The following is a 57,671-nucleotide window of genomic DNA, read 5'->3' on the forward strand; positions in this document are numbered from 1 at the left end:
CCCGCTTCCCGGAGGAAGCGGGCGCCCTCGGCGTTCGGCGGGTCCGGACCTCAGCCCTTGCTGATCTCCCAGAAGCGGAAGACGGTCGAGGCGTCGAGGCAGTACTCCAGGCCGTAGACCTCCTCGCGGACGACCGCGTACTGCTTGGCCTGCCAGACCGGCAGCAGCGGGACCTCCTCGGCGACCATGTCCTGCAGCTCGCCGTACTCGTCGTCGGTGGCGGCGCGGTCGCTCTGCGCGGCGGTGCGCGGGATGAGCGTGCCGGTGATCGTGTCGTTGCTGTAGTTGTTCTCCAGCACGTTGCCCTCGCCGAAGAAAGGGGCGGTGAAGTTGTCGGCGTCCGGGTAGTCGGGCACCCAGCCCTTGACGTACACGCCGTACTTGCCGTCCGCGATGTCCTGCTCGTACTGGTCGAACGCCACGGACTTCACATCGGCGGCGAACAGTCCGCTGCCGTTCAGCTGGGCCGCTATGGCCTGCAGCTCCTCGTCGGTGGCGGGGCCGTAGCGGGACGGGGTGGACCACAGGGTGATCTTCACCTTGTCGGTGATGCCGTCGGCACGCAGCGCGGCCTCGGCCCTGTCCTTCGAGGGCCGGGCGCCGTAGGTGTCGAAGAAGGCCGTGTTGTGGCCCGCGATACCGGCCGGGATGATCGAGTACAGCGGGGTCGCGGTGCCCTGGTAGACGTCCTCGATGAGGGCGTCGCGGTCGATCAGGTGGGCGATGGCCTGGCGGACGCCGAGCTTTCCGGCGACCGGGTCGTCCATGTTGAAGACCAGGTGCTGGACCTCGGCGCTGCTGCCCTCGATGATCTTGACGCCGGAGTCGGAGTCGGCCTGCTCGATGTCGGCGATGTCGGTGGCGCTCAGGCCTCGGTAGGCGATGTCGACGTCCTTGGACTGCAGCGCCTTCTTGAGCGCGGCGCGGTCGCCGTGGAAGAACTTCATGGTGACGCCGGAGTTCTGCACCTCGGCGGTGCCCTGGTAGTTCTCGTTGACCGAGAAGACGGCCTCGTTCTCGGTGAACGAGTCGAGCTTGTACGGGCCGGAGCCGACCGCCTCGCCGTCCGTGCGCAGCATGCCGGCGTCGTACTCGCGGTGGTTGACGATGGAGCCGGCGCCGGAGGCGATCTTGCTCGGGAAGGTGGCGTCGGCGACCTTCAGGTCGAAGACGACGGTCTTCTCGTTCGGCGTCTCGACCTGGTCGAGCATCGGGAACATGATGGCCGGGCCGGCCTCGTCGTTGACCTTCAGCATGCGGTCGAAGGAGAACTTGACGTCCTTCGAGGTGAGCGGGTCACCGTTGCTGAACTTCAGGCCCTCCTTCAGGGTGCACGTGTAGACCTTCGTCGAACCGTCCGTGAAGTTGCACGCCTGGGCCAGCTCCGGCTGCGGCTCGGTGCCCCCCTTGGGGAAGCTGAGCAGGGACTGGAAGACGTTGTTGAACAACAGCCAGGAGCCCGGGTCGTAACCGGACGCGGGGTCGGTGGCGAGGACGTCGTCCGACATCCCCACGACCACGTGGGAGCCGTTCTCCCCGGAGCCACCGGACTCGGAACCGCATCCGGTCAGCAGGCCGGAGGCCAGACCGGCCACGATCGGCAGGACCGGCCACTGGTTGCGTATGTTCACGTGCGTGCCTTACGTCGTTCTTGAAGTACCCCGGGCGCCTTCCGGCACCCGGTCGTGCCCGGGAGGCGTCAGCCGCTCACACCACGGCCGAGCTCCCACAGCTGGAGGGTGGCGGAGGCGTTGAGCGAGTAGGCGACGCCGGTGACGTCGTCACGTGCCGCCACGTACTGCTTGCCCTGCCACAGGGGCAGCAGGGGCACGTCCTCGGCAACGATGTCCTGGATCCTGTTCAGGCTGTCGGCGGCGGCCAGACGGTCGGCCTCGCTCCGGGATTCCGGGATCAGGGTGTTGCGGATCTCGTTGTTCGCGTACGGCGACTTGAGGAAGTTGTCCTTGTCCAGGAACGGCGCGACGTAGCTGTCGGCGTCCGGGAAGTCGGGGAACCAGCCCATCCCGAAGACGTCGTACTCGCCGTTGCGTTCGGCGGGGACGAAGGTGTCCCAGGGGGCGCCCTCGATACCGACCTGGAACAGTCCGCTGCCGTTGAGCTGCCTGCGCAGTTCCTCGAACTCCTTCTTGGTGGCGGCGCCGTAGTGGTCGGTCGTGTAGTGCAGGGTCAGCTTCACCGGGGTGGTGACGCCGGCATCCTCCAGCAGGCCCTTGGCCTTGGCGACGCTGGGGTCGCCGTACTTGTTGAAGAAGGCGTTGGAGTGGCCGGTGATCGAGGCCGGGACCAGCGAGTACAGGGGCTCGGCCTGGGAACCGTAGACCGCGGAGACGAGTTCGTTGCGGTTGAGGAGCTGCGCCATGGCCTGGCGTACGGCCTTGCTCTTCACCGTGGGGGCCTCGGTGTTGAAGGCCAGGTAGCGGATCTCCAGGCCGGGCATCTCGACCAGCTCGACATCGCCGTCGGCGACCGCCAGCTTGTCGATCTGCTCGGGCGTCATGGAGCGGGTCATCACGTCGATGTCGCCGCCTTCGAGGGCGGCGCCCATGGCGTCGGCGTCCTCGTACGAGACCATGTCGACCTCGTCGTTCTGCACCTTCAACGCGCCGTTGTAGTTCGGGTTCTTGGTGAACACCGATCTGACCAGTTCGCCGTCCTTCTCCTCGCCCTTGAGCACGTAGGGGCCGGAGCCGTCGACCTGGAAGCCTTCGCGCAGCTTGTTCTTCTCGTAGTTGTCGGGGTTCACGATGCCCGCGACCGGGGTCGACAGCTTGTACGGGAAGGTGGCGTCGGCGGTCTTGAGGTGGAAGATGACCTCGCGGTCGCCCTTGGTCTCGACGGTGTCGATGGTGGACAGCAGGGCGAAGACACCACTGTCCGCCTTGATGGCCAGGGCCCGGTCGACGGAGAACTTCACATCGGCCGCGGTGATGGGGTCACCGTTGGAGAACTTGAGGTCGGCGCGCAGCTTGCAGGCGTAGCGCTCGTTGCCGGAGTCGGTGAACCCGCAGCTCTCGGCGGCCTCCGGGACAGGGGCGCCCTCGCCGCGCGGCTGGACCATCAGCGTCTGCACGGTCTGACGGAGCACGTTCCAGGTGCCCACGTCGTACGCGTACGCCGGGTCGAGCGGTGCGGGGGCGTCCTTGGAGGCGATGAACCGGTCGGTGGTGCCCACGACGATCGAGCCACCACCGTCACTGCCGCCGTCGGACCCGCCGCACGCGGCAAGCGCGGGAGCAAGCAGTCCGACCACGGCCGGCAGCACCAAGGTCTTGCGGTTCATGCTCGGGATTCTCCACAGCTGTCAGGTCCGTGTACCCGGCATGCAGGGGTGTCGCAGCCGATCACGGGGATGGGGTGAGGTTCTCGCGATGAGATTAGTGCGCCCTCGTGACGGGGCTCATGGCCACCGGAGTTGGGCGTCCATCACGCTGCGAAACCGGGCGCGGACGCACCGAAAACCCGACAGGGGAAGGATTCGTGCAGCATCCCATGAATCAGGACACAAAGGCGGGGCAAGCGACCCGTTATGGGATGCGGCTGCACATACGCGCCACGCTGTCGACCCCCGCCGAAGTGGGGAACGTCACACTTTCAACTGGGAGCGGGCCCACCGCGATTGGGCCATCCACACCGTGCGGATTTCCAGCGATGGAATTGCCCTGGGACCGGAGCACGGCGCGTGAACTCCCGCGCATGCGCGTCATCAGTTCAGCAGGCCGCGCAGAAATGCCAGGTCGACCTCTTCGAGCGAACGCACCACGGTGCGCCGCGCGGCCGGGGCGATCGGCGCCACCGACGGGACGGCAACCACATGGCAGCCCGCCGCCTCGGCCGCGGCCACGCCGGTCGCGGTGTCCTCGACGACCGCGCATCTGGCCGGATCCGCGCCGAGCCCGGCGGCGGCGAACAGATACGGGTCCGGGTGCGGCTTCGTACGCCCGACCTCGTCGCCGGCCACCGTCAGGGAGAAGTACTCGGTCCCGAGGATGCCCAGGACGCGGTCGATGATGCGCCGGTGAGAGGCCGAGACCAGGGCCGTCGGGATCTCGTGCACGGCGAGCTCGCCCAGCAGCCGCGCGGCGCCCGGCATCAGCGGCAGCGCCCGGTCGATCCGGTCCTCGAACCCCTGATTGAGCAGCACGGTGAGCTCGGCGAGGGTGATGTCGGCGCCGGTCGCCTCGATCAGGAACCCCGCGCTGCGGGTCATCGGGCCGCCGACCACGACATGGCGCCAGGCGTCGTCGAGGGTGTGGCCGAGGCCGGCGAAGACCTCGCACTCCACGTCCCACCAGAAACCCTCGGTGTCCACCAGGGTGCCGTCCATGTCGAGGAGCACGGCCTGCAGCGCGGAGCCTTCGGCCGTACGGGTGCCGATAGCGGGGACGGTCGTCGTCATCCGGCGTACCTCCTGGAGGGACGAGCAGGCCGGTTCCCGGGTAGGGAACCGGCCTACTGTGGACCGACCAGTGTACGACCAAACCGATCAGCGCGCGGTGTGGCGGGCCACAGGCGTGGTGTACCGGGTCACCGTGCGTTGAAGTACTTCGCCTCCGGGTGGTGGATCACGATGGCGTCCGTGGACTGCTCCGGGTGCAGCTGGAACTCCTCCGAGAGCTGCACGCCGATCCGCTCCGGCTCCAGCAGGTCGGCGATCTTCGCCCGGTCCTCCAGGTCGGGGCAGGCGCCGTAGCCCAGCGAGAAGCGGGCGCCGCGGTACTTCAGCGCGAACATGTCCTCGATGTCGGCCGGGCCCTCGCCCGCGTAGCCGAGTTCGGCGCGCACGCGCGCGTGCCAGTACTCGGCGAGCGCCTCGGCCAACTGCACGGACAGACCGTGCAGTTCCAGGTAGTCGCGGTACGAGTCCGACGCGAACAGCCGGGCGGTCTCCTCGCCGATCCGCGAGCCGACCGTGACGACCTGGAGGCCGACGACGTCCGTCTCACCGGCCTCCTCCGGGCGGAAGAAGTCGGCCAGGCACAGCCGGCGGCCGCGGCGCTGGCGCGGGAAGGTGAAGCGGGTGCGCTCGTTGCCGGCGTCGTCGAGGATGATCAGGTCGTCGTCCTTGGAGACACAGGGGAAGTAGCCGTAGACGACGGCCGCCTCCAGCAGGTTCTCCGTCTGGAGCCGGTCCAGCAGCCCGCGCAGCCGGGGCCGGCCCTCGGTCTCGACCAGTTCCTCGTACGACGGTCCCTCACCGGTGCGGGCCTGCTTCAGGCCCCACTGGCCCTTGAACAGCGCGCCCTCGTCCAGCCAGGACGCGTACTCCTTGAGCTGGATGCCCTTGATGACCCGGGTGCCCCAGAACGGCGGCTTCGGGATCGGGGTGTCGGTGGCGACGTCGGAGCGCACGTGCCCCTCCTCCGGGCGCTCCTCGACCTCGACGGTGGCCGCCCGCACCCGGCGCTGCTTGAGCTCCGGCAGCTTCGCGCCCGGCACGCCCCGCTTGACGCCGATCAGCGCGTCCATCAGGCGCAGGCCCTCGAAGGCGTCGCGGGCGTAGCGGACCTCGCCCTCGTAGATCCCGTACAGGTCCTGCTCGACGTAGGCCCGGGTGAGCGCGGCGCCGCCGAGGATGACCGGGTAGCCGGCCGCCAGGCCCCGGGCGTTGAGCTCCTCCAGGTTCTCCTTCATGATCACCGTGGACTTCACCAGGAGGCCGGACATGCCGATGACGTCGGCCCGGTGCTCCTCGGCGGCTTCGAGGATCGCGGAGACCGGCTGCTTGATGCCCAGGTTGACGACGTTGTAGCCGTTGTTGGACAGGATGATGTCGACCAGGTTCTTGCCGATGTCGTGCACGTCGCCGCGCACGGTGGCCAGCACGATGGTGCCCTTGCCGTCGTCGTCGGTCTTCTCCATGTGCGGCTCCAGGTAGGCCACCGCGGTCTTCATCACCTCGGCGGACTGGAGCACGAACGGCAGCTGCATCTGGCCGGAGCCGAACAGCTCGCCGACGACCTTCATGCCCTCCAGGAGGGTGTCGTTGACGATGTCCAGGGCGGGACGGTCCTGGAGGGCCGCGTCGAGGTCCTGCTCCAGGCCGTTGCGCTCACCGTCGATGATGCGCCGCTGCAGGCGCTCCTCCAGCGGCAGGGCGGCCAGTTCCTCGGCCTTGCCGGCCTTCAGCGACTTCGCCGTGGCCCCCTCGAACAGCGCCATCAGCTTCTGCAGCGGGTCGTAGCCCTCGCGGCGCCGGTCGTAGATCAGGTCGAGGGCGGTGTTCACCTGCTCGTCGTCGAAGCGCGCGATCGGCAGGATCTTCGACGCGTGCACGATCGCCGAGTCCAGGCCCGCCTTGACGCACTCGTCGAGGAAGACGGAGTTGAGCAGGATGCGGGCGGCCGGGTTGAGGCCGAAGGAGATGTTCGACAGGCCCAGCGTGGTCTGCACGGCGGGGTGCAGGCGCTTCAGCTCGCGGATCGCCTCGATGGTGGCGATGCCGTCCTTCCGGGACTCCTCCTGGCCGGTGCAGATCGTGAAGGTGAGGCAGTCGATGAGGATGTCCTCCTCGCGGATGCCCCAGTTGCCGGTCAGATCGTCGATGATCCGTTCGGCGATCTCGACCTTCTTCTCGACCGTGCGGGCCTGGCCCTCCTCGTCGATGGTGAGGGCGATCAGCGCGGCGCCGTGCTCCTGGGCCAGCCCGGTGACCCTGGCGAACCGGGACTCGGGGCCGTCGCCGTCCTCGTAGTTGACGGAGTTGATCACCGCGCGGCCGCCGAGCTTCTCCAGCCCGGCCCGGATGACCTCGACCTCGGTGGAGTCGAGGACGATCGGCAGGGTGGAGGCGGTGGCGAAGCGGCCGGCCAGTTCCTCCATGTCGGCGACGCCGTCCCGGCCGACGTAGTCCACACACAGGTCGAGCATGTGCGCGCCCTCGCGGATCTGCTCGCGGGCCATCTCCACACAGTCGTCCCAGCGGGCGGCCAGCATGGCCTCGCGGAACTTCTTCGAGCCGTTGGCGTTGGTGCGCTCGCCGATGGCCAGGTACGAGGTGTCCTGGCGGAACGGCACCGACTGGTACAGGGAGGCGGCGCCCGGTTCCGGGCGCGGGGCGCGCTCACCGGGGGTGAGGTCGCGGACCCGCTCCACGACCTGGCGCAGGTGCTCGGGCGTCGTACCGCAGCAACCGCCGACCAGGGAGAGGCCGTAGTCGCGGACGAAGTTCTCCTGGGCGTCGGCCAGCTCCGGGGCGGTCAGCGGGTAGTGGGCGCCGGAGGAGGTCAGCACGGGCAGGCCGGCGTTCGGCATGCACGACAGGCGGACGCGGGAGTGGCGGGCGAGGAAGCGCAGGTGCTCACTCATCTCGGCCGGGCCGGTCGCGCAGTTCAGACCGATCATGTCGATGCCGAGCGGCTCCAGCGCGGTCAGCGCGGCGCCGATCTCGGAGCCGAGCAGCATGGTGCCGGTGGTCTCGACGGTCACCGAGACGATCAGCGGTACGTCGTACCCGGCCGTCTCCATCGCCCGGCGGGCGGCGACGACGGAGGCCTTGGTCTGGAGCAGGTCCTGGGTGGTCTCCACGAGCAGCGCATCGGCGCCGCCCGCGAGCAGGCCCTCGGCGTTCTGCTGGTAGGCGTCGCGGATCGCGGCGAAGGTGGTGTGGCCGAGGGTGGGCAGCTTGGTGCCGGGGCCCATCGAGCCGAGCACCCAGCGCGGCTGCCCCGTGCGCCGCGCGTAGTCGTCGGCCGTCTCGCGTGCGATGCGCGCGCCGGCCTCCGACAGCTCGACGATCCGGTCGGCGATGTCGTACTCGCCCAGGGCGGAGAGGTTCGCGCCGAAGGTGTTGGTCTCGACGCAGTCGACTCCCGCGTCGAAGTACTCGGCGTGCACCGAGCGGACGATGTCCGGGCGGGTGACGTTCAGCACCTCGTTGCAGCCTTCGAGGTTCTGGAAGTCCTCCAGCGTGGGGTCCTGCGCCTGGAGCATGGTGCCCATCGCTCCGTCGGCCACCACCACACGGGTGGCGAGTGCCTCACGGAGGGCGGACGCGCGGGTCCGGCTGTCGGTGACGGGGGACTGCGGCGACGAGGCCATGTAAGGGGCTCCCTGGAATGCGACGGCTGTCGGCTTTGCGCTTTCCCCGGATGCTCCGGCGGAACGTCCAGCGGAGGGGCGCACGCGGCCAGGGTAGCCGGGACCGGGGGCCTAGGGTCAGGGGCGTCCACGAGACGGACCGGCGTGGCGTACAGGCCACTCCCGGAAGGCGGGTGGCACAACGACTGTCGACCGCCCATTGGCGGGAGGTCGGCATGGACCGGTAGTGTTCGGCATTGCCGAACAGTGGACATTGCCGTACGGCAACAGCGACGTCGCGGTTCGACGGTCGAAGGGGACGGAGGCAGGACGGCGATGGCACGGAACATCCAGTCGCTCGAGCGGGCGGCCGCGATGCTGCGCCTTCTCGCGGGCGGTGAGCGACGGCTGGGCCTGTCGGACATCGCCTCGGCGCTGGGTCTCGCCAAGGGCACCGCCCACGGCATCCTGCGCACCCTCCAGCAGGAGGGGTTCGTCGAGCAGGACGGCGCCTCCGGGCGCTACCAGCTGGGCGCCGAGCTGCTGCGCCTGGGCACCACCTACCTCGACGTGCACGAACTGCGCGCGCGTGCCCTGGTATGGACGGACGACCTGGCCCGCTCCAGCGGCGAGAGCGTCTACCTGGGGGTGCTGCACCAGCAGGGCGTGCTGATCGTGCACCACGTCTTCCGCCCCGACGACAGCCGGCAGGTGCTGGAGATCGGCGCCATGCAGCCACTGCACTCCACGGCCCTGGGCAAGGTCCTGTCGGCCTACGACCCGGTCGCCCACAGCGAGGCCCTGGAGTCGGACCGCAAGGCCTTCACGGACCGCACGGTGTGCGACCTGAGCGCCTTCGAGCACGTCCTGGACCTCACCCGCGCGCGGGGGTACGCCGCGGACGTCGAGGAGACCTGGGAAGGCGTCGCGTCGGTCGCCGCGCCCATCCACGACCGGCGGCGCATGCCCGTCGGCGCGGTCGGCATCACCGGCGCGGTGGAGCGGCTGGGCCGGGACGGGGAGCTGCGGTCCGAGCTGATCGCCGCCGTGCGGGACTGCGCCCGCGCGGTGTCGCGCGATTTGGGCGCCGGCCGGTTCTGAACTGCCCGCAGGGCACTGACCAGCACATACGCAATATCGCGCGGGAGAGACCGGGACGCCGTGGGGCGTTCCGGCTGCCGGTCTGCCCAAAACGGAACATATTGGTCATAGATCGGCCTACCGGGTCGATGGGTTCATAACTCAACACAACCCACCACCATCGCGCTTTCGGCAAGAGACCTCTTGACTGCGCGTAACGCCGAGGCAAGACTCCCGTCCATCGGTCGGCATTGTCGAACACCTACCGGCAATACGCGCTAGAGTGTGATGACGCCAAGGGCCGACGGACCCCGGAAGGGACGCGGGGTTCTCCCCCTGGACAGGACAAAGGAGTCGCGGGTGTCCAGCTCCGACATCTTCATCGGCGAGACCATAGGTACCGCCATACTCATCCTCCTCGGCGGAGGCGTCGTCGCCGCCGTGGTGCTCAAGGCCTCCAAGGCCCGGAACGCCGGCTGGCTCGCGATCGCCTTCGGGTGGGGTTTCGCGGTGCTGACGGCCGTCTACATCTCGGCGCCGCTCTCCGGCGCCCACCTCAATCCGGCCGTCACCCTCGGCCTCGCGATCGCGAACGACGACTGGACCAACGTCCCCGTGTACTGGGGCGGTCAGTTGCTCGGCGCCATGATCGGCGCGGTCCTTGTCTGGGTCGCCTACTACGGCCAGTTCCACGCCCACCTCACCGACCGCGAGATCGTCGGCTCCGCGGACGCCCAGGCGAAGGACGCCAAGGCGGTCGAGGCGCGGGAGAAGGGCGCCGGCCCGGTGCTCGGCATCTTCTCCACCGGACCCGAGGTCCGGAACGTGGGGATGAACCTCGCCACCGAGATCATCGGTACGTTCGTGCTGGTCATCGCCATCCTCACGCAGGGCCTGAACGACAACGGCAACGGTCTCGGCACCCTGGGCGGCCTGCTCGTCGCCCTCGTCGTGGTCGGCATCGGCCTCTCGCTCGGTGGCCCGACCGGTTACGCCATCAACCCGGCCCGTGACCTCGGCCCGCGCATCGTGCACGCCCTGCTCCCCCTGCCCAACAAGGGCGGTTCCGACTGGAGCTACGCCTGGATCCCGGTGGTCGGCCCGCTGATCGGCGGTGCGGCGGCCGCCGGACTCTACAACCTCGCGTTCGTCTAGAGCGGGTTCGTACAGAGCGGCCACGGCCGCTCTCGCAGCCGCAGGAACCACGCCGTGCACAGCCCCAGACATACGGAACCCCAGGAGCACACAGTGACCGACGCCCACACGGCCGGCCCCTTCATCGCAGCCATCGACCAGGGCACGACCTCCAGCCGCTGCATCGTCTTCGACCGGGACGGCCGGATCGTCTCCGTCGACCAGAAGGAGCACGAGCAGATCTTCCCGAAGCCGGGCTGGGTCGAGCACAACGCCAGCGAGATCTGGACCAACGTCCAGGAGGTCGTCGCCGGAGCCATCGAGAAGGCCGGCATCACCCGCGACGACATCAAGGCCATCGGCATCACCAACCAGCGCGAGACCACCGTGCTGTGGGACAGGAACACCGGTGAGCCCGTCCACAACGCCATCGTCTGGCAGGACACCCGCACCGACGCCCTGTGCCGGGAGCTCGGCCGCAACGTCGGCCAGGACCGCTTCCGCCGCGAGACGGGCCTCCCCCTCGCCTCCTACTTCGCCGGTCCCAAGGCCCGCTGGCTGCTCGACAACGTCGAGGGCCTCAAGGAGCGCGCCGAGGCGGGCGACATCCTCTTCGGCACCATGGACACCTGGGTCATCTGGAACCTGACCGGCGGTGTCAACGGCGGCCACCACGTCACCGACGTCACCAACGCCTCGCGCACCCTCCTCATGAACCTGCACACCATGCAGTGGGACGAGAAGATCGCCGAGTCCATCGGTGTCCCGCTGGCGATGCTGCCGGAGATCCGTTCCTCCGCCGAGGTGTACGGCGAGATCACCGGCGGCAAGCTGGGCGACCTGCTGGGCGGCATCCCGGTCGCCTCGGCGCTGGGCGACCAGCAGGCGGCCCTGTTCGGCCAGACCTGCTTCTCCGAGGGCGAGACCAAGTCGACGTACGGCACCGGCACCTTCATGGTGATGAACACCGGTGACAAGATCATCAACTCCTACAGCGGGCTGCTGACCACCGTCGGCTACCAGATCGGCGACCAGAAGCCGGTCTACGCCCTGGAGGGCTCGATCGCCGTCACCGGTGCGCTGGTGCAGTGGATGCGGGACCAGATGGGCCTGATCTCCACCGCCGCCGAGATCGAGACGCTCGCGCTGTCCGTCGAGGACAACGGCGGCGCCTACTTCGTGCCGGCCTTCTCCGGCCTCTTCGCCCCGTACTGGCGCTCCGACGCCCGCGGTGTGATCGCCGGCCTGACCCGGTACGTCACCAAGGCGCACCTCGCCCGCGCCGTGCTGGAGGCCACCGCCTGGCAGACGCGGGAGATCGCCGACGCCATGACGAAGGACTCCGGCGTGGAGCTGACGGCCCTCAAGGTCGACGGCGGCATGACGTCCAACAACCTGCTGATGCAGATGCTCTCGGACTTCCTGGACGCCCCCGTGGTGCGCCCGATGGTCGCGGAGACCACCTGCCTCGGTGCCGCCTACGCCGCCGGTCTCGCCGTCGGCTTCTGGAACAGCACCGACGACCTGCGCGCCAACTGGCGGCGGGCCGCGGAGTGGACCCCCCGCATGGACGCGGGCGACCGCGACCGTGAGTACAAGAGCTGGCTCAAGGCCGTGGAGCGGACCATGGGCTGGCTCGAAGGCGACGAGAGCTGATTCGACGAGCGCCGACGCGCAGTCGGCTGACGAGGAGTAAGAACCCCACATGACCAGCCAGTCCACCCTGCAGTCCGTGCCTGCCCTGGGCACGCACCCGGCCTCCGGCTCGAACCCGAGCCGCGCCGAGACCCGGGAGCAGCTCTCCAAGGCGTCGTACGACCTTCTCGTGATCGGCGGCGGCATCCTGGGCATCTCCACCGCCTGGCACGCCGCGCAGTCCGGCCTCAGGGTGGCCCTGGTCGACGCCGGCGACTTCGCCGGAGCCACTTCCTCCGCATCCTCCAAGCTGCTCCACGGCGGTCTGCGCTACCTGCAGACCGGCGCGGTGAAGCTGGTGGCCGAGAACCACTTCGAGCGCCGTGCGGTCTCCCGCCAGGTGGCCCCCCACCTGGCGAACCCGCTGACCTTCTACCTCCCCGTGTACAAGGGCGGCCCGCACGGCGCCGCGAAGCTCGGCGCCGGTGTCTTCGCCTACTCGATGCTGTCCGCCTTCGGCGACGGCGTGGGCCATCTGCTCTCCCCCGCCAAGGCCCAGGCGGACGTGCCCGAGCTGCGCACCGAGAACCTCAAGGCCGTGGCCGTGTACGGCGACGACCAGATGAACGACGCCCGGATGGCCCTGATGACGGTCCGCGCGGCCGTCGAGTCGGGCGCGGTCGTCCTCAACCACGCCGAGGTCACCGGCCTGCGCTTCACCCAGGGCCGGGTGACCGGCGCCGAGTTGCGGGACCGGCTGTCCGGCGACGAGTTCGGCGTCGACGCCCGCCTGGTACTGAACGCGACCGGCCCCTGGGTCGACCACCTGCGCCGTATGGAGAACCCTCATGCCGCCCCGTCGATCCGCCTGTCGAAGGGCGCGCATCTGGTCCTGAAGCGCACCGCCCCCTGGAAGGCCGCGCTCGCCACCCCGATCGACAAGTACCGCATCACCTTCGCCCTCCCCTGGGAGGACATGCTGCTGCTCGGCACCACCGACGAGATGTACGACGGCGACCCGGCGGACGTCGCGGTCAACGAGCAGGACATATCGCAGATCCTGGACGAGGCCGCGTTCTCCATCCGCGACCAGCAGCTCGACCGGGACCTCATCACCTACGCCTTCGCGGGTCTGCGTGTGCTGCCGGGCGGCCCCGGCGACACCGCCAAGGCCAAGCGCGAGACGGTGGTCACCGAGGGGCGCGGGGGGATGCTGTCCGTCGCGGGCGGCAAGTGGACGACCTTCCGCCACATCGGCCGCACGATCATGAAGAAGCTGGAGTCGCTGCCCGGTCACCCGCTGGGCGAGGACTTCGAGCCGATCTCCTCGCTGCCGAAGAAGCTGCCGCTGCCGGGTGTCGCCAACCCGCGCGCGGTCGCCCACCGGCTGCTGGTCGACGGCCCGGCGCCCGGCCCGCGGATGGCGGCGGACACCGCCAAGCACCTGGCCACGCACTACGGTTCGCTGGCCTTCGACATCGCCCGCATCGCCAACGACGACCCCGAGCTCGCCCGGCGCGTGCACCCGGACGCCCCGGAGATCTGGGCGCAGGTCGTCTGGGCCCGCGACCACGAGTGGGCCGAGACCGCGGACGACGTGCTGCGCCGCCGCACGACCCTGACGATCCGCGGCCTGGCCACGGACGACGTCCGCGCGAAGGTCCAGGACCTGCTCGACAAGAAGTAGCCGGTACGGACGAGAGGGGCGGCTCCACGCCGACGGAGCCGCCCCTCTCCGTGCCCGTGGTCCGGACGGCGCGGCGGGCCGTCGCTCCTGGTGAGGCCGCATACTGTGCGAAGACCTCGGAGGTCTGGGCGACAGGGAGGCCGGCCATGGCAGTGACGGACGAGGCGATCGAAAAGATCAAGGGCATGATCGTCTCCGGCGCGCTGCGGCCCGGCGACCGGCTGCCCAAGGAGAGCGAACTCGCCGCCGACCTGGGCCTGTCCCGCAACTCGCTGCGGGAGGCCGTACGCGCGCTGTCGCTGATCCGGATCCTGGACGTACGCCAGGGCGACGGCACCTACGTCACCAGCCTGGATCCCCAACTGCTGCTGGAGGCACTGAGCTTCGTCGTCGACTTCCACCGCGACGACACCGTGCTGGAGTTCCTGGCCGTACGCCGCATCCTGGAGCCGGCCGCGACCGCGATGGCGGCCGCACGCATCGGCGAGCGGGAACTGGACGCGCTCACCGCCCAGTTGGAGGCGTTGGGCGCGCAGCCCTCCGTCGAGGAACTCGTCGCCTGCGACCTGGAGTTCCACCGCAGCATCGTGCAGGCGTCGGGCAACTCGGTGCTGTGCTCGCTGCTCGACGGCCTGTCCGGGCCGACCACCCGGGCCCGGATCTGGCGTGGCCTGACCCAGCGGGACGCGGTCAGCCGCACCCTGCACGAGCACCGGGCGATCCTCGCCGCGCTGCGCGACCGGGACGCGGAGGCGGCCCGCTCCTGGGCCACGGCGCACATCGCGAGCGTGGAGCAGTGGCTGCGCAGTTCGCTGTGAGCAAGGGTGTACGAATGGGTGACAGCTCGGATGAATCGCGGGGTGTCCGGGGCAGGTGAACGGGGCAGTGATCCGTTCACTCCCCCGTGCAAGGGGGCTGCGGGCGCCCCCGCCGCACGCCGTAAGGTTGGCACGTCAGGCGAGGGCACGTCGGAAGGAGGCGCTGGGTGATCGAGCTCGAGGGGGTTCCCGAGCTGATCGACCCGGTCATGGTGGCCGCGTTCGAGGGCTGGAACGATGCCGGCGACGCCGCCTCCACCGCGGTCGCGCATCTGGACAGGGAGTGGAAGGGCGAGGTGTTCGCGGCGCTGGACGCCGAGGACTACTACGACTTCCAGGTGAACCGGCCCACGGTGTGGATGGACGCCGGCGTGCGCAAGATCACCTGGCCGACGACCAGGTTGTCGGTGGTCCGGGTCGGCGGCGACAAGCCGCGTGACCTGGTCCTGGTCCGCGGCATCGAACCGTCCATGCGGTGGCGCTCGTTCTGCAACGAGCTGCTCGGCTTCGCGCACGAGCTGGGCGTGGAGCTGGTGGTGATCCTGGGCGCCCTGCTCGGTGACACCCCGCACACGCGCCCGGTCCCGATCAGCGGGACCACGTCCGACTCGGACCTGGCGCAGCGCATGGATCTGGAGGAGACCAAGTACGAGGGCCCGACGGGCATCGTCGGCGTCCTCCAGGAGGCGTGCACGCACGCGGGCGTACCGGCGGTGTCGCTCTGGGCGGCCGTGCCGCACTACGTCTCGCAGCCGCCCAACCCGAAGGCCACGCTCGCCCTGCTCAACCGCCTGGAGGACCTGATCGACGTACGCATCCCGCTGGGCGAGCTGCCCGAGGACGCGCGCGCCTGGCAGGTGGGGGTGGACCAGCTGGCCGCGGAGGACAGCGAGGTCGCGGAGTACGTGCAGACGCTGGAGGAGGCCCGCGACACCGCGGAGCTGCCGGAGGCGTCGGGCGAGGCGATCGCTCGTGAGTTCGAGCGGTATCTGCGGCGCCGGGACGGCGGCGGCACCCCGCCCGGCGGGCACGCCACGGACGGCGGGGACGGCCCTCCGTTCCTGCGGGACAAACGGCCGCCGAAGCCGAGCAACGAGGACGACGACTCGTCCGAGGAGTGAGCACGAGTGTGGGCCGCTTCCTCCACCGGGAGGAAGCGGCCCACAGTCGTTCCTCCTACAGGGCCACGCCCAGCAGCGCGTCCACCGCACGGGACACGACGCCGGGGGCACCCGGGTCCGTACCGCCCCGTTCCTGCTGCTCCGCCGCCCAGCGGTCGACGGCGGCCAGCGCGGCCGGGGCGTTCAGATCGTCGGCGAGGGCCTCGCGGAGCTCCCCGACGAGCCTGTCCGCAGTCGGCCCGTCGGGCCGGGAGACGGCGGCGCGCCAGCGGCCGAGCCGGTCCACGGCGTCCTGGAGCACCTGGTCGGTCCACTCCCAGTCGGCCCGGTAGTGGTGGGCGAGGAGGGTGAGCCGGATGGCGGCGGGGTCGACGCCGTCACGGCGCAACCGCGAGACGAAGACCAGGTTGCCCTTGGACTTGGACATCTTCTCGCCGTCCAGGCCGACCATCCCCGCATGCACGTACGCCTTGGCCATGGGGAACTCGCCGGTCAGCACCTGGGCGTGCGAGGCGCCCATCTCGTGGTGCGGGAAGGCGAGGTCGGAGCCGCCGCCCTGGACATCGAAGCCCATCCCGAGGTGGTCGAGGGCGATGGCGACGCACTCGATGTGCCAGCCGGGCCGGCCGCGGCCCAGCGATCCGCCGTCCCAGCTCGGCTCGCCCTCGCGGGCCGCCATCCACAGCATCGGGTCGACGGGGTTCTTCTTGCCCGGGCGGTCGGGGTCGCCGCCCCGCTCGGCGGAGAGCAGCCGCATCGCGGCGGCATCCAGGTGGGACACCTCGCCGAAGTGGGGGTCGGCCTCGACGGAGAAGTAGGTGTCGCCGTCGAGTTCGTAGGCGGCGCCCATGTCGCGCAGCCGTTCCACCAGCGGCACGATGCCGGGTATCGCCTCGACGGCGCCGATGTAGTGCTGCGGCGGCAGCATCCGCAGGGCGGTCATGTCCTCGCGGAACAGCGCGGTCTCGCGCTCGGCCAGGGCGACCCAGTCGAGGCCGTCGCGGTCCGCGCGCTCAATGAGTGGGTCGTCGACGTCCGTGACGTTTTGGACGTACTGGACCTGCCGCTTCGTGTCGAGCCACACGCGCTGCACGAGATCGAACGCGTTGTAGGTCGCCGCGTGCCCCATGTGGGTCGCGTCGTACGGGGTGATGCCGCAGACGTAGATACGGGCGACGGGACCGGGGTCGAGGGTCACGAGACCCCCGGTCGCGGTGTCGTGGATCCTCAGGTCGCGGCCCTTGCCAGGCAGGGCGGGGACCTCGGAAGCGGGCCAGGCATGCATGTCATGAGCCTAACCGGACTGAAGTTCCGTATACGAACCGGACCAGGCCGGATGGCCGGTAAGGCGCTCTTGCGTGATCTCCCGGATGTGCCCGTCAGCGCGGCGGCCGTGCCGTCACACGGGCGGCCACGGGATCGCCGGCCACTCCCCGTTCGGCTCCGGGTGCACGCCGGTGGCGAGCAGCGCGCCGACCCGCGCGCGGGTGGCGTCGACCTCGGCGCCGGTGATCAGCGCGCCCAGCCGCTCGGCGAGCACGCCGCCCTCCTTCAGCTCCCCCTGGAGCCGCTGGAGGACCGCCACGGCCTCGCCGGTGAGCGGTTCGCCGGCCCAGCCCCACAGGAGCGTGCGCAGCTTGTTCTCGACGTTGAAGGTGACCCCGTGGTCGATGCCGTACAGCTGCCCCTCGGCGGTCGGCAGCAGGTGGCCGCCCTTGCGGTCGGCGTTGTTGATCACGGCGTCGAGCACGGCGAGCCGCCGCAGCCGCTCGTCGTCCGCGTGCACCAGCAGCGCCGTCTTCCCGTCGCCGACCTCGGCGAACCCGATCGCCTTCCAGCCCGCTGCGGGCTCCTCGGCGTCGACGAGGGCGAGCAGCTCGGCATCCGGCCGCGCCTCGATCCACAGCTGGCACATGCCCTCGCCGTACGGTCCGTCGCGCAGCACCGTGGGCGGGACCAGGCCCCAGCCGGTCGCCTCGGAGACCGCGTACGCGGCGACCTCGCGCCCGGCGAGCGTCCCGTCGGGGAAGTCCCACAGCGGCCGCTCCCCCGCGACGGGCTTGTAGACGCAGGTGGCCTGCTGCCCGTCGTGCGTGATCGTGCAATAGAGGGCCGCGTTGGAGGCCTCACGGATGCGTCCGCGCACGGTCAGCTCACCGGTGGTGAGCAGTTCCTCGGAGGTCATGCTCCGCGGCGGTATCCGTTCTGGCGCGGGCATACGTGTCCTTCCGGGTCGAGCGGCAGACTGCACAGCGGGCACGGCGGCCGGCCGGCGTTGACGACGTCGAGTGCGCGCTTGGCGAAGGCGCGGGCCTGCGCGCCGGTGAGCCGGACCCGCAGCATCGGGGGCCCGTTCTCCTCGTCCTGGAGGAGCCGCTCCTCGGCTTCGGCGAGGTCCTCGTCGGTGTCGGCATCGAGTTCGACCAGCGCCTGCGCCTCGACGATCATGCGCTGCTCGTCGCCGTCCCAGGCGAGAGCCATGGTGCCGACGCGGAACTCCTCCTCGATCGGGGTCTCCAGCGGGGCGCTGTCGGAGATCTCGCTGGGTGCCACGGCCGGTACCGCGGCGCTTCCGCCGCTGCGCCGCACCACCTCGTCGAGCAGTTCGTCCATGCGCTCGGCGAGCGCTGCGACCTGTGTCTTCTCCAGGGCCACGCTGGTCACCCGGGGGCCGGCGGTGGCTTGGAGGAAGAAGGTACGGCGCCCGGGCAGTCCGACCGTACCGGCCACGAACCGCTCCGGAGGGTCGTAGAGGAACACCTGACGGGACACGTCCTGTCTCCATTGATCGTGGGGCGACTTCGACTTCGTTGACCGACCGGCCGCCGTGCGGACGCTCGGCCGCGGACAAGTACGGCGTTACTGCGACCGCTTCACCCTACTGCGGCCGACGATCACGGTGCGCCCGCACCGCCTCCCACCGGTGCGTCCCCGCCCGGGGACTCCTCGCGGGGCGCCAGGGACGCGAAGTCCCCGGTGTCTCCGAGGCGTACGAGAAACGGCCTGAGACGGGTGTAACGGATCGCGGTGATGGAACACGGTTCTACGGAGATCCGCTGGAAGAGGTCGAGATGAAGTCCGAGTGCGTCGGCGACGAGAGACTTGATGACGTCCCCGTGCGAGCACATGAGGTACACGGCGTCGGCGCCGTGATCGCGTTCCACACGCGCGTTCCACTCCCGGACCGCCTCGGCGGCCCGGTGCTGCATCTCCCGCATCGACTCGCCGCCCGGGAACGCGGCCGCCGTCGGGTGGGCCTGGACCACCTCCATCAGCGGCTCGTCCTTGAGCTCGGCGAGCTTGCGCCCGGACCAGTCGCCGTAGTCGCACTCCCCGATCCGCTCGTCGGTGTGCGCGCGCAGCCCGGGGCGGGCGTCGAGCAGGGGCCGGACGGTCTCCTCGCACCGCTGCAGCGGGCTGGTGACGACCTCGGAGATCGGCAGCCCGGCGAGCCTGCCGGGCAGTGCGGCGGCCTGCGTGGTGCCGCGCTCGTCGAGGGCGACGCCGGGCGTCCGGCCGGCGAGCAGCCCCTCGGTGTTGGCGGTGGAACGTCCATGCCGGACGAGGATCAGCGTGGGCATGCGGCCCAGGGTAGGCGCAGGTCCACGTGCGACGTCCCGGCGGCGACGGGAGAATACGCTCCGTGATCGTCGACTGTGCCATCTACCGTGACGGACACCGGACGGAGGGCCCCGAGGACCTGTCGGACGCCCTGGCCGAGGCACGGGCGGTCGGCGGATTCGTGTGGATCGGCCTGCACGAGCCCAGCGAGCGGGAGTTCGGGCTGGTCACCGAGGAGTTCGCGCTGCATCCGCTGTCCGTCGAGGACGCCCTGAAGGCGCACCAGCGGCCCAAACTGGAGGTGTACGACGACTCCCTGTTCATGGTCCTCAAGCCGGTCGTGTACGAGCCGGAGAGCGACGCCGTCTCGACCGGCGAGGTCATGATCTTCCTCGGGGACGCCTTCGTGGTGACCGTCCGACACGGCGTGGGCTCCCCGCTGGCCGCCGTGCGTCGTCGGCTGGAACAGGAGCCGGAGCTGCTCGGCAAGGGCCCCACCTCGGTGCTGTACGCGATCGCCGACGCGACCGTGGACCACTACCTGGACGTGTCGGCCGAGTTGCAGACCGACCTGGAGGAGCTGGAGGCGGAGGTCTTCTCGCCGGACAGCGGTGGCTCGCGGCACTCGGCGTCCCGGATCTACGGTTTCAAGCGACAGATCATGGAGTTCCGCCGGGCCACCGGGCCGCTCGGCGTGCCGCTGACCCGGCTCGCCGCCGTGGGCACGCTGGGCAGTGCCGTGCCTTTCGTGGACGGGAAGGCGCGGCCCTTCTTCCGCGATGTGAACGACCACCTCACGCGCGTGAACGAGTCCGTGGAGGGCCTGGACCGGCTGGTGTCGGACGTCCTGTCGGCGCATCTGGCGCAGATGAGCGTCCGGCAGAACGACGACATGCGGAAGATCTCCGCGTGGGCGGCCATGGCCGCGATCCCGACGATGATCGCGGGGATCTACGGCATGAACTTCGAGCACATGCCGGAGCTGCACTGGGTGTGGGCCTATCCGGCGGTGATCGCGGTCATGGCCGCCCTGGAGGTCCTCCTCTACCGGACGTTCAAGCGGCGAGGCTGGATGTGAGGGCCCCGGTGCTCAGGCGAACTCGGGGGCGGTGGTGGCCGGGCCGCCGAGGGCGTCGCGGCGTTCCGGCATCTTCAGGGTCACCATGCGCCGCCAGCCGCCGAGCCGCTCGTACCCGTACACGGCATGGATGCCGGACGCGAGCACCGCGGCCTTGGAGCGGGACCAGCCGAGCACGCGGCCCATGTGGGCCATGACCGCGAGGCTCACGTCCCGGTGGACGCGGATCTCGGCGAGCGCGCTCTCGCGCAGCACGCGCCGGATGTCGCGGCCGTGCCCGGCGGCGGCGAAGCGGAGCAGTTCCTCGTGGGTGTAGGCGAGGTGGTTGTCCTCGTCGTGGGAGATCATGCGGACCGCTCTGCCGAGTACCGGGTGGTCCGTGAAGTGCTTCTTCAGCATCACCATCTGTTCGGCGGCGCGCTGTTCGGTGACCCGGCTGTGGGCGAGGTAGGTGATGATGTCCTGCACGGTGAGCGGCTGGTCCGCCCTGAGCTTCTCGTGGGCGAGCCCGATGCCCCGCTTCTCCAACAGCATCGTGTAGTCGCACTCCGGCGGGACCTCCACGGGTTCGAGGCCGCGCTTCTTCAGCAGCGCGTTGAAGATCCGCCCGTGCTTGTCCTCGTCCGCGCCATGGCGGGTGATCTTGGGCGCCAGGGCGCGCTCGCTCGCGGGTACGAGCGCGGCGATGCGGGCGTTCTCCCAGCCGCCCTGCGCCTCACCGCTGGCCGCGACGGAACAGAACAGCCGGAACGACTGGTCGTGGTCGAGGATCTCCTGGAACAGGCTCTTGGCCGAAAGCATCTGAGAGCACCTCTCTGCAGAATCCCGCAAAGAACGAGTCAAATGCCCACGGAGGCCCACGGCAACAGGTGTGCCGGACAACTCAGCCGAAAGACGGACCGACGGGCGGGCGTCGGAAGCGTAACCGCGCGCGGGTGGGCGCGTTGTTCCCCCTGACGGCCGTGGCGGGGAAGACCCCCGAGCCCCCACCACGGCCGTAGGGAACTCTCCGGCGGCGCACGGCCGCGTTACGCGAGCCCGGCCCGCTCCAGCGCCTCGGAGCCCGCCCGCAGCGAGGTGAGCCGCTCCTCCAGCGTGAAGCCCGCGGGCGCCAGCGACAGCGTCGTGACCCCCGCCGCCGCGTAGGCCTTCATCCGGTCGGCGATGCGCTCCACGGAGCCGAGCAGCGTGGTCTGGTCGATCAGCTCGTGCGGTACGGCGGCCGCGGCGCCCTGCTTGTCGCCGGAGAGGTACTTCTCCTGGATCTCGGCGGCCGCCTTCTCGTAGCCCATGCGCCGGGCGAGCTGGTTGTAGAAGTTCTGCTTCGGACTGCCCATGCCGCCGACGTACAGGGCGGTGTAGGGGCGGAAGGTGTCGGCGAGGGTCGCCACGTCCTTGTCGTCGCCGACGGCGAGGGGCAGCGTCGGGCAGACGTCGAAGCCGTCCATGGTCTTCCCGGCCTTCTCGCGCCCGGCGCGCAGGTGCGTGATCGCGGTGTCCTCCAGATGGTCGGCGGAGGGGAAGATCAGCAGGGCGCCGTCGGCGATCTCACCGGTCTGTTCGAGGTTCTTGGGGCCGATCGCGGCGATGTACAGCGGGATGTGCTCGCGCTGCGGGTGGACGGTGAGCTTGATCGGCTTGCCGGGGCCGCCGGGCAGGGGCAGGGTCCAGTGCTCGCCGTCGTAGCTGAGGCGTTCACGGGTCATGGCCTTGCGGACGATCTCGACGTACTCGCGCGTGCGGGCCAGCGGCTTGTCGAACTTGACGCCGTACCAGCCCTCGGAGACCTGCGGGCCGGAGACGCCGAGGCCGAGGCGGAAGCGGCCGCCGGACAGCGAGTCCAGGGTCGCGGCGGTCATCGCGGTCATCGCGGGCTGGCGCGCCGGGATCTGGAAGATGGCCGAGCCGACGTCGATCCGCTCCGTCTGGGCGGCGACCCAGCTGAGCACGGTGGCGGCGTCGGAGCCGTACGCCTCGGCGGCCCAGCAGACGGCGTATCCGAGGCGGTCGGCTTCCTGGGCCACGGCGAGATTGTCCGCGTCCATTCCGGCGCCCCAGTAGCCGAGGTTGATCCCGAGCTGCATGGCCTTCCCCTTACTCGTCAGTAACGTCCCTTGTGGCCCCGACACTAGCGTGGGGCACGGGGATCGCCCAGGCCGCGGGTGGCGTCGCCGGCGCGCCGGTCGGGAACCCGGGCCTGGATCACGCGAATCGGTTGTCCACAGGCAACCCACGGCACCAGTTCTGGCCAGTAATCTCGGCGGACATGGAGCAGAGGCATCTCGGCCGTACCGGCCTGCGTGTGTCCCGGATCGGACTCGGCACCCTGACCTGGGGGCGGGACACCGACGAACATGATGCCGCGGACCTGCTGAAGACGTTCTGGGAGGCCGGTGGGACCCTCGTCGACACCGCGGACGTCTACGGGAACGGCGAGTCGGAGTACCTGCTCGGCCGGCTCATGGAAGGGCTCGTGCCACGCCGGGACCTGGTGCTGTCGACCAAGGCCGGGAGCGTGCCGGACCCGGACCGGCGGTTCGACGGGTCACGGGGGCATCTGCTGGCCGCGCTGGACGCCTCGCTCGCCCGGCTCGGTACGGACCACGTCGACGTGTGGCACATCCACGCCTTCGACCCGCAGACCCCGCTGGAGGAGACGCTCCAGGCGCTGGACCTGGCGGTGAGCAGCGGGCGGGTCCGCTACGCGGGCATCTCCAACTTCTGCGGCTGGCAGCTCGCCAAGGCGGCGACCTGGCAGCTGGCGGCGCCCGGGACGCGGACCCGGCTGGCGAGCACGCAGATGGAGTACTCGTTGCTTCAGCGCGGCGTCGAGCGGGAGGTGCTGCCGGCCGCGCTGGACCTGGGCATAGGCCTGCTGCCGTCGTCGCCGCTGGGTCGCGGGGTGCTGACCGGCAAGTACCGGGGCAACACCCTGCCGCCGGACTCCCGGGGCGCCTCGGACCATCTGGCGCCGTTCGTCGAGCCGTACCTCGACGACACCGCGAGCCGCATCGTGGACGCCGTGTCGACGGCGGCGGACGGGCTGGCGGTCACGCCGCTCCAGGTCGCCCTCGCCTGGGTGCGGGACCGGCCCGGCGTGGCGGCGCCGGTGGTCGGCGCTCGCACCGCGCAGCAGCTCACGGCGGCATTGTCAGTGGAGGCCCTTAGTCTTCCTGACGAGATCTGCCGGGCGCTCGACGACGTGTCGGCGCCTGTGCACCGCTATCCCGATCACGACTGGAGCACGCTGTGAGCACGGAGCCGGAGACCACCGAGGACGCCGAGCCGAGGAAGCCGGACGCCACGGAGACCGGGGCTGCGGATACCGAGGCTGCGAGGGCCGGGGCTGCGGACATCGCGGGTGGTGAGGCCGCGGTCGGCGAGGACGGTGAGCCGTCCGAGGCCGCGAAGACCGGGGGCGGTGGGCTGTCGGAGGCCGAGGCCGAGCTGGCGGCTCAGCGGCTGGAGCGGGAGCGGATCGAGCGACGCAAGGCCGAGAAGCAGGCGCCCGTCGACGCCGGTGCGAAGCTCAGCGGCAAGGCGGCCGAACTGCTCGCGGCCGTGCGGGCCGTGGAGAGCGGTGCGAAGCCGCCCGCGACGGTGTTCGAGGAGCCGCCGCCCCGGCGGCAGGCCCCCGAGCCGGTACGGCGGACGCAGCCCGTGGCGCCCGTGGCGGTGGGTGTGCCCGCGCCCGAGGCCGTCGAGGGCGTGCGGCGGGTGCTGAGCGACGGAGGGGCCCCCGAAACGCTCGCCGTGCAGGTCGCGTCGGCCCTGGGCGAGGGGGCGGACGAGCGGCTGCGGGCCGATCCGTGGCAGTTGCTGCGGGTCGGTGGGGTGCGGCCCGAGCAGGCCGACGGTTTCGCGCGGGCGCTGCTGGGACCGGAGTGCGGGCCCGGCGACGAGCGGCGAGGGCGTGCCGTCACCGTGTGGCTCCTGGAGCAGGCGGCGCTCGCCGGGCATACCGCGCTGGAGATGCCCGCGCTGACCGCCGCGCTCACCCAGCGGGGGGTGCCGGATCCCGAGGAGGCCGTGCAGGGGGCGCTCGCCGAGGGTGACGCCCTGGCCTTCCAGGACGGGCTGGACGCGAACGAGCTCGAGAACGCGGCCGAGGACGCGGTCGAGGAGGACGACGGCGACGGCGACGCGGCCGGCGGCGAGGGTGAGGAGCGTCCTGTCCGGGTCCTGGTCGGGCTGGAGCGGTACGCGCTCGCCGAGGAGAGCCTGGCCGACGGTCTGGCCCGGTTGATCAACTCCATGCCCAAGGAGGACGGTTCGGGCGAGGCGTGGGAGCGGGCGGCCGAGGGTGCCCAGGGGGCCGCCGAGCTGATCCGGGCGGTCGCCGGGCACGGGCTGGTGCTGCACACCGGCGGGGAGGCGTCCCGGGTCGAGGCGGCGGAGCTGGTGCGGGCGGCGCGTGGGCTCGGCCTGCGGGCCTGGGCCGCCGCGCACGGCCCGGTCGGCCGTGGGCAGTTCGCGGCGCTGCTGGACGGGCCGGAGGCCGGCGTGACGACTGTCGCCGGGCTGCTGGCCGGGGCGGAGGGGCCCGGGCGGGACGCCGACGGCGCGCTCGACCTCGATCTGCTCGTCGTACTCGACGCGCCCCAGCTCGACGTGGAGGCGGCGGCGCTGCTCGTCGAGTCGCTGCCGGACGGGGCCCGGCTGGTGCTGGCCGGGGACCCCGGAGTGCTGTGGTCGATCGGTCCCGGGCGGGTCTTCGCGGATCTGCTGGCGGTGCGCAGGTGCCCCTGCGTCGCCTCGCGGCGGCCGGACCCCGGGCCGCTCGGGGAGCTGGTGTCGGGCATCGGCGTGGGCGAGCTGATCCAGGTCGAGGCACCCGGCAAGGAGGTCGTGATCGTGCCGGTGCGGGACGCCGGCGAGGCGGTGCACCGCACGGTGCAGCTCGTCGCCGACTCGGTGCCGCGGGCGATCGGTGTGCAGCCGGAGCAGACGGTGGTCGTCACGCCGGGCCACGGGGGCGCGGCGGGGACGCGGGCGCTGAACGCCGCGCTGAAGGAACGCCTCAACCCCGGCCCTGGGCGCTTCGGCGGCTTCGACCCCGGGGACCGTGTCGCCTACTCCCCCGCGCCGGGCCGTACGCTCCCGGGCCAGGTGGTCAAGGCCGACGCCGAGGGGCTGCACCTGTCGTGCGCCGGGGACGCCGTGGTCGTACCGCAGGAGCGGGTGGAGCAGTCCGTACGGCACGGCTGGGCCCTGACCGCGCACCAGGCGGTGGGGACCCGCTGGCCCGCGGTGGTCGCGGTCCTGCCCGGCGATGCCGCCCAGGTGCTGAGCCGCCCCTGGGTGTACACCGCGTTCGGTCGCGCGGAACGCCATCTGTCGGTGGTCCACGGGGTCGACCAGGCCCTCCCGAAGGCGGTCGCGGAGATCCTGCCGAAACCCCGGACGACCCGCTTGCCGGAGCTGCTGGAGGCACAGGTGCCGCTGGGGGGCTGAGGGGCCGGCGTCCGGGTCGGCCCGCTGCGGCCACCGGTGCCGGGCGGCGTGAAGCGGCGGCCACGGGGAGTTCCCCGTGGCCGCTGTTCGTCGTGTGCCGCGTGGCTGGTCAGCGCCGGTCCGCGTCCAAGGGCTCCAGGTCCTCGTCCTCGTCCAGGTCCAGCTCGTCCTCAAGGCCCTCGGGGTCGTCCGGCTCGTCCTCGTCCTCGTCCTCGTCGTCGGGCTCGTCCTCGTCGTCGGGCTCGTCCTCGTCGTCGGGCTCGTCGTCGTCGAAGACCGCGCTGACGTCGAAGCGGCAGACCACGCTCTGCGGGTCGACGGCCTCGAACGGGGCCTCCAGCCACTCCCCGGGTTCGGCGGGCTCCTCCGCTGCCGTCACCCACAGCGTGGAGTCGCCCTCCTCCAGGCCGAACTCCTTGTGCCGGGAGGCGATCTCGTCCGGCTCGAACTCCCCGAAGAGGATGCCCAGCGCCCCGTGGATCGTGCTCGCGGCCTCCGCGTCCGTGCTGTCCGCGTCCGCCGCCTCGATCCGCTCGGCCTGCGCCAGCAGTCGCTGCGGTTCCGCCACCGCGTAGTCACGGCGGATCAGCACACTCAAAGCGTTCGGTTCCTCGGGTCCCGTGTACGGCGGCAGCGCGTCCTCCGCGGCGGGGATCTCGAAGGGCGTGACCTCGTCGTAACGGTCGTAGAGCAGCTCGTCGTACGCCTCTGCGGCCGCGGCCAGCTGGTTGAACGCCTCGTAGACGGCCGGGTCGTCCTCCCCCGACCTGCGTTCGACCGCCGCGAGATGACGGTCGAGCGCGGCCTTGACCGCCTCGGCGGCGGCGCGTACCTCGGCAGCGGTGGGCTGCGCAGCATCAGACATAGGGCAGACGCTATCCGTACTGGGCCGTTGCCCGCACAATAGATGCGATGCCGGAATACGAATTTGTCGACGTGTACGTGCCGCGCGGGGTCTCCCGCAAGGACGCCACCCGCCTGCTGACGGACCATGCCGAGTACGGGAACTGGGAGTTGCACCGCCTGAGCCTGCTGCGCGACGGCAGCCGCAGGGTACGGCTGCGCCGGCGGATCATCCGCCAGGTGCGGGCCACGTGGTGAGCTGAGGCGGCACAACCGGAACGGAGCGGGCCCCACCGGACGCGGGGCCCGCTCCGTCTCCGGTCGCGCGTGTGCGCGGGGCGGTCGCCTACGCCGAGGCGCGCGCCCTGCGGTACAGGACGGCGCCCGCCAGCAGTGCCCCCGCGCTCAGCGAGGCGGCCGCGCCCATCGGCAGACCGCTGCCGGTCTGCGCGAGCTGGGAGTCGCGGCCGAGCTGTGTGACCGCCGCGTCCCCGGCACGGTCGCCGTCCCTGGAGGCGGTGTCGTCCCCGGTGCCGGAGCCGACGACGTCCCTGGTGCCCGAGCTGGAGTCGACGCCCCTGTCGGGGCCGGTGCCGCCGTCACCCGGCGTACCCGGCTGCTCGGGGTTGCCGGGCCCACCCGGGTTGTCCGGCGTCCCCGGCGGGGTCGTACCGCCGTCGCCACCTCCCGGCGGCGTGGTGTGACCGTGGCCGGTGCCGCCGTCGTCGGCGCAGTCGCCGCCCACGGCCGCGTTGCCGACGCCGATGACGCTGACGCTGTTGCCGCAGACGTTGACCGGCACGTGGATCGGCGCCTGGACGTGGTTGCCGGATCCGACGCCGGGCGAGCCCTCGGTGTGCCCGTCCGCCTGCGCCCCGCCGCCGGAGGAGCCGTGGTCACCGGAGCCGCCGTGCTCGTCGCCGTAGCCGCCCGGCGTCTCCTTGCCCCCGCCCTGGTCGGCGCACGAGTTGCCGATCGCCGGGTTGAGGATGCCGACCACGCTGATCGTGTTGCCGCAGACGTTGACCGGCACGTGCACCGGCGCCTGGACCGTGTTGCCGGACAGCACGCCCGGCGAGTTCGCACTGGATCCGCTCGCGCCCGAGTCGGCGTGGGCGTGACCGCTCGCGGCGGCGATCACGCCGGTCGCCGCCGCCACGGTCATCAGTCCCTTGCGGGTGCCCTGTCGCATTGCTGAATTCCTGCCTTCCCCCACTTGACCTACGTGAAAAGACCGGTCGGTCCCGGAGCGCATGGCGTGCGCTCCGGGACCGACGGCGTGGACGAACCTAGAAAGGCAGCGTCACTTGTTGATGCAGGTGTTGCCGAAGGCGGGGTTCAGCACGCCGATCACCGAGATCGTGTTGCCGCAGACGTTCACGGGGACGTGCACGGGAACCTGAACAACGTTGCCGGACAGAACGCCCGGGGAACCCACGGCGGCACCCTGGGCACCCGAGTCGGCGACGGCGAGGCCCGCGCCCGCGAGAACCAGGCCACCGGTGGCAGCCGCAGCGGCGACGACCTTCTTGATCATTATTCCTCCTTGTTGGCAATGCGATCCCAAGTAGCTGATCGCATCACCAGTAACGAGGAGGAACTAATAGGGCTACGACCTGATGAGCGCATTCACCCCTCACGGTCACGCGGGGCACACACGGGCGAATACTGAAGTGTCGTTTCAGTGGGCCAATTCAGGACGCGTCGATGAACCTGTCGAGCACCCGCACGCCGAACTTGAGCCCGTCCACCGGCACTCGCTCGTCGACGCCGTGGAACATCCCGGCGAAGTCCAGCTCCGGCGGCAGCTTCAGCGGCGCGAAGCCGAAGCAGCGGATGCCGAGGTCGTCGAAGGACTTGGCGTCGGTGCCGCCGGAGAGCATGTAGGGCACGGCCCGCGCGATCGGGTCCTCGGCGCTGAGCGCGCTCTGCATGGCGTCGACGAGGCTGCCGTCGAAGTCGGTCTCCAGCGCCTTGTCGGCGTGCACGTCCTCGCGCCGCACACGGGGGCCGAGGAGCCGGTCGAGGTCGGCGAGGAACTCCTCCTCGTGGCCGGGCAGGAACCGCCCGTCGACGTGCGCCGTGGCCTGGCCCGGGATGACGTTGACCTTGTAGCCGGCGCCGAGCATGGTGGGCGCGGCCGAGTTGCGCAGGGTGGCGCCGATCATCTTGGCGATGCCGCCGAGCTTGGCGAGGGTCTCGTCCATGTTCTCGGGGTCGAGTTCGACGCCGAGGGCGTCGGAGAGCTCGTCGAGGAAGGACCGCACGGTCTTGGTGACCCGCACCGGCCACTTGTGCCGGCCGACCCGCCCCACCGCCTCGCACAGCTCGGTGATCGCGTTGTCGGTGTTGGTCATCGAGCCGTGCCCGGCCGTGCCGTCCACGGTGAGCCGCATCCAGTGCATGCCCTTCTGGGCGGTCTCGACGAGGTAGAGCCGCAGCTGCTCGTTGACGGTGAAGGAGAACCCGCCGACCTCGCCGATGCCCTCGCTCACGCCCTCGAACAGCTCGGGGTGCTTGTCGACCAGGTGACGCGCGCCCCAGGTCCCGCCGGCCTCCTCGTCGGCGAGGAAGGCGAGCACGATGTCCCGCGGGGGCCTGCGCCCGCTGCGCAGCCGGTCGCGGACGACCGCGAGGGTCATCGCGTCCATGTCCTTCATGTCGACGGCCCCGCGACCCCACACGCAGCCGTCCGCGATCTCGCCGGAGAAGGGGTGGTGGGTCCAGTCCGCCGCGTTGGCCGGTACCACGTCGAGGTGGCCGTGGATGAGCAGCGCGGGCCGGGACGGGTCCTCGCCCTGGATCCGGGCCACGGTGGAGGCGCGGCCCTTGTGTGACTCGATGATCCGTGGTTCGAGGCCCACCTCGGCGAGCTTGCCGGCGACGTACTCGGCCGCCTTGCGCTCACCCGGCCCCGAGTGGTCGCCGTAGTTGCTGGTGTCGATCTGGATCAGCTCGCGGCAGAGGTCGACGACCTCGTCCTCGCCGGTGACGCCTTCGGCCGTGCCCGTGTCGCTCACGCCGCTTCCTTCCGCAGTCGCCGCTGGTGGTCCCCCTCATCCTCCCCCCGAGCCCGCCGCCTCCCCAAGACCGCTCCCGGCCCGTCACACGGCGTTCACGGCGGTCCGGGCCCGCCCGGGGGTGTGATCAGCCACCCCCGAAAGCCTGGTAATGTTTACGTCGTCGCCGCGGGGGCAACCCAGCGCGACAGACACCTTGTCCGGGTGGCGGAATGGCAGACGCGCTAGCTTGAGGTGCTAGTGCCCTTTATCGGGCGTGGGGGTTCAAGTCCCCCCTCGGACACCAGCTCAGACCCCTGTTCACCAGGGGTCTTCTGCTTTTTTCGGGACGGCTCGCCCGGCGCTGTGTGGGCCATCTCTCCCCCACCGGGAGGACCCCGAGGTCACGGCCGTCGACACCCCCGGCCGAGCGACCCGAACGGCCCCCGCAGGTGGCCGCCGCACGACGACGAACTTACCGTCGTACTAAAATTTCCGGCTTGTTACGGAGCTGGAGCCGGACAACCCCAGGCAGACCTGCGGGCCCGCCAGCGCCCCGGAGGCTTCCGGGATCGAGACGCGAGGACCCGATGGCAGCCATACACGAGAGCAGTGCTCTCGGCCTGCTCGACGACGAGATCCGCGAACGGTTCGGTGACAGGGCACGTTTCTCCGGGGGACCGGCCGCCTCCCCGCGCACGCTCGTGGACGTCTTCGAGGCGTCCGTGCGGGCGCATCCCGACGAACTCGCCTTGGACGACGGGGCGGTCCGGCTCACCTACCGGGCGCTCGCCGTCGAGGTGGAGCGGTTGCGGGCGCGGCTCGCCGCGTCCGGGGTGGGGCTCGGGGACCGGGTGGGGGTCCGTGTCCCGTCGGGGACCAATGATCTGTACGTGGCGATTCTCGCCGTACTCGCGGCCGGCGCCGCCTATGTGCCCGTGGATGCCGAGGATCCGGACGAGCGGGCCGCGTTGGTGTTCGGGGAGGCGGAGGTCCGGGCCGTCGTCGGGGCCGGGCACGAGGTGAGCGTCCACGGGGCGGCGGCCGCGGCGGCCGCCGGGCGCCCCGGGGGCGAGCACGACGCCTGGATCATCTTCACCTCCGGGTCCACCGGGAAGCCCAAGGGTGTCGCCGTCAGCCATCGCAGTGCCGCCGCGTTCGTGGACGCGGAGGCCGCGCTGTTCCTGGCCGAGGAGCCGATCGGGCCCGGCGACCGGGTCATGGCGGGGCTGTCGGTCGCGTTCGACGCGTCCTGCGAGGAGATGTGGCTGGCCTGGCGGTACGGGGCCTGTCTGGTGCCGGTGCCACGGGCGCAGGTGCGCAGCGGGGCCGACCTGGGGCCGTGGCTGGTCGAGCAGGAGGTCACGGTCGTGTCGACCGTGCCGACGCTGGCCGCGCTGTGGGAGCCGGAGACCCTCGACGACGTACGGCTGCTGATCTTCGGCGGTGAGGCGTGCCCGCCCGAGCTGGCGCAGCGGCTGGTGACCGAGGGTCGCGAGGTCTGGAACACCTACGGGCCGACCGAGGCGACCGTCGTGGCCTGCGCGTCGCTGATGGGCGGCGAGGAGCCGGTGCGGATCGGGCTGCCGCTGCGGGGCTGGGAGCTGGCCGTCGTGGACGAGGCCGGGGAGCCGGTCCCGATGGGGGCCAGTGGGCAACTGGTGATCGGCGGCGTCGGGCTCGCCCGGTACCTCGACGCCGAGAAGGACGCGGAGAAGTACGCGCCGCTCCGCTCGCTGGGCTGGGAACGGGCGTACCGCAGCGGTGACCTGGTGCGGGCCGAGCCCGAGGGGCTGGTCTTCCTCGGCCGGGCCGACGAGCAGATCAAGCTCGGCGGGCGGCGGATCGAGCTGGGCGAGGTGGACGCCGCGCTGCAGGCGCTGCCCGGCGTCGCAGGTGCCGCTGCCGCCGTACGGACCGCGCGCAGCGGCAATCAGCTGCTCGTCGGCTATGTCGTCACCCAGGAGGGCTGGGACGCGGAAGCGGCGGTGCAGCGGCTGCGGGCCGAGCTGCCGGCGGCGCTGGTGCCGCTGCTCGCGCCGGTCGCCGAGCTGCCCACCCGGACGTCCGGGAAAGTGGACCGGGGCGCCCTGCCCTGGCCCCTGGAGGGGATCGGGTCGGGCGCCAAGGCCGAGCAGCTCTACGGCACCGAGGCCTGGCTCGCCGAGCAGTGGACCGAGGTGCTGGGGATCCCGGTCACGGCCGCGTCCGACGACTTCTTCGCGATCGGCGGGGGCAGTCTGGCCGCCGCCCAGCTGACCACACGGCTGCGCACCCGCTACCCGGACGCCGCCGTGCTCGACATCTACCAGCGGCCCACGTTGCGGAAGCTGGCCCGGCGGCTCGAGGAATCGGCGCGGGACGACGGCGTGCGGCGCACGGTCGCCCCGGTGCCCCGGCGCGCCCAGGTCGTGCAGCTGCTCGCCCTGCTGCCGCTGTTCGCGCTGACCGGACTGCGGTGGACGGTCGTCCTGGCGGCCGTGGGCAATGTGCTGAGCGGGTACGCCTGGCTGCCGACCGCCCCCTGGTGGGCCGTCGGCGCCCTGGCCGTGCTGCTGTTCACGCCGCCGGGGCGGCTCGCCGTCGCCGCCGGTGGGGCCAGGCTGCTGCTGCGTGGCGTGCGGCCGGGCAGATATCCCCGCGGGGGGAGCGTGCACCTGCGGCTGTGGGCGGCGGAGCGGCTGGCCGAGGCCAGTGGGGCGACCTCGCTCACGGGGGCGTGGCTGGAGCGGTACGCGCGGGCGCTCGGTGCCAGGGTCGGGCCGGACGTGGACCTGCACTCGCTGCCGCCGGTCACCGGCATGCTCAAGCTGGGCCGGGGCGCGGCCGTCGAGTCCGAGGTCGATCTGTCCGGGTACTGGCTGGACGGGGACCGGCTGGAGATCGGGCCGGTGAAGGTCGGCGCGCACGCCGTTGTCGGCACCCGCAGCATCCTCTTCCCGGGGGCGCGGATCGGCAAGCGGGCCGAGGTGGCGCCGGGGTCGGCCGTCACCGGGCAGATTCCCACCGGGCAGCGCTGGGCGGGCGCGCCCGCGGTCAAGCTCGGCAAGGCGAAGCGCAATTGGCCCAAGGAGCGGCCGGGGCGTGGTCTGTTCTGGCGGGGGCTGTACGGGGCTTCCGGGCTCGCGCTGTCGGCGCTGCCGGTGCTGGGTGCGGGGGCCGCGCTGCTGGTGGTGAGCCGCTTCGTCGCCCCGGGCGGGGGGCTCGCGCAGGCCCTCGGGGGTGCCGCGCTCGCGCTGGTGCCTGCGACGCTCGCGTTCGGTGCGGCGTACGCGCTGCTGATCCTCGTCGGGGTGCGGCTGCCGAGCCTCGGGCTGCGAGAAGGGACGTACCCGACGCACAGCAGGGCCGGGTGGCAGGCATGGACCGTCACGCAGTTGATGGACCGGGCCCGCGACACGCTGTTCCCGCTGTACGCCGGGCTGGCCACGCCGGTGTGGCTGCGGCTGCTCGGGATGCGCATCGGGCGCGGGGCCGAGGTCTCGACCGTGCTGGCGCTGCCCACCCTGACGACGGTCGGCGAGGGGGCGTTCCTCGCCGACGACACGCTGACCGCGCCGTACGAGCTCGGCGGCGGATGGATGCGGATCGGGCGCGCGGAGATCGGGCGGCGGGCGTTCCTCGGGAACTCGGGGATGACCGCGCCGGGGCGCAGCGTGCCGGACGGCGGGCTGGTCGGGGTGCTCTCGGCCACGCCGAAGAAGGCGAAGAAGGGCAGCTCCTATCTGGGGCTGCCGCCGGTGAAGCTGCCGCGCAGCGCGGCCGACGGCGATCAGAGCCGGACGTACGACCCGTCGGCCCGGTTGCTGTGGGCGCGGGCGCTGGTCGAGCTGTGCCGGATCGTGCCGGTGTTCTGCTCGGCGGGGCTGGCCCTGCTGACGGTGGCCGCGCTGTGCGCGCTGGGCGGCTGGGCGTGGCCGCTGGGCGGGGTCGTGCTGCTCGCGGTGGGCGTGCTCGCGGGCGCCGGGTCCGTGGTGGCCAAGTGGGTGCTCGTGGGGCGGCACCGCACCGCGGAGCATCCGCTGTGGAGCGGGTTCGTCTGGCGCAACGAGCTGGCGGACACCTTCGTCGAGGTGCTGGCCGTGCCGTGGCTGGCGGGCGCGGTGCCGGGCACGCCGGTGACGACCGCCTGGCTGCGCGGTCTGGGTGCGCGGATCGGCCGGGGCACCTGGGTGGAGAGCTACTGGCTGCCGGAGGCGGACCTGGTGACCCTCGGGGACGGGGCCTGCGTGAATCGGGGCTGTGTACTGCAGACACACCTCTTCCACGACCGGATCTTGCGGACGGATACTGTGGTTCTCCGTGAGGGCGCGACGCTGGGTCCTGGCGGAATCGTCCTGCCCGGCAGCACCGTGGGGGCCCGCACCACACTGGGTCCCGCGTCGCTCGTGATGGCGGCGGAGTCCGTCCCCGACGACACCCGGTGGCTGGGCAACCCGATCGAGGCATGGCGCCGCTAGGGTCCCCCGCCGCGGCGGGGGACGAGGGCGGTCGTACGAGCACGGCGCAGGGAGCAGACGCGGCAGTGGCGGTTCAGCAGGCGGCGGGTCCGGACCCATATTTTCCGGCCAACGGCGATCACCGGTACCGGGTGCACCGCTACGAACTCGCGCTGGACTACCGGCCGGGTCCCAACCGGCTGGCGGGCACGGCGCGGATCAACGCCATCGCGGGGCGGGCCGCGCTCGCCGAGTTCCAGCTCAACCTGGCCGACTTCAAGATCGGGCGGGTGCGGGTGGACGGCCGGCAGGCGCACTACACGCATCGGGGTGGCCGACTGCGGGTGCGGCCGGGCAAGGCGGTGCGGGCCGGGGCGGCGTTCACCGTCGAGGTGCACTGGTCGGGCAATCCCAGGCCGGTGAACAGCCCCTGGGGCGGGATCGGCTGGGAGGAGCTGGTCGACGGGGCGCTGGTGGCGAGTCAGCCGGTCGGGGCGCCTTCGTGGTACCCGTGCAACGACCGGCCGGCCGACAAGGCGTCGTACCAGATCTCGGTCACCACGCCGTCCTCGTACTCGGTGGTCGCCGGTGGGCGACTGCTGACGCGGACGACGAAGGCCTCGACGACGACCTGGGTCTACGAGCAGCCCGCGCCGACGCCGAGCTACCTGGTGGGGCTGGCCATCGGGAAGTACCGGACGGTGCTGCTGGGCGACCCGGGCCTCGGTGGCGTGCCGCAGCACGGGCACATCCCGGCGCATCTGCTGCCGGAGTTCTCGCGGGACTTCGCCCGGCAGCCGGCCATGATGGAGCTGTTCCAGGAGCTGTTCGGGCCCTACCCGTTCGAGGAGTACGCCGTCGTCGTGACGGAGGAGGAGCTCGACGTGCCGGTCGAGGCGCAGGGGCTGTCGCTCTTCGGCGCCAACCATGTGGACGGGGCGCGGGGCTGGGAGCGGCTGATAGCGCACGAGCTGGCGCATCAGTGGTTCGGCAACAGCGTGTCCCTCGCGGACTGGCGGCACATCTGGCTGAACGAGGGGTTCGCGAAGTACGCCGAGTGGCTGTGGTCGGAGCGCTCGGGCGGACCGACCGCGCAGCAGCTCGCGGCCGCCGCCCACCGGTCGCTCTCGGGGCAGCCGCAGGATCTGAGGCTCGCCGATCCCGGACGCAAGTCGATGTTCGACGACCGGCTGTACCAGCGGGGTGGGCTCGTGGTGCACGCCGTGCGGTGCGCGCTGGGTGACGAGGCCTTCTTCCGGATGCTGCGGGGCTGGGCCGGGCAGCACCGGGGCGGTGCGGTCACCACGGCGGCGTTCACCGCGCACGCGGCGCGGTTCGCGTCCGGGCCGCTGGACGAGCTGTTCCGGGTGTGGTTGCGGGAGCGGGCGCTGCCGCCGTTGCCGGAGCAGGACGTGCGCATTCCCGTCCGGCCCGCCTTCCCGCCGAGCGGCGCCTGAGCCCGGCCGGGGCCGTCCGGGCACACGTGGCCCGCGACGACCCCGGGCTTCCCGGGCACCCGCCGTCAGCTCACCGGAGAGTGCGGCTCAGGTGTTCGGGACCTTCAGTCTGTCCCAGCTGGACTTGCCGGGGATGCCGTCCGCGTCCTTGCCCTTGAAGCCCAGCTTCTGCTGCCAGGCCTGGTAGGAGCGGCGGTCGGCCTCCGTCCACTCGGGGCTCGGGCCCTCCTGGTAGCGGTCGCACCCCTCCGCGACCAGGCGGCGGCCCATCGCGGTGATGATCGGGGACTTCTGGCCGACGTGGAAGAAGCCACCGCCGGGGAAGGGTTCGTACCTCGGCCCTGGCTGGGGCTGCGGCTTGGGGTCCGGCGGCTGGGGCTTCCCGCCGAGCCGGTCCGCTATCCGCCTGCGCATGCTGTCCATCGTGAAGCCCCGCGGGTCCACCTTGCCCGGCTGCCACTCCTTGTGGCCGATGACCGAGCGTTCCGACCAGCCGTGGTGGCGGCAGATCGCGGCCGACGCCTTCTCGATGGCCTCCTTCTGCGCCTCCGGCCACGGGTCCTTGCCGTTGCCGAGGTTGACGCACTCGAAGCCGTAGAAGTGCCGGTTGCCGTCGGTGTCGGCCTCGTTGTCGGCCGGCAGCTTCGACTCGTTGATCACCGCGCGCAGGACGTCGCTGTCGCCGAGGCCCGCGTGGTTGGCGCGGCCGTTGCCGACGAGGTGGACATGGCCCTGCTTGTCGATGACGCCGTGGCAGAGCGGGCCGGGGAGGCTGGAGTAGCCGTCGTAACAGATGTCGACGGAGGCGGCGGTGCCGGAGGTGACGGTGTGGTGGATCATCACGCCGTTGACGGGACCCCAGGGACCCTTGCTGTTGCGGTTGTGGTTGCGCCAGTTGCGTACCTCATGGACCGTCAGGCCCTCGGCGCGGAGAATCTCCACCATCTTGGACGCGCTCAGTGGCTTGGCCATCAGTTGTCTCCTTCCGCGGTTGCGTCCGCCTCCGCTGTGGTCCGCGACCGGCTCTCGGCCGCCTGCTCCTCACGGCGGGCCCGGTTCTCGGCCGCGAGCGTCGCCTCGTCGGCGGCGGGCATGCCGGCGGCCAGCGGCCCGAAGGCGAGACGCAGGTCGACGGCGCCGTGCTCGCCCTTGACCAGGGCCAGCGGCGCGTAGTGACGGGCGATGCCGGCGGGCGCCTGGAGCAGCGGACGGCGGGCCGGGTCGGTGGGCCACTCGACACCGCCGGTGGCGGTACGGGCGGGGACGATCCAGTGGTCGCCGGTGCGGTAGGTGCCGCCCGCGGCGAAGTAGACCTCGACACCGTCCTCCAGGGGCAGCCACTCCCCCTCGGTGACGGGCACGGCGCCGCCGCGCAGGTTGGTCGTACGGCCCTTGCGCCGGGGGCCCGCCTGGTGGTCCCAGCGGCGCAGGAACGGGTTGAGGTGCGGGAGCCGGCCGACGCCCGGCGCCGGTTCGGCGGAGAGGCGGACCCCGCGGCCGGGCAGGTCCAGCTCCTCCACCCGCAGCAGGGGCAGGGGTTCGAGGCGGGAGGCGTGGGCGGTGTCCGTGAACTCGACGTGGTCGCCGACGTCGAGGTCCAGCTTCTCGTCGTGGCCGAGGGTGGCCAACCGCACCCAGGTGCCGTCGAGTTCGTCGACGGGGAAGACCACCGAGCCGTTCTCGCGGGACCACTTGAAGGTGGCGTCCTTCGCCTCGCCGCCGGCGTGCACCTCGACGCGGTAGAGCTGGTTCTCCAGGCCCCGGTAGCGTGCGGCGGGTTTGACCAGGCAGGGGTCCTCGTCGGCGTGGTCGGGGCGTTCACTGCGGGCGGCGAGGCGGGCCGAGGGCGCGGACTCGCGCCGCGCCCAGCGGGCGAAGGCGGCCTGGACGGCCTCCCGGGACGGGTCGGGCTCCTCGATCTCCAGCGCGGCCAGCGACAGCGGCAGCACCTGCCAGACCACCTTGACACGGGCGGCGGTGTCCGGCATCGCCGCGCCCAGCGCGACCTCGCGCAGCGCCGGGTCCTCGGCGGCGGTGACCGAGCGCTCCCAGATGTGCAGGTAGACGACGAACGGCGAGTGCGCGGGCGAGGGCAGGCGGTCGCCGGGCTTCTCCGGGTCGCGGTGTCCGTCGGGCTGGTCCCAGTACGTCCAGTGGCCGAGGGTCTCCGGGGCCTCCTGGTCGTCCTCGTCGAGGACCGGGACGCCGGGTGCCGGACGGTCGGCGTCGCAGAGGATGCCGTCGACGTAGTAGCGGCCGCCGTGGATGTGCAGGGTGTCCAGGTCGTGCTTGCCGCCGACGTACTCGATGCGGAAACCGGCCGCGTCACGCGGACCGCCGTGCGGGCCGATCAGGTCGGCGGCGAGGGTGCGGGCCCGGTGGAGCTGTATCGCCGTCTGCTCGTTGGTGTCGGCGTCGAGCTGGACGCGGCCCTGCTGGGCGACGACCGCGGAGTAGTGCCGTTCCGGACGGAACGTGAGGCGCGAGAGGTCAGCGTGCATGAAGGGGGTCCCCCTGGTTCAGGTTGGTGCGGTTCGAGTCGGCGATCGGTCTCACGTCGCTCACATCACTCATGTCATTCACGTCGCTCACTCACGTCACGAAGAAGAGCCCGGCGTCCGTGCCCGCCGGGGTGTACTCGGCGAGGCGGGCGCGCAGGCCGTCCTCGCGCTGCGGCCGGTACAGGTCGTGGAAGGCGCCCATCTCGGCGCCGTCGTCCGCGCCGCGTCGGATCTCCTCGGCGCAGCGGTCGGCGAGCAGGGCGTACCAGGGCGTCCCGTAGCGCCGGGAGACGAACAGCGGCCGCACCCCGCCGGACAGGTCCGGCAGGCAGCGGTACCTGCGCGGCGTACGCGACCCGGTGGGGACGTACGAGAAACGCAGGCAGCCGATGCCGCGGCGGGCCACGTGCAGTCGCCCCGTGAAGAGCGAGTTCTCGGCGACGCGGACGGCGTGGGTGTGGATCTCGCCGATGACGGTGGTGCGGTGCAGATGCAGCACCGCGTGGGCGTGGCGGCAGTCCGGGGCGGACAGGGCCTCGCGGTCGTCGGCGGTGGCGTCCAGGACGCTGTCGCGCAGATGGATGTCGAGGGGCTCCTCGCCGACCTCGTCGCCGATCACCTCGATCGTGCCGAGGACGCTGTGCTCGACCTGGAGGCAGGCGGTGGTGCGCTCCAGGACGATGCTGGGCTCCTCGGGCGAGTGCGGGTCGCACTCGGGTTCCAGCGACCAGCCGGGGACGAGGGTGGAGTGCCGGACGACGACGGCGCCCACCGGGCCGGTGACGTTGATGCCGCGGCCGGCGACGAGCAGGCCGTCGAGGACGAGGCGTGGGCGCTCGGGCGGGGCGCAGTCCTCGGAGACCGCGCGGACGTTGAGGGCGTCCGGGCGGTTGCTGTACCAGTCGAGCAGGCGGACGACCGGGCGGGTGCCCTCGGCGGCGCGCAGTTCGAGGCGGTCGCCGGGGTCGAGGTCGAAGTCGAGCTGCTCCTGGTAGGCACCGCTGTGCGTGATCTCGATGATGCCCTCGGGGCCGGTACGGTCCGCCCGCCGGTCCTGCCGCCAGGCCCGGTAGGCGTCCAAGATCTGCCGGTACGGCTGTCCCGGCCCGACCCGGTAGAACGTGGCGTCCGGGCGCGGCACGCGGTCGTCCCGGGCGTACTCGCCGCCGCCCATGTCCGCGCCGGCGGCGTGGTGGTAGTCCACCCAGACGCCCTGCCGGGGCGCGGTGCGCGAGCCGAAGGCGATGCGGCCCAGCTCCGGGTCGACCGCCACCTGGCCGCGCTTCGGCCGGTAGCGCCAGTCGGACAGGTCGGCGACGACGATGTCGGCCGGCGGCACGGGCCGGTCCTCGCCGTCGCGCCGGATGACGAAGCTCTTGCCGGGGCCGTAGTGGTCCAGCAGCCGGTCGTGGAGTTGGCGGCGCCGGATGAACGCCGGGACGTTGTCGATCGTCGCGATGTGGGTCGGCGCGGGCTCCGGGAACGGCTTGGTGACCAGCGGGGTGTCGTTGCCGAGGATCGAGAAGGTGTAGAGGTTGCGGGCGCGGTCGATGCAGTACGCCGGGGCCGACGTCAGCGCGTGCGCCTTCAACCGCCAGACGAACAGGGCCACCCCGGCCGGGGTCCAGCCGCCCTGGCGGCGGCCGGAGTTCGCCCGGCGCACGTCGGCCGTGCGGGCCGTGGCGCCGAACGGGCCGCCCGCGAGGTCCAGTGCGGCGCCGTCGCGCAGGTCGGCGAGCCGGCCGCGGCCGGCCCGGTGGGCGCCCCCGTCGCCGTACAGCTTGACCGGCTGGGTGTGGGCCACCAGCCGGGACAGCTCGACCGCCCGCGCCGGCCAGTCGGCGACCCGCTCGGAGAGCTCCTCCAGCAGGTGGAGGGTGCCCTTGCGGCGGCGGCTCGCGACGGCCGCGGCCACGTCGGCGCGCGGCGCGATCGCCTCGGCGAGGGCGGAGCGCCCGCCGTCGTGCAGGCCGGTGGTGAGGACGCGTTCGTAGCCGGGCAGGGTGCGGTAGCCGACCAGGTCGCCGAGGTAGGGCAGCGCCCAGGGCGCCGCCGTCTCCACGAACAGGTCCTCGTAGCCCTGTGCCACCGAGTCACGGACGCGGTCGAGTTGCTCGGTGACGACGGCGAGCAGCGCGCGCAGCGGCTCGCCCTCCTCGGCGTCCCGCAGCCGGTGCCGGCGGGGCAGCAGCGCGGCGAGCGCGTCCGGATCGCGGGAGCTGTCGAACGGGACGTCCCGGGACATCACTTGACCTCCGTAAGAATCAGGGTGTCCGCGGCGCGCGCCGACAGCAGGGCGAGCTGGGCCGGGCGGATGCCGCGGAAGACGTACACCGAACGGCCCCTGGGCAGGCGCCGGGTGTCGGTGATGTCGGGGTTGAGGCGCAGCAGTTCGGCGAGCGGGACGCCGTGGCGGGCACAGATCGAGGTGAGCGTCACGCCCTCCTGGGCGCGGACGGTGTGGACCTTCTCCTCGTACGTCGCCGGGTGCGCCGGGACCTGGGGCTTCGGCGTCCCCGGGCGGGCGGCCAGCTGCTCGGGCGTGGCCGAGGCGGGGACGCCGGTGAAGACGTCGACGTCGACGTGGTCGACACCGGGCACGCTGTGGGCGGTGGCCAGCACCTCCGAGAGGCGGGCGGGCTGTCCCAGTTCCCGGCCCTCGAAGCCGAGCCGGTGCAGCAGTGCCTGGCGCACGCGGGGCTCGACGACCTCCCAGGCGTGGTCGGGGGCGAGCTTGACCTTGGCGCCGATCAGCAAAAGGACCGGCTCGCGGACGTCCACGCGGACGGGGAGGTGCGGGTCGCCGTACTCGGTCAGGGCGCCGCGCAGGGCGCGCAGGGTGTCGGAGTCGTCGGCGATCGGCACGTCGTCCGTGCCGGCGACCGTCACGTGCATCAAGCGCCGCCTGCCGTCGAAGAGTTCGCGTGCCGCCGCCCGGCCGATACCGGCGCGGGAGCGGGCGAAGTCCTCGTAGTCGCCGGCCGATACCAGCCGGTCCAGGGCGGAGACGGCGAGCGGAACCGTACGGCGGGTCAGGCCCGGCCCGTCGGCATCCGAACCGCCCGTGGCCGGCCGCGGGTTGGTGACCGCAACGACGCCGAGGGGGCGGGTGAGGGCCTGGGTGACACGGCCGGCGGCCACGTTGGCGGCGCGGCCGGTGCCGAAGCGGTAGCGGGCGCGGACGTTCTCGTGGCCGGTGGGCAGCCGGGCGCCGCTCGCACCGTCGCCGAAGGTCACCGTGGTGCGGCCGTCGGCGGTGCTGCCGGTGATGTAGACGCGCTCGCGCGGGCCGCGTCCGGCGAGGCTGTCGACCTCGTGCCAGAGGACGCCGTCGACGCGGATCTCCAGGACGGGCCTGGCACCCAGCGGGCTGGTGTCGGCGAGCCAGGTGAGCGGGGTCTGCCAGAGCGCGAACGTCTGGTTCACCCGGTCGGAGTCGCCGCTGCCGACGGCCTCCTCGCGGCTCTCGCCGTGGGTGGCCTCGACGACGTTGCCGAGGATCCGGACGGTGCCTCGCCGGTAGCGGTGGGCTAGCCGGGCGGTCAGGGTGAGCCGGGTGTGGACGTGGTCCCCGGGGAGCTGAGGGTCCACGGCCGGCTCGGCGGCGGCGATCACGGCCACCTCGGTGGCGGCGACGCCGGGGACGTCGGAGCGCTCACCGGAGACCATCAGGGTGCGGCCGGGGCGCAGCCCGTCGTACAACTCGGCCAGTTCGATCTCGTCACCGTGCACGTCCTCGCCGAGCGGTTCGTCGGCCAGGCGCAGCGGCTCGCCCGCCGCGTGCACGGTGGTGTCGCGGATGTGCGAGAGCAGGACGTCGAACTCGTCCAGCCAAGGGTCGGCCAGGGTGAGTTCGGTGCCGCGGCCGGTGATGCCGTAGTCGGTGTACGCCGCCGTGCGCGCGGCCACGACCTGCGTGGTGACGAAGGCGAGCGCGGCGTCGCCGGGCACGCCGTCCGGGGCGCCCTTGGCGGGGCGCCGGATCGCCACCCAGCTGCCGGGCGTGATGCCGGTGTGCACGCTGTCCAGCTGGAGCACCTTCCGGTTGAGGGGCTCGGGCTTGCCGGCGATGACCACCTCGATGCCGGGCTCGGTGCTGCCCACGGTGTAGCGGACGCCGACCTCGTACTCGCCGTGCGTGAACTGCTCGGCGGCTCCCGGGCGCAGGGCGATCTGCTCGGAGGTGCCGTTGTTCACGCCGACGTGGACCAGGCCGTCCGCGTCCGGCCGGGACACGAACAGGGTGCGCTCGGGCAGACCGGAGTGGAAGCGGGCCGTGACGCCGGGTTCCTGGGAGTCGGTGGGACGGCGGTTGAGCCAGCTCAGGTCGCGGTCCTGCCCGCTGCGCGTGGACAGCTCGACCTGGCCGGTGCCGAGCGGGAAGGTCAGCGGCTGCGGCACCGGGAGGTTCTCGGCGCGCTGGTCGGAGCTGCCGCCCTCGACGTACTGGAACTCCGCCCGGACCGGCACCTTGCCCGCCGGGTCGTGGACGACCCGCAGGGTGACGAGCACGGCACCGGTGAGCGGCCAGTCGGCGGTGCGGATGACCCGGCCGCGGTCGTCCTGGACCGGCTTCAGCGGGGCCGTGGCGCCGAAGGGGGCCGCGGTGACGCGCAGGGCGAGCAGCTCGCGCAGGAGCTGCGGGGTGCCGGGTGCGGCGGCCCGGCGCCAGGCCGGGTAGAGGGCGCCGAGACCGGGGTCGAGGGAGGTCAGGAGACGGGCCGGGTCGGTGGCGGGGCGCGGGGTGCGGGCAGTGGTCCGCCGGGGGGTGGGACGCAGTGCGGGGAGCACGGAGGCGAGGGTCTCGTAGGCCGCGTGCCGCGGGTCGGCCGACGCCGTCGTCCGGGCCTCGCCGGGCTCGCCGGACTGGGCCGGGGCCAGTTCCAGTGCGCGCTCGGCGAGTTCCGCGAGCACCGCCTGAAGCTGCTCGAACCACGCCGCCACGTGCTCGTACGGCGTCGCCAGCACCTGGGCCTCACCCAGCCGCTCGACCGGCTCGGCCAGGCGTGCCGCGAGCCGTTCGGGAGTCCGGACGGTCTCCAGGTCGGCCCGCAGCGGGGCGAGGACCTGGTCCTCGACGTCCTCGATCAGCCTGCTGACCGGGCGCGGGGTCGGCACCTCGGGGGTCGGCGGCTCGTCGCCGGGTTCGCCCGGGGCGGCCGGCGCGGCGGTCCAGCGGCGGACCTCGTCGACGAGTTCCCGCAGCGTCGGCGGGGCCGACCGGGGCAGGGAGATCGCCGTGACGTCGTCCTCGCGGTCGACGCGGGCCCGCGCCACCGGCAGCAGCTTCCGTTCGCCGCCCGCCCGCTCACCGAAGACGAAGAGCAACTGGTCGCCGGCCCGGAGGGAGTCGGCGGTGCCCTCGACGAACAGCTCCGAGCGGCGTTCCAGGTCCGCCGGGGTGACGAGGGTGGGGCGCCGGCGCCGTACCTTCAGCTCGTTCCAGTCCCAGCGGGCCGTCAGGTCGCGGCCGGTCTCGAAGGTCAGGGACTCCTCGGAGGCGGAGGCCGGCACGCTGTGGCTGCGGGCGCCGCGGGGGACGACGACCGGCACCGTCTCGGCGCGCGGATCGCGTTCCAGGGTGTACGCCAGATGGGTCGAGGCGGCGACACCGGGGCGCGGCCGGTGACCGACCAGGCGGCCGAGCAGCACCAGGGAGCGGTGCTCGTTGGCGGTGCGGACGTAGGCCTCGTCGGCGATGCGCTCGGTGTGGAAGGCGAGCAGGTCGCCGAGGACGGCGGTGGCGTCGAGCAGGCCGATCGCCGGGTCGTCCGCGGTACGGACGGTCAGCCCGCGCAGCGCCGGGTAGGCGGGCGAGGCGAGGCGGTCGCGGAGGGCGGCCAGGAAGGAGCCGTACTCGGCGACGCGGACGTCGAGCGCGGTGCGGCCGGGCGGGTTGTGCGGCGGGGCCGGCGCGAGACGCTCGTCGTGGCCGCCGCACGCGCCGCCGCAGGAGCGGTGCTCGTCGCCGGTCACGGGGCTCCGGGTCCCCGGAGCCGTCGGGGTCTCCCGGCTTGCGTACGTCATCGGGCACCTCCCAGGGAAACCGCCAGGCGGCCGTTCTCCGGCCGGTCGGGGTCGTTGTCGCAGGTGGCGATCTCCAGCGGGCCGAGCCGCAGCACGCCGTCCTCCCTTTCTCCTCGGTCCTGCTCGAACAGCCGCCGCAGTCGCGTGACGTGCACGCTCTCGACGCCCGGGACGGCCGCGGCGACGGCGACCAGACGGCTCAGCCGGACCGGTTCGCCGAAGGTCAGCGCGTCCGGGTGGAAGAAGCCGCCGCGGCCGGCGCCGAGCACGCGGTACAGCTCGGCGAGGATCTGTCCGTGTTGGTGGCCGGGCGCGGCGCACACCGTCAGGGCGATGTCGAGCGGCACCAGGCGCGCGGGTCCGACCACGAGGTCGTGACCGATGCGCCGGTACGGCTCCAGGTCCTGCTCCACGAACTTCAGCAACCGCTCCGGCGGGGCGGCTTCGCCGTAGGCGTCGATCGCGAGGTGCGCCTCCTGGACGCTGCCGGTCCAGCGCAGCTCGGCGGCGGCGCGCTGCACTCCGGGCAGGGCGGCGGCGAGGGCGGCGTAGTCGGCGGCGGTGACCGCGCGCAGGCGGGTGCGGCGCAGGTCGAGCGGGGCGAGCTGGCGTACCTGCTCGACGGGTTCCGGTTCGGTGCCGCCGGTGGCGGGCAGCGGGTTGCGGACCACGGCGGCCGGCGGGGCCTCGCAGTCGTCGGTGATGACGAGGTGGTTGATGGCCTCCGCGCCGACGTTGCCCGCGCTGCCGCCGCCGAGCCGGTAGTGGAGGTGCAGGCGGGCGCCGGGGGTGGGGCGGGCGCCGTGCCGGCCGTCGCCGAAGCGCAGGGCCAGGCGGCCGTCGTCCTCCAGTTCGCCCACGAAGTGGCGGTCGCGCGGGCTGCTCGCGAGCAGGTCGCGGCGCGGCTCCCAGCCGCCGTCGGTGTCTTCGACGCGTACGGCGGGCAGGGCGTGGCGCGGGTCCTGGGTGAGGGCCGCGGCGGCCGGGCCGCGCAGCACGGGCTCGTCGGGGTGCAGTCCGGCCGCGTACGCCGGGCCCCAGCTGTGCGCGATCTCCCATGCGACGGGCCCGCCCAGGACCGTGCCCGCGCGGGCGCGGGCGGCGAGGACCTCTGCGCGGCGGAGCTTGGCGTCGAGCAACTGGTCGCTGCGGTGGAGCAGTTCCCGCAGGGCGCGGACCGGGTGCAGGCGCAGCTCGAGGCGCTCCAGGACCTTCAGGCCGTAGACGACGGCGAGTTCGGAGACCTCCTGGTCGCCGAGCCCGTCACGGTCACGGGCGCTGCGCCACAGCTCCACGAGCCGCTGCCGGACCCGCCCCGGGATCGCCGCGATCCGCTCGGCCTGCCCGGCGGCCACGGTCGCGGGGTCGGGGAACGGCACCGCCTGGGCGACGGGCGCGTGCCCGAGGACCGGCCGGAGGCGAGGCCGGATGCCGGGGTACACGGACTGCGCCAGCAGCGTCCGCAGCGCGGCGGCCTGGGCGTACGCCGTCCCCGGCACGACCCGCTCGTGCCGCTGGCCGGCGCGTTCCAGCCCGAGACCGGCGCGGGTGGTGGCGGCGAGTCCGACCACCTCGAACAGTTCGCGTACGTCGTCGGCGCGGAGGGCGTCGCCCGACTCCGTACGGTCGGTCAGGGCGTCGATGAGCCGCGCGGGCGCGTTGCCCTCGGTGCGGTCGGCGCAGCCGAACGCGAGCGGGGAAGGGTCGCAGTGGGCGGCGACGGCCGGCTCGGGCGGCACGGTGACCGTCTCCGGGGCGGGCAGGGTGCGGCCGTGGTCGACGAGGACGACATTGCCGCGGGCGAGGGTGACGTCCTCGACCGGCAGGCAGTCGCGGCCGCCCCGGGTGGTCAGGCGGAACGGGCGGCGCAGGGAGTCCTCGACGGCCCAGGTGACCTCCAGGACCGGCTGGTCCTCGATGCGGTCGACGGCCGGGGTGACGGAGGTCAGGCGGACCGCCTGGCGGTTGCTCGGGTCGGCGTCGCCGGGGGTGCCGGTGCGCGCGCCCCGCACCTCCTCCAGCACGAGCAGGTCGCCGGGTCGCAGGTCGAGCCGGCGGTCCCGGCAGGTCTCCGGGTCGGCCCAGGCGTCGCGCAGGGTCGCCGACGTGGCGCCCTTCGGCAGGGCGCACACCTCGCCGCCCCACGTCCACAGCCGGATCGCGTTGTGCGCGACCCGCAGCTGGAGCGGGTCGGCGGCGACGACCGGTTCGAACACCTCGACGGAGCCGCGTTCGTCGAGGTCGGCCAGGTCGGCGTCCCCGATGACGGTGCCCGGCTCGGGGCGGTCGTGCGGGTCGAGGGCGCGGACGTCCACGGAGGCGAAACGGAACGTGCCGGGGGCGAGGGTGCGGTCACCGGCGGTCTCGACGGTGACGTACGCCCGGGCGGTGCTGCCGTCGTGCATCGCGTAGTCGATGAGCCGGACGTGGCGGCGTACGGAGACCCGGCGGCGGGCCGTGTCCAGGTACGCCTCGGTCGCGACCGCGTCCTGCTGGTGGCTGATCTGGTCGCCGGTGTACGCGAGCAGCTCGACGAGCGTGGTGCCGAGGTCGGCGGGGCTGCGTTCACGCCAGTCGGGCGTGGTGAGCGCGAGCCGGTCGAGCAGGAGCTTGCGGATGGTGTCGTAGTCGCGGGCGGTGTAGTCGACGACCGGCGCCTCGGGGAACTCCAGCCGCACGTCGTGCCCGTCGGCGCAGTCGAACGGGGTCGGGCAGTCGGGCCGGAACGCGAAGGTGGCGCTGTGGTAGCGCTGGTCGAAGCCGCGGAAGGGTTCCGTGCCGGGGCGGCCGTACGGGTCGGTCTCGACCAGGGACAGGCGGTAGCGGGAGGTGTCGCCGGGCCGGTCGAGGGTGACGTGGAGACGGTCGTCGAGTTCCGGGTCGTCCTCGCGTTCGACGCTGACGTCGGTCGCGGTGATGCCGGTGACGCGGCGGCCGCCGTCGATGCGGACGTTCTGGGGCGTGAGGCCGTGCGGGGCCTTGCCGAGGAACGTGACCGTGAGCAGCAGCCCGTCGTCGCCGACCTCCACGGCGTCGATGCCGCCCAGTTGGGCGGCGCGCACCTTGGTCCGGCGGGGTGAGGTCGTGCTCGTCATGCGGTGGCCCTCCCCTCGAACACGTCCTCGCGCCGGGCGCCGGGGGCGCGGACGACGTAGGCGAGGTGAACGCGGACCACGTGGTCCTCGCTGGTCACGTCGAGGGCCTCCACGTCGATGAGGTCGCCGAGCCAGCGCTGGAGGGAGGCGTGGACGGAGAGCTCCAGGGTGTGGATCAGCTCGGGGCTGTTGGGGGCGAAGACCAGGTCCAGCAGGCCGCAGCCGAAGTCGGGGCGCATGACGCGTTCGCCGGGGCTGGTGAAGAGGAGTTGCTCGATCAGGTCGTGGACGTGTTCGGCGGGGGTGGCGTGGGCGGTGCGGCCGCGGCGGTCGGGGCGGAAGGGGAAGGCGATGTCGGTGCGGGGGTGGGTGCGGACGCTCATCGGGCGGCTCATCAGGGGTCGGGGGGTGGGCGGCCGGCTCGTCGGGCCAGGGGGGCCCGCCGGCTTCGCGGGACCGGTCGTCGGGGTGACAGGGCTGGTCATCGGGTGCCTCCCCTGGGGCGGCTCGTCGGACGGAGTGCGGGGCGGCTCACGGGACCGGGGGTGGGGCGGCTCATGGGAGTGGGGCGGCACATGGGGCCGCGGGTGCGCGGGGTCACGGGACCGGGGATGCGACCGTCCACGGAACCGCAGATGCGGCGGCCCACCGGACCGCAGGTGCGGCGGGTCACGGGACCGCAGATGCAGGGGCTCACCGGACCGCAGGTGCAGGGGCTCACCAGGCGGCTCGCGGGCGGGCTCATCGGACCGTGACCTTTCGCTGCGCGGACTGGACGACGGGTGGTCCCTGAGGGACGAAGGCCGCCGTGAGGCACTGGGCCGTGGAGGTGTCGAGCAGTACCGGCGTGCCGTCGACGGTGACGCCGGTGTCGGAGCCGGTCCAGCGGACCGCGACACAGGGCATGGGCACCCGGTCGACGGTGTGCGGGCAGCCGGTGACGACATAACTGTGCGCGGCGGTCGCCACCGGCACTCCGTCGATGAACACGGTCCCGTCGGATGTGGTCGCGGCGGTGGCTCGGCCGCCGTGCGGACAGCTGATCACGGCGGCCGCGCCGAGCAGCCCCCCGGATGTCCCGGACACTTCGCATCTCCCCCGTCTTCTGCTAACGCTTCGAGAGCACGGTCAACTGGCCCTCGTTGATGGTCACTTCACGTCCGCGCAGCACCACCTGGGCGCCCGCGCCGGTCGCGATGACCACGGCTTCCTCGGTGATACGGATGTACGCGCCGCCCTTGGCCTGGAGGAGGATCCCCTCCTCGGCACTGGGCGTGTCACTCATGACGAGCTTGTGCGCCAGCGGCGTCTGGACGACGACCGGCTTGTTCGGGACGTCGGCCCGCAGCTCACGCCGGGCATCGGGCGGCAGCTCCTCGGCCGCGCCCCACCAGCACCCCGTCCACACCGGGAAGCTGGGATCTCCCTGCTCGAACTCCACCCACACACCCGTGCCGGGCGGCGGTACGACGAACTGTCCCGACTCGGGCCCGGTGAACGGCAGGCAGGGCATAGCCCACGTGGACGGCTCGTCGCCGAGGACGTCCGGGACCTCGACGGTGATACGGCCGATACGCAGCGGGTCGTTGTTGTCCACGACCCGGCCGCGGTACTTGCCGAGGTAGCGGTTGCTGGGTGCCGCCATGCTGGGGTGCTCCTGAGGGGTGTTAGGGCCTGACGTGGTCGCTGCGGGCTTCGAGGCCCTCGCGGGAGAGCGTGAAGTTCTGCTGGAACGAGCCCGGCCGCAGGTTGTGCGTCACGGACTTGACGAAGTAGTCGCCGTCGTAGGCCCGTCCCGCGCCGCGTACGCCGACGAGCTGGCGGGGTTGCAGGATGTAGCCGTGCCGGTTGACGTCGAGCGAGCCGGAGCCGGAGACGACGTCGGCCGAGATCGCGGCCCGGGCGAGCAACTCCGCCTCGGCCTGCCCGCGTTGCTGCTTGGCGGTGCCGGACAGGGTGCGGCGCTTCAGGGCCGGCGTGGGGCGCCTGCCCAGGGGCGGGCGCAGCGGGCTGATCGGCGGCTGCGGCAGCAGGGTGGACAACCGGGTGTCCGGGTCCTGCCAGCGGGCCTGGGGTTCCTCACGGGCGGTGCCGTCGTAGGCGAACGTCAGCTGGTCGACGGTGGAGTTGGCGTCCATGTTCACGCTGAGGGCGTGCTGGCGGATGCCGAGGCGGACCTCCGGTCCCCAGCGGGCGGCGGACCGGCCGGGGGTGGGGCCGGGTTCGAGGTAGAAGGTGTATCCGTTGGCGCGGGCCAACTCGGTGACGTACTGCAGGTCGGTCCCGGTCTGGTAGTGCACACGGAGGTCCTGGTGCGGCGGCTGGGCCACCTTCTCGGTGTAGATGTCGGGCCGGATGCCGTAGTCGGAGTACCGGCGCAGGATGGCCAGGACCCGCTCGGAGGGCGGCAGGTTGGGGTAGCGGGCGGTGCGCTCCTCCAGGTCCATCAGGAGTGTGAGGTCCTCGCCGGTGACGGTGAGGGTGGAGTGCCCGGGCTGGTTGCTGGCGCCGACCTCCTGGCGTACGACGAGTCCGTCGAAGAGGACCTCGGTGGTGCCCTTGACGGTGACGGTGACGACGAGGCGGGTCTTGGGGTCGAAGAAGCCCTCGGGCAGCAGACGCCGGCTGATGATGCCGTTCTTGGTCATGTCGAAGGCCAGCTGGAAGCCGCTGCGCTCCCCCGCTGTCGCGGTGATCTGGGCCGACAGCAGGGCCTGGGTGACCTCGGCCGGGACGGGCCGGACGAGTCGCGGCCCCATCTGGAGCGTGACGTGGACGGGGCCCTGCCCCACGGGCATGTCAAACACGCCGGTCGCCCCGGGGGAAGCCGCCGTCGAGCGGGATGTCGACGACCCGGCCGGCCTCGTCGGTCAGCTCCCGGGGGTCGAGTACGGGGTTGGCGTCGGCGATCTGCCACCACTGGGCCGGGTCGCCGAAGTAGCGCTGTGCGAGGAGGTCGGGGCGGTCGCCGGCGGCGACGGTGTGCTCGCGCGTTGCCTGGTCGCCGTCGAGCGGGGGCAGCAACCGCCGCTTGGTGTAGCGCACTTCGGTGCCGTCGGGCCTGCGGTGGACACCTGTCTCGGCGTCGTGGTAGCGGCTGGTCCGGGGGTAGGGGTGGGCGCCCGGTATGGAGTCGAAGGCGTTCTCGTAAGGCTCGATGCCGGCCATGTGGGTTCAGCCCCTTCCGCTCAGTACGCCGGTGCCGCCGAGGCCGAGGGCGCCGGCACCGCCGCCGCGCGCGGCGGCCGCGAGCCGTTCCTTCTGCGCGAGGTGTGCCATGTACAGGTCGGCGCCTCGGTGCCCGGCGGGCAGGTCGCTGACCGTGAGGATCTTCATGCCGATGCCGAGCGAGGCCCGGATCGGGTTGAGGTTCACGTCGAAGGCGGACTCGTTGACGGACAGCTCGGTCAGGCGCACGGGCATGACTCGCTTGCTGCCCCAGGTGAACAGGGTCAACGGCATCTCGATCGGGCTGATCTCGATGGTCCCCTTCTCCGCCAGCCGGCTCGCCGCGCGCAGCTGCGCGGTGGTCGGCTGCACGAGCATCTCCAGCGTCGCCAGCTGCGGATGGATGCCGTCGGGCGCGGCGATCTCGAACTGGTCGGTGGCGTCGATCTCGGCGGTGAACTTCCAGGTCTCCTGGGCGGGCCCCTTCAGCCGAAGCGCCTCGTTCCGGTCCCCGCTCCCGGTCCCCCCACCACCGGCGTCCCCACTGTCCCCGGCGGACTGCGGCGCGACGCTCCGCTCCAGGGTGTCCGGGTTGAACTGCAGCACGATGATGCGCTGGGGGGTGCCGGTGTCGGGGTCGACCACCACCAGGCCGGAGCGGATGGGTTTGGGGATGTCGGCGTAACGGGTCACGTGTCCTCCTGTCCGGTGCGTCAGTACTGGATCCGTGTGGTCGACACCGAGCAGCTGTCGCACCAGAAACCGAAGAGCAGCCCTTCGAAGCCCATCGGACCGAAGAGCGTGGGGCCGCTGTCCACGGCCGTGAGGAAGGGCATGAAGTTTCCGCACTCCGGGCAGATGGGGTGCGTCTCGGGTGACGGCCATCGAGGCAGACCGCCGACCTGGTGCTGGGAGCGTCCGGGGATGGCGGGGATGCTCACACCCACCTGGTTGGGCTGCTTCTCCAGCACCATGGACCGCTCGCCGCCCGGCACGAGACGAGCCGCACCGGCTGCTGGGCCCTGTGGCGAGAAGTACACGTGCGTACCGTTCGGAGTGAACCGCACGGTCAGCACATCGACTTCGTCGCAGTCGCAGGTGAACCAGAAGAATGACGGGTCCCCACTCAGGTCCTGGGGCAGCGCCGCGACCGAGAGGGACAGAAGGCGTTCCGCCGGCCTGCGGCAACGTGCGCACAGGGGGACGTCCTCGGCGTAGTCGCCGCCCATGACGTGTGGAGCCACATCCTTGTCCGCCACGAAGCCCATCAGCGCCGGACCGAACCCCGCACCGGCTCCGGTGTCGGGCAGACGTCCCGCGAGCGGCATGAGCCACTCCCAGTCCTCGGGGTCGTCCACATCGTCGCGTACAGAAGCGATCAGTTCAGCGGCGCGCGGTGTCCGGATGAGCGCGAGGGCCTGCAGGTCGTCGAGATCGCGCTCCTCACGCCACCTGGCCAGGAGGGCGTCGGCGAGTTCGTCGGGAGCCCCCGAGAGCAGGGCGGCCCGGGCGATGTCGAGGTCGATCCGGTCGGCATAGGGACGCACCCGGTCCGGGTGGTGGACCGCGAGGGAGAAGATCACTGACGTCAGAGGCGACTGCGGGTCGGCGGCCCCCAGATAGTCCCGCACGAAGGCATCGACGAGGGACTCCGGAAACCAGGGCACGAGCCGGGCGGCTGCCTGGGCGGGTGCACCGCTGCCCCGCAACCCTTCTGCGGCACGCGCCTTGTCGGCACCGGAGTCCGGCACCAACTCCAGGAATGAGGTCAGGTATTCGGCCAGTCCGACATCGCTGACGTCCTTGAGGCATTCGACCGCAAGGGGCACACCCTGGGATCCGGCTCGGGCGAGCAGCCCATTGATGCGTTCCGCTTTCTCGGTGACCGAGAGGTCCGGATCGAAGGCGATCGCCTCGATCTGCTCAGTCGGTGTCATTTCTTGCCTTCTCCCAGTAGTGCAGCAACAGATCGTCGATCCTGTCGGAGTACTCGATTTCTTCTCGGTCGGTCAGCCGCTTGTAATGCAGGATCATACTGTAGACCTGACTCTTCACCAGCAAGTTCTTCTTTTCCCAGCTCACCAGATAAAATCTGAAATCATCCTCGGTCGCCCTGGCCAAATCCCTGGAATCGAGAAGGATTTGCTGCTCGGTGTTGCGTGATCCATGCGTGCGCGAACCGCCTTCCGGATCGGCCTTCCGGTATTCGTGCTCCTTACCGGTCACCATCAGCGTCAGGGCTTCACGATAGAGCTTTTCCGCCTTCTCTCCACGTTTTATCGCACCCTGCGAAGTCACCGTGATGAATTTCTCCGTCTTCAGCAGATCGATGATCTCCTGATCGCTGAGCTTCCGGTTCTGTGCCTTCTCTTCCCGGGCGATGGACTTTCGCTGCGCGGCGAGGATCAGTGCGGCGCCCGAAGGTATGTGGTCGGGGGTGAGCTTGTCGCCCGCCACCTCACGCTGCTTGGCTTTGCGGAACGTCAGGCTCTCGCCCTTGCTGACCGGCCCCGCGCGGCGGCCTCGCCGCTTCCCACGGCCCGGCAAGGGTGCCGCGAGAATGCTCCTCAACTCGGGAGACAGGGCCTTGGGCGGCTCCGGGACGGCTGTCCCGTCGGTCCCGTCGGGCGTCCGGTCGTGCCGGCCGGTGGTCCGGTCGGCCACGCTCATGCGCTCCCGCAGCTTTCGGGCCTCGGTCGCCTCCAGCTTGCGCGCGTCCTCACGGGCCTGGGTGACGCCCGATCCTTCGATGAGCGAGTCGTGACTGTGGAACGGGAGCACCATTCCGCGCGGGTTGAGCTCGGCCATGAGCCGGCCCCGGTCGGCGCCGTCGAGAAGGAGCGCCGTGAGCCGGTACCACGTACGCATGCCGGTCAGTACAGGGTTCAGAACCCGCTGGGGAACGCCCACGGACAGCAGCCCGTAGAGCTTGGGCCGGATGCGCGCGATGATCTGCTGGAGCCGGAGTTCCTTGGACTCCTTGGAGTCCTCCTCCTTCTTCCTCCGGGCCTTCTTCTCCTGCCTTTCCTGCTGCTCCTTCCTGGAGTGCCTGTCCTTCTTCCTGCTGTCGTCGCGCGGGCGCCTCTTCGGGCCCCGGTCCCCGGCTCCGGGATTGCGGCGATTTGTGTGCTCGGGGTGCTTCTCCTTGCCTTCCTTGGGCCGGGTCGGGTCCTGGTCCTTCGGGCGGTTCGGGTCCCGGTCGGGGCGGCGGCTGCCGTCAGGGCGATCCTCCGGCCCCGGGCGCGTGGGGTCCTGGCCCTCCTTCGGGCGCGTGGAGTCCCGGTCCGTGCCGGGTCGGTTCTGCGGCCCGTCACCGGTAGGGCGGGGGGAGTTGTGGTTGTCACCGGTGCGGGCGGGAGACGGCCTGTCGGTCCCCGAGCGGGCCGGATCAGGCCGGATGTCCCTGGGCCTGTTCGGGGATTCCCGCTCCGGCCTGGGGCGTTCGGGGGAATCCGGTCGGGGGCGTGCCGGGGTGGAGGCGGCGCTGTTGCGTGGGTCCGGCTTGCCCGGCTGGGGGCGGCCTCGGTCCGTCGGGCGGCCCGGGCCGCCCGGGCCGGTGGCCCGGCCCGTGGGGCGGCCGGTGGCCGGGCCCGTGGGGCGGGGGCGGTGGGGAGCCGCCGGGGCCTTCGCGGTGCCGGGGCCCGGGCGGGTGGGCGTCGGTGCTTCCGGTGTCGGCTGCTCGTTCTTCGGGGCGCCGTGGTCGTCCGTACCCGCCGCGCCGGGCTTCTTGCCGGTGTTCCTGCCCCTGCCCAGGCGCTCCGCCACCCCCTTGAGGCGGCGGCCCACCTTGGCGACGTACTTGCCTATGCCGGACAGGAGGGCCTCGTAGGCCAGTTCGAGGAGGGCGACGATGCCGGCGGCGATGGCCTTCGCGAAGAGGATGCCCGCGCCGCCGGAGCGGACGGCCTTGAGCCAGTCGAGGACCGCGCCGAACGCGCGGAGGATCTCGCCGAGGGCGCCGATGGCCGTGCGGATGGCGTCGATGACAGCCATCACCCAGCCGGCGCCGGGGATCAGTTTGGCGATGACCTTGGTGATGACGATCTCGCCGATGATCAGGGGAAGTTGCGGGACTATCGCGTCCCAGGTCTCCTTGACGATCTGTTCGAGGGTGATACCGCCCTTGATCAGCTTGTCCAGGACGGCCCGCGGGACGCCCAGGATCTCCTCGATCTTGGACTGGAACCACTCCTTGACCGCCGACCTGACCTCGCGGAAGAGGTGGTTCTTCGCGCCGTCCACCGCGGAGTTCTTCGCGCCGCCGAGCCAGCCGCCGGGATCGGAGAGGAAGTCGACCGCGATCAGCATGAAGTCGCCGAGCGCGCTCAGCAGGCCGGAGGCGAAGTCCATGATCGCCTTCACCGCGGCCACGACCGCCTGGACCGCGGCCAGGAGAGTCTTCTTCAGGAAGTCCAGAATGCTGCTGAGCAGCTTGCCGATGGCGTCGAGCAGGTCGGTGATCACCTGCTTCAGGGCCTGGGCCAGGCGGTTGACCAGCGCGATCGCCGCCGCGATCAGGTCGGTGATGAACTTGCGGACACGACGGGCCAGTTCGACGACCGCGCGGACCATCGCCTTCGCGAACTCGATCAGGTCCGTGATGAACTTCTTGATCGCCTCGACGATCCCCTTGCGGGCCTCGTCGATCCAGCGCTCGACCGTCTCCTTGAAGGTGCGGATGAAGCCGACGACCGCGTCCCGCGCCGCCCGGATCACCCGGACGATCGCGTTCTTGATCTCGATGACCTTCTGCTTGATCCAGTCGAAGGCCTTCGTGATCCAGTTGCCGGACTCCTGGACGGAGGCGTCCTTCTTCTGCTCCGCCTCCCGTTCCGCCTTGTCGCCCTCGTCCTTGATCTTCTTGTCGCTGCCCTCCTTCTCCTTCTCGACGTTGTCGTCGGTCTTCTTCTCCTGGTCCTCGACGTCCTTGCGGACCTGGTCGTGCCGCTGCGTCTTCCTGTCGCCGAGGCCCCGCAGTTCCTCGTCCTGCTGCGTACGCCAGTCCTCGCGCTGGGCGGTGACCTCGCCCATCGCCTTCTCGCGCTCGCCCGCCTGCGTCCGCGTGTTCGCCGCGATCTCGGCGTCCACCTGCTGCTGGTGCTTGTCCTGGGCGCCCCGGAAGTCGCGGTCCTTGGCCTGCCGGCCCTCCGAGACGCCCTTCTGCCCGTCCGAGAACGCCGCCTGGAACTGCGGCCCCCGTTCGTGCTCCGCCACCTCGGACGCCGCCTCCGCCGGTACGGCACCGCCGGCGCCCGTCGCCCCGACGCCCTCACCACCGCCGCCCTTGCCGCCCGGCACCTGGGCGGTGAGCTGCTCCTTGGGCGCGTTCGGATAGACCTGGTCCTCGCCCATCGCACGGCCCGAGTCGTCACGCGCCGTCGACACGGTCTGCTGCCCCTTGGCGTCGACGTGCCCGCTCTGCTCCCCGGCCTTCTGATCGGCCGCACCCTGCATCTGCACGCCGGGCGCGTTGCCCGCCTGGGCCTGCCTGAGGGCCTCGTCCTTCGTCGGCAACCCGGCGAACTTGGCCGCCAGTTCCTGCGCGTCCACCTCGAAGCCGAGCCAGCTCGCCACCTTGCCGATGCCGAAGCCCAGCGCCATCTTGAACGTGTCCCAGCCGCCCGGCTCCTCGGCCTTCTCCGCCTCGATCTGGCCCTCGGGCGCCTTCTCGCCGGTGACCTCCGCGTGTCCGCGGTCCGGTTCCTGGGCCTGCTGGGCCGGGTCCTGCGAGTACTGCGCCGGGGCGTCCGCCCTCGGCCTGCCCTGAAGGGTCTGCGGGGCGCCCGCCGGGCGTTCCATCGAGGGGGGCGCGGCCGCCAGCGTCCGGTGCTCGTCACCGACCGTGCGGTCCACCGCGCCGCCCACACCGCCCATCGCCTGAAGCGCCTTGTGCGGCTTGAGCTTCGCCGCCGTGGCGAGGCCCGCTTCGGGGGAGACGCCGGAGAGGTCCGGTGCGGGGGCGGAGCCCTTCTTGCCCTTGCCCCGCCCGGCGGGGGCGGCACCCCGGCCTCCGCCTCCGCCTCCTCCCCCACCGCCACCGCCCGTTCGGGCCGGTGAGGGCTTCTCGGCGGCCGGCGCGCTCTCCGGTGCCGCCTCGGGGGCGGCAGACGCGGGAGCGGCAGCGGGCACCGGTGCGGACTTCGGTGCGGGTGCGGGGGATTCCGCACGGGTGCCGGACGCGGCTTCGGCGGTGGTTCGGGGTTCGGTGCGGGGCTCGGTCTCGGTACGTGGTTCCGGGTTCGATTCTTCACGCGGCTCAGGTCCCGGTTCCGTACGAGGCGCCGAGTCCGTACGGGACTCCTGGGCCGCCGGGGCCTGCGCCGCCGCACCCGCACCCGTCCCCGCGTCCGCGGGACCCGCCCCCGCCTCGGACTGCGCCGACCGACCGCCCGCCGCCTGCGGGGACTCCTTCTCCGGAGCCGCCGGTGCGTGGTCGCCCGCCGCCGCGGTGCCCTTCTCCTCCTTGGCGGCGGACTCCTTGACCGCGCTGCCGCCCTCGGACTTCGACGCCGCCTTGTTCGGCGCCTCCTGCACGGTGGTCTGGGCCGCGACCGGACCCGCCTTGGGGTCGTCGCCGTGCTTCGGGTCCCGGGCGCCGGTGGTGGGGGCGGTCGGGGGCGCGGCGGCCCGCTCGACGGCCGGGGCACCCGGCGCGCCCGCGCCCTGCGGTCCGCCTTCGGTTTCCGGGGCCGAGGACCCGGCGTCCTCCGCCGTGACGGTCTCCTCCTCCGCTTCCGCCTCCGTCGCCGCGTCCTCCGCGTCCTCCGCCTCCCGCTCCGCCTGCACCTGGTCGGCCCTGGTGGGCTGTGGCGCGGGGAAGAAAGGGACGGAGGGGGACGCGGACGACGACGGGTCCAGCTCGTCGGCGGTCGGTACGCCGGAGACGTCCAGGTCGTCCTTCGGCAGGAAGTCCTCGGGCTGGAGCTTCACGTCCCAGGCGCTCGGCTCCTCTCCCCCGACCTCGACCTCGGACTCGCTGCCGGTGCCGAAGGGGTCCTCGTCGGTCTCCTCCTCCTGGCCTTCGAGGTCCTGGTCGCGCCGGCCGTCCAGGGTGCTGAACGCGCCGGGCAGCTGGGTGTCCTTGCCGGACGCGGCCGGCGAACCGGCCGGCCTCCGCTGACCGCGCCTGTCCTGCGGCCTGACCTGCCCGCCGGCGACAGCTGCCTCGGCCGCGCCCGGGCGGTTGCGCGCCGCCGACTCCTCCTTGCTCGCGGCCGGCGTCTCCTGCCGCTCGGTCGCCTCCTGACCGCCGGCCTCCTTCTCCTTGCCGCCGGCCTCCTTCTCCTTGCCGCCGGCCTCCTTCTCCTTGCCGCCGGCCTCCTTCTCCTTGCCGCCGGCTTCCTGCTCCGGCCTGGCTGCTTCCTGCTCCGCCCTGTCGGCCTGCTCCTCCTGCTGGCCGGACCGCGCCTGCCCGGCCAGACCGCCCTTCTCCTGGCCGCCTTCCGCACCCGACGGCCGCGTCCCGCCGGACGCGGCATCGGGTCCGGCCGTGGACGCCCCCTGCGCCCCCTCCGGCGCAACCCCTTCCTTCTCCGGC

39 protein-coding genes and 1 tRNA gene (1 of these 40 running past the window's edge) are annotated in these 57,671 nt (G+C 72.1%); 13 read left to right on the forward strand and 27 right to left on the reverse strand.

Annotated features, from left to right (window positions below):
- Positions 1-50: 50 nt before the first annotated feature.
- The 4 genes from ACFV6X_RS30795 to metH form a co-directional block, all read right to left on the reverse strand.
- Positions 51-1,631 (reverse strand): ABC transporter substrate-binding protein, encoded by a 1,581-nt coding sequence (locus ACFV6X_RS30795; protein WP_385389107.1) that lies wholly within the window; start codon positions 1,629-1,631, stop codon positions 51-53.
- Between the two features lie 68 nt (positions 1,632-1,699).
- Positions 1,700-3,301 carry an ABC transporter substrate-binding protein gene (locus ACFV6X_RS30800; protein ID WP_385389110.1) on the reverse strand — a complete coding sequence of 534 codons (1,602 nt, stop codon included), beginning with the start codon at positions 3,299-3,301 and terminating at the stop codon, positions 1,700-1,702.
- Positions 3,302-3,724: 423 nt separating this feature from the next.
- Positions 3,725-4,417 (reverse strand): HAD family hydrolase, encoded by a 693-nt coding sequence (locus ACFV6X_RS30805; RefSeq protein WP_385389113.1) that lies wholly within the window; start codon positions 4,415-4,417, stop codon positions 3,725-3,727.
- Between the two features lie 128 nt (positions 4,418-4,545).
- A complete protein-coding gene (gene metH / locus ACFV6X_RS30810; protein ID WP_385389116.1) occupies positions 4,546-8,058 on the reverse strand; it encodes a methionine synthase in 3,513 nt (1,170 codons plus the stop codon).
- A 315-nt stretch (positions 8,059-8,373) separates the two neighbouring features.
- Here metH and ACFV6X_RS30815 point away from each other — a divergent pair, with 315 nt between their 5' ends.
- The 6 genes from ACFV6X_RS30815 to ACFV6X_RS30840 all read left to right on the forward strand — a co-directional run bounded on the left by ACFV6X_RS30815 (position 8,374) and on the right by ACFV6X_RS30840 (position 15,512).
- Positions 8,374-9,138, forward strand: a complete 765-nt coding sequence (locus ACFV6X_RS30815; protein WP_365457505.1) for an IclR family transcriptional regulator — start codon at positions 8,374-8,376, stop codon at positions 9,136-9,138.
- 339 nt (positions 9,139-9,477) lie between these two features.
- Positions 9,478-10,272, forward strand: a complete 795-nt coding sequence (locus tag ACFV6X_RS30820) for an MIP/aquaporin family protein (protein WP_385389119.1) — start codon at positions 9,478-9,480, stop codon at positions 10,270-10,272.
- A 93-nt stretch (positions 10,273-10,365) separates the two neighbouring features.
- On the forward strand, positions 10,366-11,907 hold the full coding sequence (glpK, locus tag ACFV6X_RS30825) for a glycerol kinase GlpK (protein WP_385389121.1): 1,542 nt from the start codon (positions 10,366-10,368) through the stop codon (positions 11,905-11,907).
- A 49-nt stretch (positions 11,908-11,956) separates the two neighbouring features.
- The gene (locus ACFV6X_RS30830; protein WP_385389124.1) at positions 11,957-13,573 is read left to right on the forward strand and encodes an FAD-dependent oxidoreductase; all 1,617 of its coding nucleotides are present in this window, start codon (positions 11,957-11,959) and stop codon (positions 13,571-13,573) included.
- A gap of 146 nt (positions 13,574-13,719) precedes the next feature.
- Entirely contained in the window at positions 13,720-14,391 is a 672-nt protein-coding gene (locus ACFV6X_RS30835; protein ID WP_385389127.1) for a FadR/GntR family transcriptional regulator, read from the forward strand.
- 167 nt (positions 14,392-14,558) lie between these two features.
- Positions 14,559-15,512 carry a PAC2 family protein gene (locus ACFV6X_RS30840; protein ID WP_385389129.1) on the forward strand — a complete coding sequence of 318 codons (954 nt, stop codon included), beginning with the start codon at positions 14,559-14,561 and terminating at the stop codon, positions 15,510-15,512.
- Positions 15,513-15,567: 55 nt separating this feature from the next.
- On the opposite strand, the gene mshC is transcribed toward ACFV6X_RS30840, so the two are convergent.
- The 4 genes from mshC to ACFV6X_RS30860 all read right to left on the reverse strand — a co-directional run bounded on the left by mshC (position 15,568) and on the right by ACFV6X_RS30860 (position 19,093).
- Complete coding sequence (gene mshC, locus ACFV6X_RS30845; RefSeq protein ID WP_385389132.1) at positions 15,568-16,797, reverse strand: cysteine--1-D-myo-inosityl 2-amino-2-deoxy-alpha-D-glucopyranoside ligase; 1,230 nt, start codon at positions 16,795-16,797, stop codon at positions 15,568-15,570.
- A 114-nt stretch (positions 16,798-16,911) separates the two neighbouring features.
- On the reverse strand, positions 16,912-17,730 hold the full coding sequence (locus ACFV6X_RS30850) for an SCO1664 family protein (RefSeq protein WP_385389134.1): 819 nt from the start codon (positions 17,728-17,730) through the stop codon (positions 16,912-16,914).
- Positions 17,694-18,284, reverse strand: a complete 591-nt coding sequence (locus tag ACFV6X_RS30855; RefSeq protein WP_365459361.1) for a DUF3090 domain-containing protein — start codon at positions 18,282-18,284, stop codon at positions 17,694-17,696. Before ACFV6X_RS30855 ends, ACFV6X_RS30850 begins: the two co-directional genes overlap by 37 nt.
- Positions 18,285-18,406: 122 nt before the next feature.
- Positions 18,407-19,093, reverse strand: a complete 687-nt coding sequence (locus ACFV6X_RS30860) for a histidine phosphatase family protein (protein WP_385389137.1) — start codon at positions 19,091-19,093, stop codon at positions 18,407-18,409.
- Positions 19,094-19,155: 62 nt separating this feature from the next.
- Here ACFV6X_RS30860 and corA point away from each other — a divergent pair, with 62 nt between their 5' ends.
- Positions 19,156-20,151 carry a magnesium/cobalt transporter CorA gene (gene corA / locus ACFV6X_RS30865; RefSeq protein WP_385389139.1) on the forward strand — a complete coding sequence of 332 codons (996 nt, stop codon included), beginning with the start codon at positions 19,156-19,158 and terminating at the stop codon, positions 20,149-20,151.
- 12 nt (positions 20,152-20,163) lie between these two features.
- On the opposite strand, the gene ACFV6X_RS30870 is transcribed toward corA, so the two are convergent.
- On the reverse strand, positions 20,164-20,952 hold the full coding sequence (locus ACFV6X_RS30870) for a ferritin-like domain-containing protein (protein ID WP_385389141.1): 789 nt from the start codon (positions 20,950-20,952) through the stop codon (positions 20,164-20,166).
- A gap of 227 nt (positions 20,953-21,179) precedes the next feature.
- On the reverse strand, positions 21,180-22,235 hold the full coding sequence (locus ACFV6X_RS30875) for an LLM class F420-dependent oxidoreductase (RefSeq protein ID WP_385389143.1): 1,056 nt from the start codon (positions 22,233-22,235) through the stop codon (positions 21,180-21,182).
- A gap of 182 nt (positions 22,236-22,417) precedes the next feature.
- Between ACFV6X_RS30875 and ACFV6X_RS30880 the strand changes: the two genes are divergently transcribed.
- Together ACFV6X_RS30880 and ACFV6X_RS30885 are read left to right on the forward strand one after the other, a co-directional pair.
- On the forward strand, positions 22,418-23,404 hold the full coding sequence (locus tag ACFV6X_RS30880; protein WP_385389146.1) for an aldo/keto reductase: 987 nt from the start codon (positions 22,418-22,420) through the stop codon (positions 23,402-23,404).
- Positions 23,401-25,605 (forward strand): helix-hairpin-helix domain-containing protein, encoded by a 2,205-nt coding sequence (locus ACFV6X_RS30885; protein WP_385389148.1) that lies wholly within the window; start codon positions 23,401-23,403, stop codon positions 25,603-25,605. The genes ACFV6X_RS30880 and ACFV6X_RS30885 overlap by 4 nt, the downstream gene beginning before the upstream one ends.
- A gap of 109 nt (positions 25,606-25,714) precedes the next feature.
- Here the strand turns inward: ACFV6X_RS30885 and ACFV6X_RS30890 are convergent, their stop codons facing one another.
- Entirely contained in the window at positions 25,715-26,470 is a 756-nt protein-coding gene (locus tag ACFV6X_RS30890; RefSeq protein ID WP_385389151.1) for a hypothetical protein, read from the reverse strand.
- Positions 26,471-26,517: 47 nt separating this feature from the next.
- Here ACFV6X_RS30890 and ACFV6X_RS30895 point away from each other — a divergent pair, with 47 nt between their 5' ends.
- The gene (locus tag ACFV6X_RS30895) at positions 26,518-26,706 is read left to right on the forward strand and encodes a DUF5703 family protein (protein WP_365460441.1); all 189 of its coding nucleotides are present in this window, start codon (positions 26,518-26,520) and stop codon (positions 26,704-26,706) included.
- 88 nt (positions 26,707-26,794) lie between these two features.
- Here the strand turns inward: ACFV6X_RS30895 and ACFV6X_RS30900 are convergent, their stop codons facing one another.
- From ACFV6X_RS30900 to ACFV6X_RS30910, 3 genes are all read right to left on the reverse strand, one after another.
- Complete coding sequence (locus ACFV6X_RS30900) at positions 26,795-27,640, reverse strand: chaplin (protein WP_385389153.1); 846 nt, start codon at positions 27,638-27,640, stop codon at positions 26,795-26,797.
- A 111-nt stretch (positions 27,641-27,751) separates the two neighbouring features.
- A complete protein-coding gene (gene chpH / locus ACFV6X_RS30905) occupies positions 27,752-27,985 on the reverse strand; it encodes a chaplin ChpH (RefSeq protein WP_365460513.1) in 234 nt (77 codons plus the stop codon).
- A gap of 157 nt (positions 27,986-28,142) precedes the next feature.
- Entirely contained in the window at positions 28,143-29,468 is a 1,326-nt protein-coding gene (locus ACFV6X_RS30910) for a M20/M25/M40 family metallo-hydrolase (protein ID WP_385389155.1), read from the reverse strand.
- Positions 29,469-29,666: 198 nt separating this feature from the next.
- On the opposite strand from ACFV6X_RS30910, the gene ACFV6X_RS30915 reads away from it, so the two are divergent.
- The 3 genes from ACFV6X_RS30915 (at position 29,667) to ACFV6X_RS30925 (ending at position 35,343) form a co-directional block, all read left to right on the forward strand.
- Positions 29,667-29,754 (forward strand) — tRNA-Leu (locus ACFV6X_RS30915).
- A 283-nt stretch (positions 29,755-30,037) separates the two neighbouring features.
- Positions 30,038-33,907 (forward strand): Pls/PosA family non-ribosomal peptide synthetase, encoded by a 3,870-nt coding sequence (locus tag ACFV6X_RS30920; protein ID WP_385389157.1) that lies wholly within the window; start codon positions 30,038-30,040, stop codon positions 33,905-33,907.
- 65 nt (positions 33,908-33,972) lie between these two features.
- A complete protein-coding gene (locus ACFV6X_RS30925; protein WP_385389159.1) occupies positions 33,973-35,343 on the forward strand; it encodes a M1 family metallopeptidase in 1,371 nt (456 codons plus the stop codon).
- Between the two features lie 87 nt (positions 35,344-35,430).
- Here the strand turns inward: ACFV6X_RS30925 and ACFV6X_RS30930 are convergent, their stop codons facing one another.
- The 13 genes from ACFV6X_RS30930 to ACFV6X_RS30990 all read right to left on the reverse strand — a co-directional run.
- Positions 35,431-36,315 carry a peptidoglycan-binding protein gene (locus ACFV6X_RS30930; protein ID WP_385389162.1) on the reverse strand — a complete coding sequence of 295 codons (885 nt, stop codon included), beginning with the start codon at positions 36,313-36,315 and terminating at the stop codon, positions 35,431-35,433.
- Positions 36,315-37,844 (reverse strand): DUF6519 domain-containing protein, encoded by a 1,530-nt coding sequence (locus tag ACFV6X_RS30935; protein ID WP_385389165.1) that lies wholly within the window; start codon positions 37,842-37,844, stop codon positions 36,315-36,317. The genes ACFV6X_RS30930 and ACFV6X_RS30935 overlap by 1 nt, the downstream gene beginning before the upstream one ends.
- Positions 37,845-37,935: 91 nt before the next feature.
- Positions 37,936-40,089 carry a hypothetical protein gene (locus tag ACFV6X_RS30940; RefSeq protein ID WP_385389167.1) on the reverse strand — a complete coding sequence of 718 codons (2,154 nt, stop codon included), beginning with the start codon at positions 40,087-40,089 and terminating at the stop codon, positions 37,936-37,938.
- Positions 40,089-43,871, reverse strand: a complete 3,783-nt coding sequence (locus ACFV6X_RS30945) for a putative baseplate assembly protein (RefSeq protein WP_385389170.1) — start codon at positions 43,869-43,871, stop codon at positions 40,089-40,091. The genes ACFV6X_RS30940 and ACFV6X_RS30945 overlap by 1 nt, the downstream gene beginning before the upstream one ends.
- Positions 43,868-46,966, reverse strand: coding sequence for a putative baseplate assembly protein (locus ACFV6X_RS30950; RefSeq protein ID WP_385389172.1), 3,099 nt, complete (start codon positions 46,964-46,966; stop codon positions 43,868-43,870). Before ACFV6X_RS30950 ends, ACFV6X_RS30945 begins: the two co-directional genes overlap by 4 nt.
- Positions 46,963-47,349: a GPW/gp25 family protein gene (locus ACFV6X_RS30955; RefSeq protein WP_385389174.1), complete on the reverse strand. Its 387-nt coding sequence runs from the start codon at positions 47,347-47,349 to the stop codon at positions 46,963-46,965. The genes ACFV6X_RS30950 and ACFV6X_RS30955 overlap by 4 nt, the downstream gene beginning before the upstream one ends.
- A gap of 358 nt (positions 47,350-47,707) precedes the next feature.
- On the reverse strand, positions 47,708-48,052 hold the full coding sequence (locus ACFV6X_RS30960) for a hypothetical protein (RefSeq protein WP_385389176.1): 345 nt from the start codon (positions 48,050-48,052) through the stop codon (positions 47,708-47,710).
- Positions 48,053-48,074: 22 nt separating this feature from the next.
- Complete coding sequence (locus ACFV6X_RS30965) at positions 48,075-48,611, reverse strand: phage baseplate assembly protein V (RefSeq protein ID WP_385389179.1); 537 nt, start codon at positions 48,609-48,611, stop codon at positions 48,075-48,077.
- Between the two features lie 22 nt (positions 48,612-48,633).
- On the reverse strand, positions 48,634-49,773 hold the full coding sequence (locus tag ACFV6X_RS30970) for a hypothetical protein (RefSeq protein ID WP_385389181.1): 1,140 nt from the start codon (positions 49,771-49,773) through the stop codon (positions 48,634-48,636).
- Positions 49,766-50,134, reverse strand: coding sequence for a hypothetical protein (locus tag ACFV6X_RS30975; RefSeq protein WP_385389183.1), 369 nt, complete (start codon positions 50,132-50,134; stop codon positions 49,766-49,768). The genes ACFV6X_RS30970 and ACFV6X_RS30975 overlap by 8 nt, the downstream gene beginning before the upstream one ends.
- Before the next feature lie 6 nt (positions 50,135-50,140).
- Complete coding sequence (locus ACFV6X_RS30980; protein WP_385389186.1) at positions 50,141-50,827, reverse strand: hypothetical protein; 687 nt, start codon at positions 50,825-50,827, stop codon at positions 50,141-50,143.
- Between the two features lie 20 nt (positions 50,828-50,847).
- Positions 50,848-52,071 (reverse strand): hypothetical protein, encoded by a 1,224-nt coding sequence (locus tag ACFV6X_RS30985; RefSeq protein ID WP_385389189.1) that lies wholly within the window; start codon positions 52,069-52,071, stop codon positions 50,848-50,850.
- Positions 52,058-57,671 carry the 3' portion of a DUF4157 domain-containing protein gene (locus ACFV6X_RS30990; protein WP_385389192.1) on the reverse strand. Its footprint extends 920 nt past the window's final position, so 5,614 of the gene's 6,534 nt are visible here — the last part of the coding sequence; the start codon falls outside the window, past its right edge — the gene reads right to left on this strand; it ends in the stop codon at positions 52,058-52,060. The genes ACFV6X_RS30985 and ACFV6X_RS30990 overlap by 14 nt, the downstream gene beginning before the upstream one ends.

It is taken from the genome of Streptomyces sp. NPDC059861 (genome assembly GCF_042731435.1).
GTDB lineage: Bacteria > Actinomycetota > Actinomycetes > Streptomycetales > Streptomycetaceae > Streptomyces.

What these genes read in the sequence shown, in the direction of transcription:
- ACFV6X_RS30850 (WP_385389134.1), bottom strand. Translation starts at nt 17,730, where the DNA reads ATGCCCGCGCCAGAACGGATACCGCCGCGGAGCATGACCTCCGAGGAA.
- metH (WP_385389116.1), bottom strand. Translation starts at nt 8,058, where the DNA reads ATGGCCTCGTCGCCGCAGTCCCCCGTCACCGACAGCCGGACCCGCGCG.
- ACFV6X_RS30940 (WP_385389167.1), bottom strand. Translation starts at nt 40,089, where the DNA reads ATGTCCCGGGACGTCCCGTTCGACAGCTCCCGCGATCCGGACGCGCTC.
- ACFV6X_RS30870 (WP_385389141.1), bottom strand. Translation starts at nt 20,952, where the DNA reads ATGCTTTCGGCCAAGAGCCTGTTCCAGGAGATCCTCGACCACGACCAG.
- ACFV6X_RS30935 (WP_385389165.1), bottom strand. Translation starts at nt 37,844, where the DNA reads ATGCACGCTGACCTCTCGCGCCTCACGTTCCGTCCGGAACGGCACTAC.
- chpH (WP_365460513.1), bottom strand. Translation starts at nt 27,985, where the DNA reads ATGATCAAGAAGGTCGTCGCCGCTGCGGCTGCCACCGGTGGCCTGGTT.
- ACFV6X_RS30890 (WP_385389151.1), bottom strand. Translation starts at nt 26,470, where the DNA reads ATGTCTGATGCTGCGCAGCCCACCGCTGCCGAGGTACGCGCCGCCGCC.
- ACFV6X_RS30880 (WP_385389146.1), top strand. Translation starts at nt 22,418, where the DNA reads ATGGAGCAGAGGCATCTCGGCCGTACCGGCCTGCGTGTGTCCCGGATC.
- ACFV6X_RS30950 (WP_385389172.1), bottom strand. Translation starts at nt 46,966, where the DNA reads ATGACGAGCACGACCTCACCCCGCCGGACCAAGGTGCGCGCCGCCCAA.
- ACFV6X_RS30920 (WP_385389157.1), top strand. Translation starts at nt 30,038, where the DNA reads ATGGCAGCCATACACGAGAGCAGTGCTCTCGGCCTGCTCGACGACGAG.
- ACFV6X_RS30945 (WP_385389170.1), bottom strand. Translation starts at nt 43,871, where the DNA reads ATGACGTACGCAAGCCGGGAGACCCCGACGGCTCCGGGGACCCGGAGC.
- ACFV6X_RS30930 (WP_385389162.1), bottom strand. Translation starts at nt 36,315, where the DNA reads ATGGCCAAGCCACTGAGCGCGTCCAAGATGGTGGAGATTCTCCGCGCC.
- ACFV6X_RS30815 (WP_365457505.1), top strand. Translation starts at nt 8,374, where the DNA reads ATGGCACGGAACATCCAGTCGCTCGAGCGGGCGGCCGCGATGCTGCGC.
- ACFV6X_RS30800 (WP_385389110.1), bottom strand. Translation starts at nt 3,301, where the DNA reads ATGAACCGCAAGACCTTGGTGCTGCCGGCCGTGGTCGGACTGCTTGCT.
- mshC (WP_385389132.1), bottom strand. Translation starts at nt 16,797, where the DNA reads ATGCATGCCTGGCCCGCTTCCGAGGTCCCCGCCCTGCCTGGCAAGGGC.
- ACFV6X_RS30975 (WP_385389183.1), bottom strand. Translation starts at nt 50,134, where the DNA reads ATGGCCGGCATCGAGCCTTACGAGAACGCCTTCGACTCCATACCGGGC.
- ACFV6X_RS30955 (WP_385389174.1), bottom strand. Translation starts at nt 47,349, where the DNA reads ATGAGCGTCCGCACCCACCCCCGCACCGACATCGCCTTCCCCTTCCGC.
- ACFV6X_RS30835 (WP_385389127.1), top strand. Translation starts at nt 13,720, where the DNA reads ATGGCAGTGACGGACGAGGCGATCGAAAAGATCAAGGGCATGATCGTC.
- ACFV6X_RS30875 (WP_385389143.1), bottom strand. Translation starts at nt 22,235, where the DNA reads ATGCAGCTCGGGATCAACCTCGGCTACTGGGGCGCCGGAATGGACGCG.
- ACFV6X_RS30830 (WP_385389124.1), top strand. Translation starts at nt 11,957, where the DNA reads ATGACCAGCCAGTCCACCCTGCAGTCCGTGCCTGCCCTGGGCACGCAC.
- ACFV6X_RS30985 (WP_385389189.1), bottom strand. Translation starts at nt 52,071, where the DNA reads ATGACACCGACTGAGCAGATCGAGGCGATCGCCTTCGATCCGGACCTC.
- ACFV6X_RS30805 (WP_385389113.1), bottom strand. Translation starts at nt 4,417, where the DNA reads ATGACGACGACCGTCCCCGCTATCGGCACCCGTACGGCCGAAGGCTCC.
- ACFV6X_RS30895 (WP_365460441.1), top strand. Translation starts at nt 26,518, where the DNA reads ATGCCGGAATACGAATTTGTCGACGTGTACGTGCCGCGCGGGGTCTCC.
- ACFV6X_RS30900 (WP_385389153.1), bottom strand. Translation starts at nt 27,640, where the DNA reads ATGCGACAGGGCACCCGCAAGGGACTGATGACCGTGGCGGCGGCGACC.
- ACFV6X_RS30860 (WP_385389137.1), bottom strand. Translation starts at nt 19,093, where the DNA reads ATGCCCACGCTGATCCTCGTCCGGCATGGACGTTCCACCGCCAACACC.
- ACFV6X_RS30965 (WP_385389179.1), bottom strand. Translation starts at nt 48,611, where the DNA reads ATGGCGGCACCCAGCAACCGCTACCTCGGCAAGTACCGCGGCCGGGTC.